Below are 55,364 nucleotides of genomic sequence, written 5' to 3'. Positions count from 1 at the left end.
AGCTCGCGGTGCACGCCGACGACCTCGCTGTCAGCATCGGCGTACAGACACCTGTCTTTCCGGACCGTGCGGTGGAGACCGTCGTCGACCTGCTGACCAGGCTGGCGATGCGACGCCACGGCCAGACACCGGTACTACGGGCGCTCAGCCGCGCGGAGCGTTCCCCCGCGTCGATCACCGCGTTCTGAGCGGACTACTCTTCACCAGCGCCATCCGCCTGCTACGAGGAGCCCGGCATGCCGAAGTACCGCCGCTTGGTGATCAAACTGTCCGGTCAGGCGATCGCGGGGTCGGCCGGGTTCGGCTTCGACAAGGATCGGCTGAACCACCTGGCGCGCGAGGTGATCGCAGCGCGGGACACCGGTGTCGAGGTCGCTGTCGTCGTCGGTGGGGGCAATGTCTTTCGCGGTAACCGGGCCGAGGACTGGGGTATCGACCGGGTCGAGGCGGACAACATCGGCATGCTCGGCACGGTGATCAACGCCGTCCTGCTGCGCGGCAAGCTTCACGAGCTCGGCGAAGCCGACGTACGGCTGATGACGGCGCTCCCGATCAACAACCTCGCCGAACCGTACATCCGGCTTCGTGCGCTGCGGCATCTGGAGAAGGGCTCGATCGTCCTGCTGGGCTGCGGCAACGGCCAGCCGTTCACCACCACCGACTACCCGGCCGTGCAGCGAGCCGTCGAACTCGACGCCGACGCTCTCCTGGTCGCGAAGAACGGTACCGACGGCGTGTACGACGCCGACCCCAACAAGGTCCCGACCGCCCGCCGCTTCGATCACCTCACCTACCAGCAGGTCATCGACAAGGGCCTCGGCGTGATGGACCAGGCCGCCTTCATCCTCGCCCGCGACCACCACCTCCCCCTGCACGTCTTCGACATAGACCGCCCCGGCGCCGCCGCCGCCATAACCACCGGCTCCCCCATCGGCACCACCATCTCCTGACCTGCCCGTCGGTCTGCGGTCGCCGAAAATCCGTTGCAGGCAAAGCGGGCGGGCTGTTGTACTCGGTGGGCTGTCGTCAGTGTTCGCGTCGTCAAAGGAGCGCAGTCGTGCGATCTCACTTCATGTCTGGACTGAGCGGAAAGTTCACCTGTTCAAGGGACATGGAGTTCGGTGCGAACACTCAATTTGGGGATTCTGGCGCACGTAGACGCCGGTAAGACGAGCCTGACCGAACGGCTGCTGTACGCCGTCGGGGTCATCGACGAGATCGGTAGCGTCGACGACGGGAGCACTCAGACCGATTCGCTAGCGCTGGAACGCCAGCGCGGGATCACGATCAAGTCCGCGGTGGTGTCGTTCGCCATCGACGACGTCACGGTCAACCTGATCGACACGCCTGGACACCCGGATTTCATCGCCGAGGTGGAGCGGGCGCTCGGCGTACTGGACGGTGCCGTGCTGGTGATCTCCGCGGTCGAAGGGGTCCAGGCGCAGACGCGAGTGCTGATGCGCACGTTGCAGCGGCTCAAGATCCCGACGTTGATCTTCGTCAACAAGCTCGACCGCTCCGGTGCGCGCAGCGCCGAGTTGGTGAAGACCATCACCGACAAGCTCGCGAGCGAGCTCATCGCGATGGGGTCGACTAGCGAGCTCGGTACGCCGGCAGCCGGCTTCACGCCTTACGGGCGGGACGACCCCGGCTTCGGCTTCGCCATGATCGACCTGCTGTCCGAGCACGACGAGCAACTGCTGGCAACGTACGTGGAGAACGAGAAAGCGCTCTCGTACGACGCTCTTCGTTCACGGCTTGCCGGGCAGACGAAGCGTGCGCTGGTGCATCCGGTGTACTTCGGTTCGGCGATCACCGGCGCGGGGACGGACGCGCTGATCGCGGGGATTCGGGAACTGCTGCCTGCTACCGAAGGGGATGCCGACGGGCCGGTGGAGGGGTCCGTTTTCAAGGTGGAGCGTGGTCCGGCCGGGGAGAAGATCGCGTTCGTCCGGATGTTCTCCGGCACGATCCGGGTCCGGGACCGGCTGCGGTACCGGGGTGATCAGGAGGCGAAGGTCACCGCCATCAGTGTCTTCGGCGATGGGTCGACGCGGTCGCGCGATGAGTTGTCGGCCGGTCAGATCGGCAAGTTGTGGGGCCTCGCCGGTATCCAGATCGGCGACACGATCGGTGCTGTCGGCAACCAGAGCGAATCGGCGACAGGTGCTGTAGGCAACCAAGCCGGGAACGGGAGCAGTGATCGGGAGAGCGGTCACTTCGCTCCCCCGACGTTGGAGACGGTGATCGCGCCGGTTCGAGCGTCGGACAAGGGGAACCTCCAGGTCGCGCTCTCCCAGCTCGCCGAGCAGGATCCACTGATCAACCTGCGGCAGGACGACATCCGGCAGGAGACGTTCGTGTCGCTGTACGGCGAGGTGCAGAAGGAGGTCATCCATACCACGCTGGCCGGCGAGTTCGGGATCGACGTCACCTTCCGCGAGTCGACGACGATCTGCATCGAGCGGCTGGACGGCGTCGGTTCGGCCGTCGAGTTCAACAAGGTGGACCCGAATCCGTTCCTGGCGACCATCGGCCTGCGGGTCGAACCGGCACCGGAGAACTCCGGCGTCACGTTCCGGCTCGAGGTCGAGCTCGGCTCGATGCCGTACGCGTTCATCAAGGCAGTCGAGGAGACCGTGCACGAGTCGTTGCGGCAGGGCGTCTACGGCTGGCAGATCCCTGACTGCACAGTGGTGATGACGCACTCGGGGTACTCCGCGCGGCAGAGTCATGCGCACGCGGTGTTCGACAAGAGCATGTCGAGCACCGCCGGAGACTTCCGGCAGCTGACACCGCTGGTGATGATGGACGCGCTACGAGAAGCCGGTACGACGGTGTTCGAGCCGATGCATCGGTTCCAGTTGGAGGTCCCCACTGATACGACGCGGGCTGTCCTGGCGGCGTTGAGCAGGCTGCGGGCGATCCCGCAGGTGCCGGCGCTGGCTGCGACGACCTCGGTTCTGGAAGGCGAGATCCCGGCGGCCGCTGTCTACAAGCTCGAACAGCAACTCCCGGCACTGACCCGCGGCGAGGGGGTACTCGAGTCGGCCTTCGACCGCTATCACCCAGTCACCGGCCCGATCCCCACCCGCGCCCGCACCGACCACAACCCCCTCAACCGCCGCGAGTACCTCCTCCACGTACTCCGCCGAGTCTGATCACCCCAGCCTGGCGATGTTGACCGATCCCATCGTCACGCAGCTGCGCCGCTCGCTCCCGGGTGGGCACGGCTGACTGATCAACCCGCGAGCTGTGCCATGAGCCGCCCGGGCGAACGCCCGGCGAAACCGGTCAGGCGAGGTTGGTCAGTGTTGGCGGTTCGCCGAGGTCGGCTGTCAGAGTGATCGAGCGTGGGGCGAAGCCTCGGCTCTGGTACAGCGCCAGCGCGGCGGCGTTCACGGCATACGCCGTCACCTGCAGACTCGCTGCGCCGTGATTCCGCGCCCACTCGACGAAGGCATCCACCAGCTGTCCGCCGACGCCTTGGCCGCGGAGTTCCGGGCGGATGTACATGCTGACCAGCTCGGCTCGGGCGACCGTCCACATGTCCGACGGATCGTAGAGATGGCCGACCAGATGGCCGCCGACTCCTGCGAACCCGTCGGCCACGAGAACAAGGGCCTTCGGGTTCGCGAGCAGGTCTCGGCACCATTGGGTGCCGTGCTGCTCCGGCCAGCGCTGGTTGCGTAGCGGATCGCGCTCTCCCGCGTCCTCGGCGAACAGCGCCGAGGTCGAGGCCACCACCTCGTCGAGGTCATCGATCGTCGCCGGTCGGATCGTGGAGGTCATCGAGCCACCGTAGTACTAGGTGAGGTGGCGATGATGACTGTTGCGGCGTAGTCCGGGTCGGTGGTGACGCGGGTGGTCAGGCCGTCGTGGTTGAAAATCGCGGTGGCGATGGCGGACTGGTCTTCGGTGGTCTCGACCAAGATATGGCCTCCCGGCGCAAGCCAGGCAGAAGCCTCCGCGCTCACGCGGCGCAGTACTTCCAGCCCGTCCGCTCCGCCGTCGAGAGTGACGAGGGGCTCGTGGAGGCGCGCCTCCGCGGGCAACAACCGAACCTCGTCGCTCGGCACATACGGCACGTTGGCAAGCAGCACGTCGATCCGGCCTTTCAATGCCGACGGCAACGGATCGAACAGGTCTCCCTCGAAGACCTGTCCGCCCACCCGCTCCACGTTGCGCCGAGCACACCGCACCGCCGCAGCCTCGACATCAGCGGCGTACAACTCAACCGGACCAGCAGCACAAGCCACCGCACCCCCCAACGCCCCAGACCCACAACAAAGATCCAGTACCACGCTCCGCCCGCCACCCGCCGAGTCGCTGCTTCGATCTCGATCAACGCGGAGATCGGGTTGATCTCCGCCCGCCTGGTCCCCGCCCGCCTGGTCGCCGCCCGCCTGGTCTCGGCGGTCCTGGAGCAGCGCGATCGCCTGCGTCACAAGGGCTTCGGTGCGGACGCGGGGTACGAAGACGCCGGGGTCGACTTCGATCCGCAAGCCATGGAATGCGGCCCAGCCGACTACGTGTTCGATCGGCAGGCCTGCGACGCGCTGCTCGACCATGCGAGCCAGTTCAACCTCGTCGGCAGCGCTGGAGATCAGCATTTCCGCCTCGTCTTCCGCGAACACGCAGCCGGCTGCGCGCAGGGTCGCGACGATCCCGTCAGGCAAAGGCGTTCACTCCGGTGAGCTCGGCCGAGACGGCCCACAGCCGGGCGGCGGAATCCCGATCGATCGCATACGGGCGGACGCCGGGCGCGTCGTCGGTCGACACCTCCGCAATGTCGCAGTCCTCGCAGAACACCCCGCCGAGCCCGTCGAGCTGAGGCGATGTCGCCGCCCACACCTGCGTGGCGGCGCCCTGCTCGGGTGTCTTGAAAGCCTCGTTGTACTCGCCGGTCTTCTCGTCGATCCAGCCGGCCGCGACCATCTCTTCCCGCGGCAGGTGTCGTTGCAACGGCGTCATGATCCCGCCCGGATGCAGCGCGAACGCACGCACCCCAGAATCCTTGCCCAGGGCATCCAACTGTACGGCGAACAGCACGTTCGCCGTCTTAGCCTGACCGTAGGCCGCCCACTTGTCGTAGCCGGTCTCGAACTGCAGGTCGTCCCATCGGATGTCCGACCGGCGGTGCCCGGTCGACGACACCGCGACCACCCGCGCACCGCCATCGGCGGCGATGGCCGGCCAGAGCCGGTTGACGAGGGCGAAGTGCCCGAGATGGTTGGTCGCGAACTGCGCTTCCCAGCCGGGTCCGACCCGGGTCTCCGGGCAGGCCATGATCGCCGCGTTGTCGATCACCAGGTCGAGGCTCCGGCCGGAGGCAAGGAACCGCTCGGAGAACGAGCGGACGCTCTCCAGATCAGCCAGGTCCAGCGCGTCGACCTCGACGCCGGCCACACCAGAGAGCGCTTCCTTGGCGTTCTCGGGCCGCCGAGCCGGTACGACGACCTCGGCGCCCGCCTTCACCAGTGCCTTCGTCGTCTCCAGGCCGAGCCCCGAATATCCGCCGGTCACCAGCGCGAGCTTCCCGCTGAGGTCGATCCCCTTGAGCACGTCGTCCGCGGTACTCCGGTAGCCGAATCCGGATCCGAGCTTCTTCTGTGCAGTCGTCATGCTGACGACCCTACGAGCTAGAGTCGGCTCTAGGTCAATCGCCACTCGGTCAGGCGTCCAGTTGTGGGTTCTGCTGCAGCGATTCGACCAGCCGCTGCAACGCCGGATTGGGATTGTCCGGACTCCAGCAGGCGTGCAGGGTGACCGAATGGGCGTCGGCTGAGTCGAGTTCGCGGTACGAAACGCCTTGCACTCGCATCGCCATGATCGACCGCGGAATCAGCGCGCAGCCGAGACCGGCCCGGACGAGCGCGAGCATGGTCGGCACCTGCGAGGCGAGCTGGCTCACGGCGTACCGGTTCATGCCGACCATTGCGGCACAGATGTCGTGCAGATAGCGCGATCCTTCGGGGCTGTAGCCGATGTAGTCGTCGGTCACCTCGCTGAGCGACACCGGGCCGTCCCCGACAGCGAGTGGATGCCCGGCCGGTACGGCGAGGACGAGGTCTTCGGAGTGCACCAGCAACGACTCGAACTGCTCAGGAATGGGTGGTCGCACCAGGCCGAGGTCAACCTTCAGCCCGGCCAGCGCCTCGAACTGATCCGGGCTGACCAGCTCCATCAACTCCGCAGTCACCGCAGGCGTGCGCCTGCCGACCATCGTGAGGAAATCGGCCAGTACGGCGTACGCCCCGATCGCGGTGAACGCGATCCGCAGAGTGCCGGTCTGGCCGTCGGCCGCCCGGCGGGTTGCCTCGGGCGCGATCTCGAGCAGGGCAAGCATGCGACGGCAGTGTTCGAGGAACACCGCGCCGGCGGCGGTCAGCCGCACTCCCCTGCCGGTGCGGTCGAACAGCGAGACCGCGAGAGAGCGCTCCAGGCCTTGGATCTGCCGGGTCAGTGGTGGCTGGGTCATCGACAACCGCTCGGCGGCGCGGCCGAAGTGCTGTTCTTCGGCGACCGCGACGAATCCCTTCAACTGCTGGAGCGAGAGGTCCACGCGATGCCCTCACGGTATCGATCGATGCGGAAACGGGCTTGGACGAGCATAACGGTAAGCGCATACCGTCGGGTGTCGAAGCCGCCGTCGATCGAGGAGTCAGCTTGCCGAAGCTTGCCGTGGTGATGACGCCCGATCGGGTCGACGATGTCTGCGGACCTGATGCCCGGCAATTGCTCGATGACCGCTTCGAGGTCAGCTGGGCCGGTGCCGACCTGTCCCCGGCCGCCGTGGAGAAGCTGGTCGTCGGGAGCGACGTCGTACTGACCAGCTGGGGTACGCCGCATCTCGAGCCGGCCTGGTGGTCCGGCGGTGCCGGGCCGAAGGTGGTTGCGCATGCGGCCGGTTCGGTGAAGAAGCTGGTCGATCCGGCGATTCTGGAGCAGGGGGTCGCGGTGTTCTCGGCCGGACCGCGGATCGCGTGGTCGGTCGGCGAGTACTGCTTGGCCGCGATGCTCACCTTGGCGCGGCGGCTCCCCCGGTTCGACCAAGCCGTTCGCCAGGGTGGGTGGAAGCAGAGCGCGTTCCGCGGTGGCGAATTGGCCGGTCAGCCGGTAGGCATCCTTGGTGCGAGTTCGACTGCGCGGGCGCTGATCGCTCTGCTCAAGCCTTTCGGTTGTGACGTGCTGGTCTACGACCCCTACTTGAGCGACGAACGGGCGCAGCAGCTCGGCGTACGGATCGCAGCACTGGAAGAGGCGCTGCGATGCCGGTTCGTATCGATCCACGTACCGGACGTTCCGGAGACGCGGGGGTTGGTGACGCGGGAACTCATCGAGCGGCTTCCGGACCAGGCGATCGTGGTGAACTCTTCGCGCGGTCCGGCGATCGATCAGGAAGCGCTCCTGGAGCATTGTCTTGACGGGCGGTTGTTCGCTGCGCTGGATGTCTACGACCCGGAGCCGCCGGCGTTCGGACCGGAAGTCCTTGCTGCAAGCAACTTGTTGCTGACTCCGCACATCGCAGGTGACACCACCGAGGGACATCTCGGGCTGGCCGGCTACGTGCTCGCTGATGTGGTCAAGTGGCTGGACGACGGGATCCGCGGCCCGAGCTTCGTCGATCCAGCAGTCTGGTCGATCGCCGCATGACCGCCGGCAAGTCCAGAATCAGGTCGGTCGAAGTCTTTCCTGTCGCCGTGCCGTTCGCGCGGAAGTTCGTGCTCGGCAGCGGTGCCGTCGGCTCCCCCGGCCAGGCTGTGGATCAGGCGACGGCGGTGGTGTTTGTGAAGTTGACGACCGAGGACGGGGTGGTCGGGTGGGGAGAGCAGAGAGCGCTCCCCAGCTGGAGCTACGAGACGGCCGAGACGATCGCTGTGGTGATCAAGCGACATCTCGAGCCGATCCTGCTGGAGCTGACGCCGTTCGACGTCGAGTTGTTCCACGTCACTGCCAACAAACGGCTCAGCCCGGCCGTGTCGAACGGGTTCCCCTTCGCCCGGGCGGCCGTCGACCTGGCGATGCATGACGCAGCCGGCAAGCTCGCCGGCGTACCGGTTCATGCGTTGCTGGGCGGCAAGGTGTACGACGAGATCCCGCTGTGCTCGGCGATCGGCGTCGGCGCACCGGACGTCGTTCGAGAGCAGGCGCAGCAGTCGGCTGACTATTCGGCGTACAAGGTGAAGATCGGGGGCGATCCCGATGCGGACGCCGCTGCTGTCGAGGCGGTCGCTGAGGTCGCCGGCGCGAAACCGCTGTGGCTGGACGCTAACCAGTCGTACCGGCCGACCGCGCTCAAGCACCTGCTCGACCGGACGCGCGAGGTTCGGACGATCCGTTGCGTCGAGCAACCGGTGCCGAGCACCGACACCTTGGCGATGCAGCGGCTGCGTGGGCTGATCGACTTGCCGATCGCGATCGACGAGGGCAGCTTCACCGCCCAGGATCTTGCCCGGGCGATCCAGTTCCAGGCGGCCGATCTCGTCGTCGTCAAGATCTGCAAATCCGGCGGCCTGCGGAACGCGCTCAAGACCGCTCAGGTAGCGCTCTCCAGCGGTCTGGAGATTCTCGCGAGCGGACTCACCGACTGCGGTCTCGGGTTCGCCGCCGCACTGCACTTGTTCAGTCAGCTCGAACTCGCGCTACCGGCCGAGCTCAACGGACCAGAGCTTCTGGCAGACCTGTACGTCGACGGTCTCACCATCACCAAGGCCGTCGCCACGGTCCCCACCGCACCCGGTCTGGGTGTCCAGGTCGACGAGGAACGGATCCGCGCCGAGTCGATCAACCTGCTCTTCAGCTGAGGAGTCGCAGCTTGTTCGAACTGACCGAGCGGACGCGCCGCAGCAACACCAGGAGCGGGCTCGGAGGCCGCTGATCTATGACTCGATATCTCTGGTCCGTTTTCACCAAACCCTGGGCCGGCCTTCCCGGCGACGAACTCGGGCGGCTGGTCGCGGGTCTCGGCTTCACGGGGGCCGAGGTTCCGGTCAGGGACAACGCGTACGTCACGCCCGTGACCGCCGAAGCGAAGTTGCCGAAGTTCGTCGCGCAGTTGAGGGCTGAAGGCATCGAGCCGATCAGCATTGCCAGTGAGCTGTCGGAGAGCGCGTTCTCGGCCTGCGCCGAAGCGGGCGTGCCGCTGATCCGGATCATGGCCTCACTAGGCGACGAGAGGTATGCGGCATCGGTCAGGCTGATGAGAGAACAGCTGGAGGCGGTTGCTGGGTTCACTGAGCAGTACGGCGTACAGGTCGGTGTTCAGCAGCACCATGGGCGGTTTGTGGCGTCGTCGCTCGGCGTGGTCCAGTTGCTGGACGGATTGCCCAGAGAGCGCTTTCGGGTGATCTGGGACGCCGCCCACGATATCCTCGCCGGCGACGACCCGGCGGTGACTCTGCCGCTTGTGGCCGACCGCTTGGCGATGATCAACCTGAAGAACGTCACCTACAGACCAACCGAAGCGACTGGCGATGTCGGCGGCGCCTGGAGGCCTTGGTTCGTCCAGGCCACCGAAGGCCTCGCGAACTGGTCGGCGATCTTCCGCCAGCTCGCGGCCCTGAATTACGAAGGCCCCATCTGCCTCACCGGCCAGTACTCCGACCCGTCGATCCCCGTCGAAGGCCGTCTGCAAGAAGATCTGCGCGCCGCCCAGTCGATCTGCTGACTCCAGGGACCGCTAGCTCTCCCGGGCGACGTACTCGATCACCTGGCTCTCGGTGCTGCCGCTGACATCGCAGCTAGGCGATCAGGTCGGCGAAGACCACGAGGTTGGCCTCGTACTTGCCGGAAGTCCGGTCGAGGCCGCCGCAGGTGATCAACCGCAACCCGGCGTGGTCGAGGTCGCCGTACACGGCCGCGCTCGGGAAGGTCGACTTCGGATACTCCCTGACTACCACCACACGGAACACGGCGGCCGAGCGATCTTGCCGGGTCATCGTGATCTTGTCGCCAGGCTGCAGACCACCGAGCCTGGCGAAGACGCCGGGGCGGCCGGCCCAGTGGACGTGACCGAGCACGACCGCCGGACCCTTCTCACCCGGTGTCGGTCCGCCGGTGAACCAGCCGGCCGGGAATCCGTTCGGCGGAACCTGTAGGCCGCCGTCGGATTTCAGGCCGAGCCGGATCAGGTTCGAATCCACCCCGATCGCGGGTATGACGACCCGGATCGGGGTGGACGGCCGCATCGGAGTCGCCCACCGGTGTCCCAGACCGGGGGGTAGTGGCTGGGACGGGTTGGTGGGTGAATCCGGGCGGCGTACTGGGGTGGGGTGGGTTCCTGTGGTCGTGTGCCGAGGTGGTTTGCCTGTTGACCGGTTGCCGGCGAGTGCGTCCGGAGTGGGCGTGAGAACGGTGGTGGTCGGCGCAGCGGGCTCGCTCGGTAGATCGTCGGCCCAGGTCCGACCGGTTTGAGCCGGCCCGGTGGCGGGCTCGCTGCTGCAACCAGCCAGTGCCAGGGTGGTGGCGACGAGCAGAGCAACCGCTGCGCCGGTTCTCACGGCGTGACCGGCGTGATCCAGGTGAACCACACGGCGAACGGAGGACTGACCAGCCACATCGACCAGCCGGAGGCGTCACCTGTTCCGACCGGACCTCGCGGTGTCTTGGTGACCTGCGGAGGCGTCGGCGAGACCGTCGGCCGCGAGGTGGGCGGGGCGGTCGGCCGACCCGTCGGCGGCGAGGTCGGCGGCGTCGTGGGGGGTGAGGTTGGCCGAGTGGTTGGTGGTGTCGTGGGTGGCGTGGTCGGGGGTGAGGTTGGCGGCGTGGTTGGCGGCGTGGTTGGTGGCGTGGTCGGAGGGGAAGTTGGCGGCGTAGTGGGGGGTGAGGTCGGCGGCGTTGTGGGCGGTGAAGTCGGCGGACTGGTTGGCGGTGAAGTCGGTGGCGAGGTGGGCGGTGTCGTTGGCGGACTGGTCGGCGGGGTAGTTGGTGGTGTGGTGGGCGGCGTGGTCGGAGGAGAAGTCGGCGGCGTGGTTGGTGGTGTCGTCGGCGGGGAGGTGGGGGGACTGGTCGGTGGGGAGGTGGGTGGGGTGTGGGTGCACCTGGGTCTGGTGAGGGTGTTGGTGTCCATGGTGACCGAGCCGTTGCGGGCCAGCATGCGGCCGACCGCGGTCGCGCCTGTCTGCAGGGTGATGGAGGTCAGGGCGAGGATGGTGCCGCGGAAACTCGTCGCCGTACCGATCGTCGCCGAGCTGCCGATCTGCCAGAACACGTTGCAGGAACGGGCCCCGTTGGTCAGCAGCACCCGGCTGCTGGAGGCCGTGGTCAGCGTCGAACCAGCCTGGAAGACGAAGACCGCCCCCGCATCGCCCTCGGCATCCAGGGTGAGTGTCCCGGTCAGCCCGATCGAACCGGCGGAGTTGTAGACGCCCTGCGTCAGCGTCTTGCCACCCAGGTCGTCCGTGATCGGCGACGGCGGCTTCTCCCCCGCCGCCACGTCGTACGCCGTGACCAGGTCGTCCTTCGCCCCTTGGGTGACGCTGTCACCGGCGTGGTTCACGCCGGTGATCGTCATCGTCCCGGTACCCGTGATTGCTGGGTTGGGGAAGCTGCCGATGTCGCCGTTCAGGGTGGTCGCCCCGGTGTTGGTGATCCCCGCCCCTGCGAGGACCACGAAACTCTGCGCGGTGCCCAGCGGCACCACGACGGCCGCGGCCTGTGCGTCTCGTCCGGTGACCAGCAAGCCACCTCCGGAGACTGCGACCGCCGCCGCGACCGCCAGCGCGCTCAGTCGCCACCGGCCCCCTGTCGGCCAATACCTGGAGAACTTCATGTTCGATTCCTCGAATCCGTCGATGAGCCACCCTGATCCGGCAGAAGGCGTGGCGAGTCGCACTGCTGTTTTCGCGGAGGAGGGTCCGTTGCTAGCCGGACGACATCTCGAGGGCCGGGCAGGGGCCGGCGACAGGACATCGGGAGACCGCCATCGGCAGGAATCCCCAGTCCTGCCGCGAGTTGATGGCGCGTTCGCACCCCGTTCGACCGGCAGCAGTCCAGAGAGGCCGCATACGCCGATCACAATTCGTAACTGAAACTGACGTTAGGTCACCGTCTCTGCCCTGTCAATGACTCGGCGGATGCAATCGGCAACGAGTTGTAGTGGTTGCCGAATTCAACTACAGCGGCCCCGAAACGCTTGTCCTGCAGGCGTTTCGACCAGCTCGTCGTGAGCCCGCAAGTGTTGGCGACCTGCCGGGCCGGGCAGCGGCCAGGAAGTTGTGTCACATCTTCTGTGCTCGATCCGTCAGTGCAGTGCAAGCCCAAGCGAACCAGGGAGTACGAGAAATGACTGCACGGATGAAGAACCCCGCCGAGGTCCTGCCGGACGCGATGACGGGGATCCAGAACATCTACAAGGCGATGTACAAGAGCGGTGCGCCGGCGACGGTACTGGAACTGGTCCACCTGCGGGCCAGTCAGATCAACGGTTGCAGCGCCTGCATCTTCGGCGGGATCCACTCGGCGAAGAAGAACGGCGAGACCGACGAGCGGCTGCACCAGGTCGTCGCCTGGCGCGAGTCGGACCTGTTCAGCGACGCCGAGCGGGCGGCCCTGGCGATGGCCGAGGCAGCGACCCGGCTTGCCGATCGCCCCGACGCCGTCACCGACGAGATCTGGGCCGAGGCGGCGAAGCATTTCGACGAGTCGCAACTGGCCGCGATCGTGTTGATGATCAGCCTGACCAACCTGTTCAACCGCCTCAACACCACGGTCCGCGCGCCCGCCGGCGCCACTTGGGCCTGACTCCCCCGGCAGATCCCCGAAGGGAACGGCTCCTGCCCGGCAACCCGGGCAGGAGCCCATCCGGGTTGCCGGGCAAACCCGTTTCGCCAGACCTGGCAGGTGCGCCTGCCGAGATGTCAGGCGCTGAGTGGCCGACGAGTGCGCGTCGGGTTGAGCGCGGCTCGGAGCGCTGGAGCGAGGATTCGGCGTACGTCGGCGTCGCTCAGGGCGGCGGCCGGGCGGAGTGGGTTGAGGTAGCGGGTGAAGATCAGGCCGCCGATGACGGCGACGGCCGCGGTAGCCCGGTCGGTCGCATCGGGGCCGCGGAGAAATTCAGCAATCCGGCCGAGGATCTCCCGCTCAAGGAACTCCTGTAGTACCGCCAGTACGTCGGCGTCCTGCGGCGCCATCCTGGTCAGTTCGGCCAGCGGCTCGGTGTCGGCCCACATCTCCAGCACCGCTTCGAGCAGCCGATCCGCGAATCCCGCCTGATCACCCTGCATCGCGAGCGCCATCGCCGGCGACTTCCCGCAGCGGAACTGCATCGCCTCGCCGAACAACCCCTGCTTCGACCCGAAGTGGTAGCTGATCAACGCGGAATCCACCTCCGCGGCGGCCGCCACCCGGCGGACCGTCGTACCGCGGTAGCCGTGTTTCAGGAACAGGTCGTAGGCCACCTCGGCGATCCGTGCCTTGGTGTCCGGGTTGCCTCGCGGTCGTCCTCGAGATTTATTCATCAGCGTTGAATATGGTCGGCTCTCCCCTGCAATGTCAAGGACGTCACCGGATCGTCCGGGACAGCAAGGGAGTGACATGCGCATCGTCGTCTTCGGTGCGGCCGGTTCGACCGGTCGCGAACTGGTCGAGCAAGCACTGGCCGCCGGCCACGAGGTGGTGGCCGCGGTTCGCCGTCCCGAGAAGGTGCAGCCGCGCGCGGGACTGACGGTAGTACAGGCCGATATCGCGGATCGGGATGCCGTTCGGGCCGCTGTGAACGGAAGCGCCGCGGTCTTCTCGGTCGTCGGCGGCAAACCGTCCAGACAACCGGTCAGCCTCTACTCCACCGCGGCGGCCAACATCATCGACGCCATGCACGAGTACGGCGTGAAGCGGCTGCTCGTGGTGAGCTCGGTGATCCTCGAGCCCGGCTGGCGGCCGAGCAACGCCTTCTTCTTCAACAACGTCCTGGATCCACTGGTGAACCGCATCGTCGTCAGGACGACCCACGACGACATGCGGCGGATGGAAGAGCTCGTCCGCGCCAGTGGGCTCGACTGGACGATCGCGCGGCCGTCGGGGCTGTTCAGCAACCAGGCAACCACGCAGTACGAGATCGCCGAGGACCAGGCGGACGGGCTGTTCACCGCGCGGGAGGATCTGGCGGCCGCGATGCTGGCGCAGTTGAGCGAGGACACCTACGTCCGGCGGGCGATGGCGGTCATCACCACCGCGGTGAAGCCGAACATGGCCAAGTTGATCTGGCGGGAGGCCATCATGTCGAAGTAGGCCTGCCGGCTCCGACGTCGCCGGTGCAACCAGCCGATGTAACCAACCAGCCGGTGCAACCAGCCGATGCGCAGGTACAGCCGGCGATGGAGGAGAGCAGATGAAGTACATGTTGCTGATCTACGGCAACGAGGAGACCTGGGCCGCGTTGAAGGCCGACGGGATGGATGCGGTGATGGAACGGCACCGCGAGGTTTTCGAGGAGACCAAGGCGGCCGGTGAGTTCATCGAGTCGCACCCGCTCACCACGAGCAACGCGCGGATCGTGCAGCTCCAGGACGGTGTGTCGACCGTGACGGACGGACCCTTCACCGAGGCCAAGGAAGTGCTCGCGGGGTACTACCTGCTCGAGTGCAGCCTCGAACGGGCGACCGAGATCGCCGCCAGGCTGCCCGAGGCGCCCTACTCCCCGATCGAGATCCGCGAGGTCCCCGACGAGGAATAGCCGTTCCAGAGGCTTGCCGGTCCCAGCTCGGCGCTGACCTGAGACCGGCGAGCCACTGACTTCAGCTGGTCGGCCTCAACGCGAGGGTGACCCCACCTGATACGGACTGGTCGCCCATTCCGCGGCCACCCTGGACGAACACTGTCGCGCCACGACGGGGTGCCGGAGCACCTTCAGCCAGACGCAGCGTGGTGGTGAGACCGTTGCTCAGCCTCAGCACCGCTACTCGGCGCGGCCGTCCGGACGGTGTCGACGAGTTCACCTCGTGGATGCCGGTACAGACCGCGGGTTGGATCGAAGCCCTACCGAGTTGCGTCGTGCCGTGACTCCTCACACCACGGCACTGCTCGGCGAGCTGCTTCATCGCTGACACTGTTCCCCCTTCTCGTTCCCCCGGGCATTGGTTGACAGAACACACACCTGCCCACAGCGCCACGCAACATTCCTCACTGCGCAGACCTGCGCACAGTTGCCACACCTTGCTCCTCACGACGCAAAGGTGATCGGAGAAGCCTTGCTCACGGTGCCGATCATTTCAAGGGATCGTCACCTGAATCCCGGTAGGCGAAACTGCTGTCCACCGCAGTGCCGGCCACTGAAACTCGGACCCGACATTCCTTCGCTGATTTGCCGGCGGAAACTGGAAACGATGCCGGTGCGGCGCCCGTCAGGGCGAGGAAGTTGTCCGTGGCACCGATACGGCGAGATCGCTACCGTGGCAGATATCGACGTGACAATGGCAACACGACCGGTAGAAGAGCTGTCGTCGAATACGTCGTCGAAACCGGCTTGCGGCCCGGAATCCCGTCGAAGAAGCGCTTCAAAATCACCGCAATCCGCGACGCAAGCGTTTGCGGGACAAATGGTCGCTTTACCACTCCGGATTTAGCGAGTCGTGCTCGCCCGGGCGACGACGCGGTGCGGGATCAGTACCCGCCGTGGTATTGCATCTTTGTCGGCCATCCGCTCGGCGAGCAACTCCAGGGCGGAGTGGACGAAAGCGCGCCGGTCGAAGTCGATCGTGGTCAGCGGCGGTACGGCGTACTGGCTCTCCAGGATGTTGTCGAAGCCGGCGACCAGACACCTGTCCGGTACCGCGACTCCCGCCGTCCACAGAGCCGAGAGCGTGCCGACCGCGATCGAGTCGGTGAAGCAGAAGAACGCGTCCGGTGGCTCGTGACCGGCCAGGTACCGGGTGACCACCAGGTTGGCGCCTTCGGGGCTCCACCGATCCAAAGCGATGTCCAGTTCCGGGTCGGGCTGGATACCGGCATCGCGCAATGCTTCGTGGTATCCGGCAGTGCGGAGCCGGGCGGCCGCCGTACCGACGACTCCGGCTGAGCCACCGAGTGCGCCGGCGCCGCTCGAGCCACTGGGCGACTCCGGCGTACCGACGGCCGCGATCCGGCGGCATCCCTGATCGAGCAGGTGCCGAACCATGTCTCGCGCGGCACCGACATTGTCGATCGCGACCTGACTCACCACGTCCTGATCGACGTCACCGATCAGTACTACGGGCGGCAGCGGTCCTGCGGTCATCACTGCACTGTCGTCGAGGTTGATCGGGTTCAGGATCAGCCCGTCGACCAGGTGGGCGCGCGCCTTCGAGAGCAGCTCGAACTCGCGCTCCGGTTCGGCGGCCGTCTGCTGGATCTGGACTCCCCAGCCGCGCTCGTGCGCGAGCTCGACGACGAGGTGCGTGATCTCCGCGGAGTACGGGCGGAGCAGGTCGGGCAGGGCCAGCCCGATCATGCCGGAGCGGCCGTTGCGTAAGCCGCGGGCGCTCAGGTTCGGCACGTAGTCGAGTTCGCTGACCGCCTGCTCGACCTTGGCTCGTGTCTCGGGGCGGACGAAGACGACGCCGTTGATCACGTTCGACACCGTCTTCGGCGAGACCCCGGCCAGCTTGGCGACGTCCTTGACGGTGGCACGCATGACCCCATTGTCACCGACGAGGAAGCGATAGCGCTGGCGCAGGGTGAACGTCAGCGAGTGGTGAGGGCTCCGCCGTTGACGTGCAGGGTCTGGCCGGTGAGGTAGCGAGCGCCGGGTGAGGCGAGGTACCAGATCGTCTCGGCGATGTCGGCCGGGGTGCCTGCGCGCTTGGTCAGCGTTTCCTGGATCAACGTTGCGCGCCGGGTGTCGCTGAGTTGACCCTGGAAGAACTCGGTCTCCGCGGTGAAACCAGGGGCGACCACGTTCGAGGTGATTCCGCGCGGGCCGAGCTCGGTGGCCACGTCCAGGTTGTACGTCGCCAGAGCCGCCTTCGACGCGCCGTACGAGCCGCGTCCCTTCATCGCCGCGATCGAGCCGAGGTGGATGACAGATCCTCCGTCGGCGATCTTCGGTGCGAGCGCTGTCGTCGTGAGAACGGCGGTGAGCAGGTTGGCCTCCAGGTTCGCCAGCCAGTTCGCGCGCAGCTGCGCAAGATCGCCCGCTTCGGGCTCGGAGAAGTCTGTGTTCCCGCCCGCGTTGTTCACCAGTACGTCGAACTGCGCCGGCAACTCGTCGGCCAGCCGCTGCACCTGAACGGGATCGGTCCCGTCGCACACCATCGCCCGCACACCGAGGTCGGCAGCAGCCTTCTCGAGTACGTCGGGCCGCCTGCCGGTGATCACCACCTCGTCACCGCCGGCCACGAACCGCTCGGCCACGGCCCGGCCGATCCCCGTCGCTCCCCCGGTCACCACGATCGTTCTCGACACGCCGAACTCCTTCGTTTAGGTCTAAACGTTTAGACCTAAACGTACCATCATCAGGGTGACGACCCCGACGGACCGCTACCCGCTGGATGCGCCGAGCCCCTACCCGGCCGCCGAGATCGCGCGCGCCTGGGAGCGCGAGCGTCCGGGCACCCCGACGGACTCGATCGAGATCGTCACTCCCCTGTGGCGACTCGCCAAGCTGTTCGCCGACGACCGGCGCCGGCTGCTGACAGAGCTGGGTATCGACCCGGCGACTCTCGATCTGCTGAGCGTCCTGCGTCGGAGCGGACCGCCGTACGAGCTGAGTACCCGTGAGCTGACCCGGCGAACGCTGGTCACCGCGGGCGCGATCTCCCAGCGAGTCGGTCGCGCCGAGCAGGCCGGGCTCGTTGTCCGGCGTACGGAGGGGAACGGGTCGCGGGCGGTTTTCGTGACGCTGACCGAGGCCGGGCACGAGCTGGTCGAGCGGACGGTTGACCAGGTGCTCACGCGCGAGTCCGAACTGGTCGCGTCCCTCGCGCCCGGCGATCGCGCACTGCTGGCCGGCCGGCTGCAGAAGCTGCTCGACGACGTCCAGCAGAAGCTCGCTCCGCCCGCCGACCAACCTGAGTAGTCTGTGGACAGGCCCGGGGCCCCGGTTGCGTGTCGCCGGGGCCCCGGGTTTGCGAGTTTCTTGGAGCAGGGGACCGTCCGGAGTCCGACGTCGGCCACCCCTCCGGGGCCGGCCTCGGACAGCGGACGCTCCAGGCCACTGCGCTACCCGGTACGCCGAAGCGGCGGCCGGCCTGCGCGGCACCCTTGCATCACACCACGTTCCGAGGCACCGCGCAGTTCGGGCCGCGTCAGCTCAGCTGCGGCTGGACCAGGTTGGCGAAGCCCTGGTGGCCGGTCGTGTTCGGGTGGTACGACTCGCTGATCGGGTTCGACAGGCCGTTGATCCACTCCGGACTGCCGCAGACCGCGTGGCCGATGAACGCCGTGGTCGGGTTGACGAAGCTGAACCCGGCCGCGCTCGCCGCGGCCGAGATCTTGGCGTTGAGCAGGTCGGCGGTCTGGTTCAGCCGGGTCATCTCGGTACCGCTGAAGAAGGTCGCCGCGTTGCAGTCGATGCCGTTGAACAGCCGTGGATAGCCGACCACGATCACCTTCGCGGTCGTCGCCCGGCTGCGGATGGTTGCGTAGAGCCCGTTCAGCCGGCTCGGGAGGGTGTTGTTGATGGTTGCCTGCGCGGTGTTGATCGCCCCGTCGCAGTTGCTCAGCCAGGCCGGCTGCGCGCACTCGGTGATCACCGACGAGAACCCGGCATCGTTGCCGCCGACCTGCACGGTGACGAACCGGACCCCGCTGTTCAGCGGGCCGAGCTGGTTGGCCGACACATCGGCGACCCGGGCGCCGGAGCAGGCGACCGAGGTCAGGTGCGCGCCGATCCGGGCCGCGTCGAGGTACGGATAGGACTGGGTGGAGCGCTGGCAGGACCCGCTCTCCGAGGTGTAGACGCGGGTGCCGACCCCGGAGGCGTACGAGTCGCCGAGGGCGACGTACTCCGGGGCGGCCGCTTGCGCGATGGTCGGGCTGAGGAGCGCGGTGGCGACGACTGCCGCGCTGACGAAGCCGGCGATGAGTTTCATGGGCGGACCGCCTTAGCACTGGGAGGGGTGCAGTGAACTGAGAGTCACCATCTCTGACCAGTGAGTAACAGGCAAGACCTCGGTGAGAAATTCACCACCAATTGGCGAATCCGGTAGGCGCCGTACGCCTACTTCTCCGGGCCGGGGACCGAGAGCGGGTCGAAGCCGTAGGGCAGCTCGAGCCGGTGTGCGGCCATCAGGTCGGCATCGCCGAGCAGGTCGCGAGTGGCGCCGTCGGCAACGATCCGGCCGGCATCCATCAGCAGGCTCCGCTCGCACAACTGCAACGCGTACGGCAGGTCGTGGGTGATCATCAGCAGCGTGACGTCCAGCCCGCTGAGGATGTCGGCCAGCTCGCGTCGGCTGGCCGGGTCCAGATTGCTCGACGGCTCGTCCAGGACCAGTACTTCGGGGCGCATCGCGAGCACCGTCGCGACGGCGACCCGCCGTCGCTGCCCGTAGGACAGGTGATGCGGGGCAACATCGGCGTGGTCCTGCATCCCGACCTGGACGAGCGCCTCGTGCACGCGCTCGTCGAGTTCCGGCCCGCGCAGGCCGAGGTTCGCGGGTCCGAAGGCGACGTCGTCGCGCACGGTCGGCATGAACAGCTGGTCGTCGGGATCCTGAAACACCAGGCCGACCTTCCGGCGTACCTCGGGCAGGTGCTCGCGGTGGAGGTCGGAGCCGCCGACCTGGATCCGGCCGCTGCCGGTACCGCCGGCGACCGAGCCGAGGATGCCGTTCAGGTGGAGGACCAGCGTCGTCTTGCCGGCGCCGTTCGGGCCGAGCAGGGCGACCCGCTCGCCGCGCTCGATGCTGAAGTCGACGCCGAACAACGCCTGCCGGCCGTCGGGATAGGCGAAGACGAGACGTTCGACGTGGATCGAGGGACCGCTCACAGGCCGGCCACCCGGGCAGTCACGGCGATGACGACCGCGGTCAGCGAGAGCGCCAGACCTTCCAGCCACTGGGCCTGCGCGGCGCCGGTCTCGGACAGCAGCGGCATCCGGCCGTTGTAGCCGCGCGACTGCATCGCGAGGTGCACCCGCTCGCCGCGCTCGAAGCTGCGGACGAACAGCGCTCCGACTCCCCCGGCGACGGCCTTGAGATGTCCGGCGCGGCCGCCTTGATACCCGCGCGATTCGCGGGCGATCCGCATCCGGTGCAGATCGTCCGACACGACGCTCAGATAGCGAACCATGAAGGACAGGATCGCAATCAGGGTCGACGGCAACTTCAGGCGCTCCAGCCCGGCGAGCAACTCCCGCGGGGCCGTCGAGGCAGACAGCACGATCGCGGCGACCACGCCGAGGGTTCCTTTCGCGAGGACGTTCCAGGAGCCGAGCACGCCCGATTCGGACAACGAAAGGCCCAGTACTTCGACCCGCGGGCCGGTGGCCACGAACGGGAGCAGGAGGGCGAACACGACAAATGGTGTCTCGACGGCGAGGCGCTTGAGCACGACCAGGGCTGGGAGCCTGGCGAGCACAACGCAGCCGGCCAGCATCCCGGCGTACAGGGCGAAGGCCCAGAAGGCTGTGGACGGGGTGGCGACCACCGCAAGCACGAAGACGAACAACGCGACGATCTTCACCTGCGCGGGAAGGCGATGGACGCGGCTGTCCACCGGTACCAGCAGGCCGTCACCAGCCGATCCGCTCACGAGCGGGCGCGGGCGGATCGCAGCGATGCCAGCTTGGCGACGAGCAGGCCGAGGGCGATCGTGACCAGTACGCCGATGATGCCCGCGAGCGCGCCGGACACCTGGGAGTTGCCGATCCCGCTGACGCCGTAGTTCGCGAGCGGGCTGTCCGCGACCGCGGAGCTCTTGGCCGCCCCCTCGAACCCGAGCTTCGCGCCGACGAACTCCAGGCCGTCGGGATGCGCGCTGGCGAACAGGCTGACCACGCCGGCGATCACGAAGGTGGCGGCAATCCCGACGCCGAGGCTGCGGCCGGCCGGCCGGGCAGCGATCGGACGATCCGGTGCGACCGAGGAACTGTTGCCATCGGCATCGACCAGGACAAGGTCGGGCTGCAGATGGCGAGCGGCGTACACCAGGTCGGGCCGGGTCGCGACGACCGCGCTCAGCACTGCCGCGGTGATCACTGCCTCGCCGATGCCGACGAGGATGTGCCAGCCGACCATCGCCGTGGCCAGCTTGGCAAGTGGGATGTCGACCGCGCCACCGATCGCATACAGGCCGGTGAAGGCCAAGGCGGCTGTCGGCACGGAGACCAGGGCGCCGACTGTCGCCGCCGGGACGACACTGCCGACTCGCTTGGGCAGCAGCTTCAACAACGCACGGGTGATGAAGTAGCCGACGACAACGGTGACCAGACCCATCAAAGTGATGTTCGTGCCGAGCGCGGTCAGGCCGCCGTCGGCGAAGAGCAATCCCTGCACGAGCAGCACGGTCGACATCACCAGCACCGCCGTCCACGGTCCGACCAGCGCCGCCGCGAGCGCACCACCGAGCAGGTGACCGCTCGTACCCGCGCCGACCGGGAAGTTCACCATCTGCACGGCGAACACGAACGCCGCGGTCAGGCCGGCCAGCGCGGGACCGGTCTCGCGGATCTCCCGGTTGGCCCGCTGCAGGCTGAACCCGACGGCTCCCGCGGCGATCAGGCCGGTCGCGATCGAGGTGGGCGCGTCGAAGAAGCCGTCGGGAACGTGCATGCCCACATTCTGGTGCCAGTTGCGACTCGATCGCAACAGAGCGGGCTACAGAGCTTTGAGTGCATCTCCGATCGCACGGTGGAAGGTCGGGTATGCGTAGATCATCTGTTGCAGAGAGTGAACCGGAACGGCTGCGTGGACTGCGACCGCGAGCGCGCCGAGCACCTCGCCACCGGTCGGACCGGCACTGGTCGCACCGACCAGGACGCCACGTTCGTTGTCGACGACAAGTTTGATGAAGCCTTCGTTACCGGCCTTGTGGATCCAGCCACGCGAGGACGACGGGATCTGGCTGATCGCGGTCCTGACGTCCAGGCCGGCGTCGCGGGCCTGCTGCTCGGTCTGCCCGACCGCGCCGATCTCCGGATCGGTGAAGGTCACGCGTGGCATCGCGTGGTACCCGGCCAGCGGCGCGCCTTCAGCCCGCAGTACGTCGAAAACGGCGATGTTGGCCTGGTACATCGCCGTGTGGGTGAAGGCGCCGACGCCGGTGACATCGCCGATCGCCCAGACTCCCTCCGCCGCCCGTACGTGTTCGTCGACGGCGATGCTGCGCGCGTCAGGATCGATCCCGACCTTGTCGAGACCGAGTGCCTTGATGTCCACCCGCCGACCCGTTGCCACCAGCAACTTCTCGGCGGAGACCGTGCTGCCGTCGCTCAAGGTCAGCGTGAAGGTGCCGTCGTCATAGCCGACCTGCTTGGCCTGTACGCCGGTCCGGAACGCCACCCCGTCTCGCTCAAGCGCCTTTTGAGCAAGCTCGCTCGACTCCGGCTCTTCCAGCGCGAGCACCCGGTCGAGCCCTTCGACCACGGTCACCTGTACGCCGAAGCGCGCGAACACCTGCGTCAGCTCCAGCCCGATCGCGCCGCCACCGAGCACGATGATCGAGTCCGGCAGGGTGTCGGCCTCGATCGCCTCGTGGTTCGTCCAGTACGGCGTACCGGCGAGCCCCTCGATCGGCGGGATCGACGGCACGGTCCCGGTCGCGACGATGATGCCGCGGGACGCCTCGAACTCACGATCGCCCGCCGTCACCCGACCCGGCCCGGTGATCGTGCCGCGCTCGCGCAGGAAGGTGACGCCCTTCTTCACCAGGCGGTCCACGGCGACCTGGTCGTTCCAGTCGTCGGTCGCCTCCTCGCGGATGCGCTGCGCGACCGGCGCCCAGTCGGGCTCGACCGTCGCCTTGCCGGCCATGCCGTCGACGCGGCGGGTCTCGGCGATCAGGTTCGCGGCGCGGATCATCATCTTGCTCGGGACGCAGCCCCAGTACGGGCACTCGCCGCCGACGAGCCGGGGATCCAGGCCGACCACGCTCAGCCCCGCCTCGGCCAGCCTGCCGGCCGCCTCCTCGCCACCGACACCGAGCCCGATCACGACCACATCAACCTGTTCAGCCATGCCGCCAAATCTCGCAGACGCCGGCGGCCCGACCAAGTCTGCGCCCGGCGCGTCAGCAGGCCGTAAGGCGGCCAGTAGATATTCGGGTGCCAGCGACTTCGCCTAACGGTAGGTTTACGGTCTGCCATTAGTTCGAGCATGGAGGCCGTTGATGTTCGTGATCGCCCATCTCAGTGACCCGCACCTGGACGGTTCGGCCGATGCCGGCGACCGGTTGCGCCAGGTGACGTCCTATCTGCGCGAGTTCTCCCGGCCGGTCGACGTCGTGCTGGTGACCGGCGACCTCGCCGACCACGGGCTGGCCGAGGAGTACGCCGAGTTCGCGGCCGAGCTCACGCTCGACGTCCCAGTGCTGGCGCTGCCGGGGAACCACGATGTCAGCGCGCCGCTGCGGACCGGTCTCGCGTCGTACGTCGGAACGCCGGCTGGCGTCGGTCATCCCGTTCACCAAGTGCACGACGTCGGTCCGGCGCGATTCGTCCTGCTCGACACGTCGGTGCCGGGCGAGGACTACGGGCTGCTCAGTGACGAGTCGCTCGCGTGGCTGTCCGGCGTACTGGCCGAGCCGGTCGACGGCCCGCTGTTCGTAGCCTTCCATCATCCGCCGAACAAGCTGGACCATCCGGTGCTCGACCAGTGGATCCTCAAGTCCGGTGAGGCCTTCGCCGACGTACTGCGCGGCAAGCCGATCACCGCTTTGCTCGCGGGCCACGTCCACAACGGTGTCGCCACCACCTTCGCCGGGCATCCTCTGCTGGTTGCCCCCGGCATCCGGTCGACTGCCCCACTCCCCTTCGAACCGGCTGCCGCCGCGGGCCTGGTCGACCTCACCGCACCGACCGGCCTCGCGCTGCATCTCTACACGCCGGATCAACCTCTGGTCACGCTTTACCGTTTCCTACCGTCAACCTGGAGCTGAGGGTTAACCGATTCGGAGGTTGAGTTCGATGTCAGACCAGCTGGTACTGCGGCCGATCGGCCAGGTGGAATCCCCACTCACCGACCGCGCCACCGCGCCCCGCCAAGGCGACGAAGGCGGCCCGAACGCGTGGCTCGTCTTCACCCCCGAGGTCCGCGACGGACTGAGCCACCTGAGCGTCGGCGACGAGATCCTGCTCATCACCTGGTTCGACCGCGCCGACCGGTCGGTCCTGGCGGTCCACCCCCGCGGCGACTCCACCCGCCCGGTCACCGGCGTCTTCAGCACCCGCTCCCCCGACCGCCCCAACCCCCTAGGCCTCCACCGAGTCACAGTCCTCACCATCGACAACCTCCGCCTCCAGGTGAGCGACCTGGAAGCCCTCGACGGCACCCCCGTCATCGACGTCAAGCCCGTCCTCGGCGACGAACGCTGAGCTGATCGGCCTGTCCGGCAAAACGACGAACGGCCACCAGAAGCCGGTGGCCGTTCGTGGTTTCGAGCTGGGATCAGAAGTTGATCATGTGGCCTTCGAGGCCGTGGAAGGCTTCCTGGAGTGCCTCGGACAGCGTGGGGTGGGCGTGGACGTTGCGGGCCAGTTCCTTGGTGGTCAGGTCCCACTTCTGGGCCAGCGTGAGCTCGGGCAGGAGTTCGGTGACCTCGGGGCCGATCAGGTGGGCGCCGAGCAGTTCGCCGTACTTCGCGTCGCTGATCACCTTGACGAAACCGTTCGGGTCGGCGAGGCCGTGCGCCTTGCCGTTCGCCGTGAACGGGAACTTGGCGACCTTGACGTCGAAGCCCTCCAGCCGGGCCTGCTCCTCGGTCCAGCCGAAGCTGGCGATCTGCGGCTGGCAGAAGGTGGCGCGCGGGATCATCACGTAGTCGAGTTCCATCGTCTCGTGGCCGGCGATCGTCTCGGCCGCGATCACGCCCTGGGCCTCCGCGGCGTGCGCGAGCATCAGCTTCGCGTTCACGTCACCGATGGCGAAGATGTTCGGCACGTTCGTGCGCAGGAACCCGTCGACATCGATCGCGCCGCGCTCGGTCAGCTTGACGCCGATCTTGTCCAGCCCGTAGCCGTCGACGCGCGGCTGGAAGCCGATCGCCTGCATCACCTTGTCGGCCTCCAGCGTCTGCTGGTTGCCGTCCTTGCCGGTGACGGTCACCTTGACCTTCTCGCCGGAGTCGTCGATCGAGTCGACCCGGGTGCCGGTCAGGATCTTCACGCCGAGCTTCTTGTACGCCTTCGCGAGCTCCTTGGAGACCTCGGCGTCCTCCAGAGGGACGACCCGGTCCAGGAACTCCACGATCGTCACGTCGACGCCGTAGTTGGTCAGCACGTACGCGAACTCGACACCGATCGCGCCGGCACCGGCGATGATGATGCTGCCCGGGAGCTCCTCGGTGAGGATCTGCTCCTCGTAGGTGACGACGCGGTCGCTCAGCTGGGTGCCCGGCAGCAGCTTGGTGGTCGCGCCGGTGGCGATGATGCAGTTGTCGAAGGTGACGGTCTCTGAGTTTCCGTCGTTGAGCGAGACGTCGAGGGTGTTGGCGTCGACGAACGACCCCCAGCCGTCGAACTCGGTGATGTTGTTCTTCTTCATCAGGAAGTGCACGCCCTTGACGCGCCCGTCGGCCACCTTGCGGCTGCGTTGCACCGCGGTCGGGAAGTCGAAGGTCACCTCGCCGCTGATGCCGAAGGTCTTCGCCTCCGCGGTGAAGATGTGCGCCAGTTCGGCGTTGCGAAGCAGTGCCTTGGACGGGATACAGCCCACGTTCAGGCAGACACCGCCCCAGTACTTCTTCTCGATGATGGCGGTCTTGAGCCCGAGCTGGGCGGCGCGGATCGCCGCGACGTACCCACCCGGGCCGGCGCCGAGGACAACAACGTCAAAGTGCGAGGCCATGATCGAAATGCTAGTCGGTCGCACCAGCGCCCCGCGCCACCGGCCGACCCCTCCTGAGCGGCGCGTGACGGCCGTCACCAAAACGGAGTGTGTCCTGCCTCATCGTCACTGTCGGTGACAAGGCCTTCCTTCTGCTCCCGTCCCCGCATACGCTGGGCCGGGCGCGGGGGCTGCTCTCCTTCCGTGTGCGCGTGAGGCGCTTCCTGGGAGCAACCGATGGGGGCTTGATGCTGGGGAACCGCCGCAGATTGCGGCTCGCCGTGATCGGCGCACTGGTGGCAGTCGTCGCACTGCCCTCGTACGCCGCCTATGCCGACGACCCCACGCCTCCACCGCCCGCCTCGGTCACCGACGTCAAGCGATCGCTCGAGCAACTCCAGGCGGAGGCCGCGGCGATCCAGGCCGACTTCGCCAAGACGACCATCGCCTACACGAACGCGCTGAAGGCAGTCCAGACCACCGAGGCCGCAGCCAAGAAGGCAGAGCAGTACGCCGCCAGCAAGAAGAGCGTGTCGGACGTCGAGCGCCGCAAACTCGGGCTCGTCACGGCGCAGGCCTATCAGCTCGGTATCCCCACGGTGATCGGCACCGAGTCGATGCTGTGGTCGCTGGCACCGATCGCGGAGAACCTGCAGGAGATCGCCGACCGCCAGGCCGCCATCCGGCAACTCGGCAGCACCCAGGTTTCGCAGTACCAGACGGCGACTGCCGCGCAGAACGCAGCGGGCACCGCGGCCGACGACGCGGCGAAGAAGCGCGCGGCGGCCGATCAGGCCGCTCAGACAGCCCGGACCCTCGGCCTCGAGGTGAAGAGCAAGGCCGCCGAAGCGTCGGTCGCCATGCAGGGCCAGATGGCCGACCTGGCCGGCGCGAGCCAGTTGTCCAGCCAGCTGCAGAACAGCCGGAACGCGGCGGCCTTCGCCAAGTGGCAGGCCTACCTGACCGACCTCGCGGCGACCAAGGTGATCCCGCCCGCGGCCGGCACGCTGAGGAACCCAGGCAAACTCCCGGCCGGCCTCAAGCCGTACGTCGCCGCCGGCCACAACGTCCCCGGCGCAGCCTCCGTCGTCTCCGGCGGCCGCACCGTGCGTGTGCTGTCCGCCGAGACGATCCGCGCGGTCAACCAGGCCTTCAGCCTGCTCGGCAAGCCGTACGGCGTCGGCGCCACCGGTCCGGACAAGTTCGGCTGCCTCGGCGCGGCGCGAGTCGCCTGGCAGCCGTACGCGAAGCTGCCGAACCTGATCAGCAAGGTCTACCCGAACTACCAGAAGGTGCCGACGGCATCGATCCAGCCGGGCGACCTGCTGCTGATCGGCAACCGGTCGATCGGGTTGTTCCACATCGGCGTCGCCCTCGACGGCAACGAGATGATCGCCGCCGACGAGGCCAAGGGCTCCGTCACCGTCACGAACGTCCCCGACAACCTGTACGCCGCCCTCCGCCCGACCCTGGGCCAGCCCACCAAACCGCAGCGCCCGCCCGCCTCGACCACCCAGGCGTACCAGTTCCGCTGCGGCAACACCTCCACGTCGTACGACGTCGGCACCGGCGCCTGGACCTGGCCGATCGCCGAAGGCCAGTACGAGATCGGTACGCCGTTCGGCCAGGCCGGGCCGCTCTGGGCCTCCGGCTTCCACACCGGCCAGGACTTCGTGGCCCCGGTCGGTACGACGGTTCGCGCGGTCACCGCCGGGACATTGCGGATCGAGCACCCGGCCTGGGCGGGCAACCTGGTCCGGATCGATCACGGCAACGGGCTCGAGACGCTCTACGCACACCTCAGCACGATCACCGTCGCCGATGGCGCGCACGTCGTCGCGGGCCAGCAGATAGGTGCCGTCGGCATCGAAGGCAACACGACCGGCCCGCACCTGCACTTCGAGGTCCGCCTCGGTGGAGACGCGGTGAACCCGATGCCGTTCCTCGCGACCGGTAGCACCAGCACCGGCTGGGGTGGCTACAGCAACGGCATGATCCCGGCCGACAAGTTGTGCGGCATCAGCGGCGGCTCGGGCCACATGCTGCGCTGCGACGCGGCCGCGGCGTACCAGCAGCTCGCGAGCGCCTACAAGAGCCAGTTCGGCAAGACGCTGTGCATCACGGACTCCTATCGCTCATACAGCTCCCAGGTCGATCTCTACGCCCGCAAGCCGTCGCTGGCGGCACTGCCCGGTACGTCGAACCACGGCTGGGGCGTGGCCGTCGACCTGTGCGGAGGCATCGACCACTTCGGCACCGCGCAGTACCAATGGATGTTGTCCCACGCCCCTGTCTTCGGCTGGGTGCATCCGTCCTGGGCCAACCAGGGCGGCGGGCGCGAAGAGCCGTGGCACTGGGAGTTCGGCAAGCCGGCCAACGCCTGAGCCGGCTTGCTTACGTGGAGCTACTCCCCTGACCACGTAGGCTTTGGATGTGGCCGAGCAGACCAGTCCGGACCGCACGGACGACAACATCACGCTGGACGCCCAGGACGATCGCTGGGAGTGGCGGCGCAAGATCCGTGCGAACCCGCGCAAGCTGCTGTTCTACCGGATCGGGGTCGGTGTCCTCGGCAGCCTGCTGATCATCGCGGCGCCGCTGACCGGCTGGTTGCCCGGTCCCGGCGGTATCCCGCTGTTCATCGCCGGCCTCGCAGTCCTGGCCAGCGAGTTCGAATGGGCCCAGCGCGTCCTGCTCAAGGTCAAGGACTGGGTCAAACAACTTACCGCCTGGACCGGCCGCCAGCCGGCCTGGCTGAAAGCCCTCGGCACCCTCGCCCTGTTCCTCTGCGTCGTTGTCGCCATCTGGCTCTACCTCGCAGTCCTGGGCGTCCCTTCCTGGTTCCCCGACTCCTGGGAGTCGTTCCTGCACAAGCTCCCGCTGCTGAGCTGATCCAGCTCCGGGTACGCCGGAAGGTCGATCAGATTGCTCATCCGCTGAGCCATCTTCAGCATCTGGTCGAGGAAGAAGCGGGTGCTGAGCATCCGGTTGCGAGCGGTGATCCCGAATCGGCTCGCGGGTGCCATGAACTGACCGGCCCGGCTTCCGTCCTGCGTTGCGTGCACCGCCTTGCGCAGCCGAGCCTCGTACCGCGCGAACGCGGCCGCGTAGTCGCCATCAGCAGCCGCCAGCTCCCCCGCCAACACATATGCGCCGACAACCGCAGTGCCGGTCCCCAGTGCACCGAAGGTCGCGCCGTAACCGGCGTCGCCGAGCAGAACCGTCCGCCCTGTCGACCAGCGATCCACGTGGACCCGCCCGATCGCGTCGAAGTACAGCTCCGTTGCCGCCGGCAACGCATCGAGCAGCTCCGGCACCCGCCAGCCGAGCCCGCCGAACACGCGCCGCAGGATCGCCTTCTGTTCGTCCAGATCATTCCGTCGGTAGCTCAGCACAGGCGACTTGAAGACGAACAAGGTCTGCGCGAGCCCAGGATCGCGGCGATCGGCCCCGACACTGGCGAGCTTCCCCGGCACGTTGTAGAGCAAGCTGTCGCCGGTCAGGCCCCACGTGTTCGGCACCTCCCACCCGGCGACGTAGTACCCGAGATGCCGCTCGGTCACGGCCGCCGTCTGGAATGCCAACCGGCGTACCGCGGAATGCATCCCGTCCGCACCGATCACCAGGTCGTACGTCTCCTCGATGCCACTCCTGAAGCGCACGTCCACTCCCTGAGCATGTTCGGCCAGGTTCGCGATCGAGTCACCGAACCGGTACTCCGCGACGTCGCGACTGTGCTCGAACAAGATCCGCGACAGGTCTGCCCGCAATACCTCCAACTCCCCGCCCGCGAACTCCACCGGCAGCCGCATCAGCTGCCGGTCCGACGCGTCGACGAACCGCATCGCCGTCCCGCCCGTCTGCGCCGCCCGCAGGTCGTCCAGCACGCCCATCTTGGCCAGCACGGCCTTGTTCACCTCACCCCGGAAGTCCACCGCGTAACCACCGCCGCGCAAGGCCGGCGCGATCTCCACCACCGTCACCTGATGGCCACACCGGCCCAGCCACAGCGCCACCGACGGCCCCGCGACACTCGCACCCGATACCAGTACCTTCACTGCGAACTCCAATCTGTGTCCGGCGGACACAATAAAGTGTATGGTAGACACAGTTCGGTCGGAAACGGAAGGACGACGATGACGGAACTGCTCTGGAGCACCCCCCAGCCACCGAGCCGGGGGCCCAAGCCGGCGGTCACCTTGAGCGGTATCGCCGAGGCGTCCATCCGGATCGCCGACGCCGAGGGCCTGGATGCCGTGTCCATGCAACGGATTGCAGCCGAGTTGCCGGTCACGAAGATGGCGCTCTACCGCTACGTCCCCGGCAAGGCCGAGCTGATCGCGGTGATGAGCGACCTGGCCATGGGGACTCCGCCGGAGCACCCCGGCCTGACTTGGCGCGACGCTCTGCACGCCTGGTCGACGGACCTCTTCCAGGGCTTCAGCAAGCACCCGTGGCTGCTGCTGTCCACCATCGGCCGCCGTCCGATCGGCCCGAACGAAGCTGCCTGGCTTGACCGCGGGCTACAGGCGCTGGCGGGCACCGCCCTGACCGGCGGCGAGCAGTTCGACTCGATCCTGGTCCTGTCCGGACACGTCCGCACCCTCGCGCTGCAGACCGTTTCGATGCCCGGCGGTTCGACCGGCCTCACCGAGGAGACGGTCACCACCGCGTTCGCCACGATGATCGCCGCCGATCCAGAGCGCTTCCCGTCGCTGGCCGCCGCGATGACCTCACTCGAAGGCAGCGAGAACCAGGGCTTCAGCTTCGGGCTCGACCGGATCCTCGACGGGCTCGAAGTGCTGATTCAGACGCGGGTGAAGCGGGACCGGTAGTTGGTGGCGCTGAGGCCGTAGTGGGACTTGAAGCGGCGGGCGAAGTGGTTCTGGTCGGGCCAGCCGACCGATTCGCCGATCCGGTTGATCGGCTCGTCGGTGTGCAGCAGCCGGTCGGCCGCCAGTTCGGCGCGGAACCTGGACAGGTACGCCATCGGTGGCAACCCGGTCGCCGCCTTGAAGATCCGGACCAGATAGCCGGGCGCGAGATGCAACTCCAGCGCCAGCTCCGTCAACGTCCACTGGTACGCCGGCCGCGCCTCCATCAACTGCAACGCAACCAGTACCGCGGGGTGCAGCTGCCCCGTGCTGACCCGGCCGTCACCGGCTGCCCGGGCGAGTCGACTCAGGAACAGCGACAGCCAGCCGATGATGTCGCCGTGGTGCAGATTCGCCGGCCGGTGCCGTAGATCCTCCAGGCCGTCGAGGTGTCGCACGCACTCGGCCAGCGCATCGGGATCCAGCCGAGTGGCCAGTACGCCGCGGCGCTCGGCCGTGTACGGCAAGGTCCATAGCAGGTGCCCGAGCAGCGGGTCCTCGCGCGTCCAGGCGAGCTCGCGACGCAGCAGGTCGGCGGAGAAGCAGCAGTTGTAGATCTGCAGCCCTTCGCAGTCCTCGTACCCGTGCCACACCCCCGGCCGGAGCAGGAGCACGTCACCGACCTGCAACTCCTGACGAGCCGCCAGGCAGTTGTGCGCGCCGCGCCCGCCGAGCACCACGACGACCTCGAAGAAGCTGTGCGTGTGGACCGGGTGCATGCCCTCGTGGACATAGCGACCGGCGAACGCCAGCGCCCCGTCGACGAGATGGACCAGGGTCCGTCTGGTCTCGACCGGTGGCTCCTCCATCAACCGCACGATAGGGGCCAAAGTGCATTTTGTGCTAGGTCGGGTGCACTGCGGACTATCCCCGGCCGCGGACCCGCCGCAAGATCGGGGGCAGGCGAATCCTTCCCGCCACCCCCTCCGAAAATCTTGACCCAGCCCTTCGACAGCCCTTGAATGAATCGTTTCATACCGGGAGTGTCCATGCAGCGTCCTGCCGCACCCGTCCTTGTCCGCTTCGAGCATCGCACCGACGACGGGCCCGTTCTCGGCCTCGGGACCGGCTCGCCCCGCCTGTCCTGGCAGGTGCCGGCCGCGGACCCCGACTACACCCAGTCCGGCTACGAGATCGAGATCACCCGCCCCGGCGTACCGCAGACCAAGCACGCCATCAGCTCCGCCGACCAGGTGCTGGTGCCCTGGCCGAGCCACCCGCTCGGCTCCCGGGAGTCGGCGCAGGTGCGGATCCGCGTCCGCGGCGGCGACGACTGGAGCGACTGGAGTGAGCCGGCCGTCGTCGAGGCAGGTCTGTTGTCGCCCGGCGACTGGACCGCCCGCTTCGTCACCCCGCGCGAGATCGGCGCCATCGGCTCCCCCGCCCCGATCGTCGGCGGCAGCGTCGACCTGCCGGACAACATCGTGCAGGCGCGCCTCTACGCCACCGCTCACGGCGTCTACGTCCCCGAACTCAACGGCCGGCGCGTCGGCGACGAGCACCTCGCCCCCGGCTGGACCGCCTACCAGCACCGCCTGCGCTACCAGACCCACGACGTCACCGACCTCGTCCGGCCGGGCACGAACCAGCTCGACTTCCTGCTGGGCAACGGCTGGTACCGCGGCCGCCTCGGCTTCCACAACCAGCGAGCCGTGTACGGCGACCGGCTGGCCGTCCTCGCCCAGCTCGAGGTGACCACCGCCGACGGCACCGTCCACACGCTCGCCACCGATGGCAGCTGGACGGCCCGCGAGAGCCAGATCGTTGCCGATGACCTGTATGACGGCCAGCGCGTCGACCTCACCCATCAGCCGGCCGATCCGACCCCTGTCGACGTCCTCGACGCCGACCTCACGCTGCTCGTCGCACCGGACGGCCCACCGGTCCGCATCGTCGAAATCCTGCCTGCGCAGAAGATCTGGACCTCACCGGCCGGCAAGACGCTCGTCGACTTCGGTCAGAACCTCGTCGGCCACGTCCGGCTGACGGTCCGGGGCGCGAGTGCGGGCGACGAGATCGTCATCCGGCACGCCGAGGTGCTCGAGAACGACGAGCTCGGCGTCCGTCCGCTGCGCACCGCCAAGGCGACCGACTCGTTCGTCCTGGCCGGCCCCGACGAGACCGTTCTCGAAGCAGAGCTGACGTTCCACGGCTTCCGGTACGCCGAGGTCACCGGCGTACCCGACCTCGCGGCTGGTGACCTCGAGGCGGTCGTGATCAGCTCCGACCTTCGCCGTACGGGCTGGTTCGAGTCGTCCGACGAGATGCTCGACCGCTTCCACGAGAACGTCGTCTGGGGGATGCGCGGCAACTTCGTCGACGTGCCCACCGACTGCCCGCAGCGCGACGAGCGGCTGGGCTGGACCGGGGACATCCAGGTCTTCTCCCCCACCGCGACCTTCCTGTTCGACAGCGCGGGCTTCCTCGGCAGCTGGCTCGCGGATCTCGCAGCGGAGCAGCAGAAGGACGGCTCGGTCCCGTTCGTGATTCCCGACGTACTGCGGGACGCCTCGCCGTCGACGGCAGCGTGGGGTGACGCGGCGGTCGTGGTGCCCTGGGTGCTGTACCAGCGCACCGGAGACCTGGACCTGCTGGCCCGGCAGCTGCCGAGCATGCGGGCCTGGGTGGACCGAATGACCGACCTGGCTGGTGACGATCTCCTGTGGACCGGTGGTTTCCAGTTCGGTGACTGGCTCGACCCGGCCGCCCCGCCGGACAACCCGTTCCGGGCGAAGGCCGATCCCGACGTGCTCGCGACCGCTCACTTGGCCAGGTCCGCGCAGATCGTTGCCGAAGCCTCCGAGCTGACTGGTGACAGCTCGCGCGAGTACGCCGACCTGGCCGCGCGAGTGCGCGCGGCCTTCGCAGCGGAGTACGCGACAGAGGGTGGCCGCGTGCTCAGCGATGCACCTACGACGTACGCGATGGCATTGCAGTGGGCGCTGTTGCCGACAGAGGAGCAGCGTCGGCGAGCTGGAGTCCGCTTGGCGGATCTCGTCCGGACCGCAGGCTTCCGGATCAGCACAGGGTTCGTCGGTACTCCGCTGATGGCCGACGCGTTGGCCGATGTCGGTGAGCCCGACCTGGCGTACCGGTTGCTGCTGCAGACGGGCTGCCCGTCGTGGCTCTACGCGGTGACCATGGGCGCGACGACGATCTGGGAACGCTACGACAGCATGCTTCCGGACGGGAGCATCAACCCCGGCGAGATGACCTCGTTCAACCACTACGCACTCGGCGCGGTCGCGGACTGGATGCACCGCCGGGTCGCCGGCCTCGCGCCTGGATCCGCGGGCTACAGCAGCATCGTGGTGCATCCACTCCCCACCTCCCAGCTCACCCGGGCGGCGGCGCGGCACCTCACGCCGTACGGCGAAGCCAAGGTGGCGTGGAAACGCACCGGCGGCTCCTTCCACCTGGCCGTCACCGTGCCGGTCGGCAGCACCGCGACAGTTCACCTCCCCGGGAGCAACGAGCCGATCGAGGTACGGCACGGAGACCACGAGTGGACCGTCGACGATCCGTACGCCGAACCGGCCGCGCTCCCCGCCGACGCCACGATCCGCCAGTTCATCGACCACGAAGCGAGCTGGAACGCCCTCGTCGAGACGGCCGTGGAAGCCGGTGTGATCACCGACGACGCTCAGCTCGCCGGCCGGCTCGAGCGCTACCTCGACGCCCCCGCGGCGACGCTGGTCCAGGTCGCCGGCGGCTGGCATGCCAGCGGTGACATCGACGCCGTACAGAACCGCCTCGACTCCTTGCTCGCCACGCAGTAACCGTCTCTGGAGGTCCCATCATGACGATCCGCCCACCATCGACAGCTTTGGCCCTGATCGGCCTGCTCGCCCTCACGGGCTGCAGCGCCGGCAGCCTCGGATCCAGTGACAGCGGAGGCGACGGCAAGGTCACCATCAGTTACCTGATCGGCAATCAGGACCAGGACGTCAAGACGGCCGAGCAGTTGGTCAAGGACTTCACGGCCAAGAACCCCGACATCACCATCAAGACCGAGACCCGCCCGGCCGGTACCGAGGGCGACAACATCGTCAAGACCCGGCTGTCCACCGGCGACATGCCGGAGGTGTTCAACTACAACACCGGCTCGCTGTTCCAGGCGATCGCGCCGCAGAAGAACCTGGTCCCGCTCAGCGACCAGCCCTACGTCGGTGACCTGGACGAGAACTTCAAGAAGACCGTGACGGCCGACGGGCAGGTGTACGGCGTACCGGTCGGCGGCTTCATGGGCGGCGCGGTGCTCTACAACATCCCGATCTACACCCGGCTCGGACTCAAGCCGCCGACGACCTGGGCCGAGTTCATGGCCAACAGCGCCAAGATCAAGGCCGCCGGGATCCCGCCGGTGATCCAGACCTACGGCGAGACCTGGACCTCGCAGCTGTTCGTGCTCGGCGACTTCCACAACGTCGCGGCTGTCGAACCGGACTTCGCCGACAAGTACACCAAGAACCAGGCGAAGTACGCGACGTCACCGGCGGCGCTGAAGGGCTTCGAGCACACCGAGGCGGTGCACGACGCCGGCTACGAGAACAAGGACTTCGCCTCGGCGAAACTGCCGGACGGTCTGCGGATGCTTGCCCAGGGCAAGGGTGCGCAGTACCCGATCCTGTCCGGGGTGGTCGCCAACATGGTCGCCACGTACCCCGACGCCGCGAAGAACGTCGGCCTGTTCGCGCTGCCTGGTGACGACGCGAGCAAGAACGGGCTGACCGTGTGGACGCCGGGCGCCAACTACATCCCGAAGACGACCACCGGCGCCAAACTGGACGCCGCGAAGAAGTTCCTCGCCTTCATCGCCAGCCCGGACGGCTGCAAGTCCCAGACCGCCGCGGGCGCACCGACCGGCCCGTACGCCGTGAAGGGCTGCGAGCTGCCGGCCGACGTACCGCAGGCGATCAAGGACATGCAGCCGTACCTCGACAAACAGGGCGCCTCGAGCCTTGCGCTGGAGTTCGTGTCGCCGGTGAAGGGCCCCTCGCTGGAGCAGATCACCGTCGAGGTGGGTTCCGGGATCCGCAAGGCCAAGGACGGCGCCGCCCGGTACGACGAAGACGTGAAGAAGCAGGCCCAGCAGCTCGGGCTGGCGGGCTGGTGAGGTCGTGACGCTGACCTCGATCCGTACCCGTGCCGAGACGCCCGCGGCGATGCGGGCGTCCGCGCCGAAGGCCTACACGCCGTACTCGAACTGGTTCTACCTGCCTTCGGCGATCATCTACGGCGTCCTGTTCATCGTCCCGACCTTCGCCTCGCTGTACTTCAGCCTGACCCGCTGGAGCCTGTTCGAGTCGAAGTTCATCGGCCTGGAGAACTTCAAGCTGTTCTTCTCCGAGCCGCAACTGGTCAAGGGCTTCACCAACACGCTGATCTTCGCCGTGGTCACGTCGGGTTCCAAGGTCGTTCTGGGGTTGTTGCTGGCCGTACTGCTCACCTCGCAGATCGTTGCCCGCGGCTACCTCCGGTCGGTGGTCTTCTTCCCTGTGCTGGTCTCCACCATCGGGGTCGGTATCACCTTCACCGTGTTGATGAATCCCGACCACGGCCTGATCAACGGGGGTCTGTCGGCGCTCGGCATCGACGGACCGGGCTGGCTGACGGATCCGAAGTACGCGCTGCTGTCGGTCGCGGCCGTCGACATCTGGAAGGGCGTCGGGCTGGCCACCTTGATCTACATCGCCGGCATCGTCTCGATCCCGCGGGAGTACCTGGAGGCCGCCCGGGTGGACGGCGCGAGCTCGTGGGAGACGTTCCGCCGGATCGTCCTGCCGCTGTCGCGGCCGGCCACGGTCACGGTCATCATCTTGTCGCTGATCGGCGGGCTGCGGTCCTTCGAGCTGATCTGGGCGATGACGCGCGGCGGGCCCGGGTTCACCTCGGACGTCATCGCGTCGGTGATCTACAAGCAGTACCAGGCCGGCTTCTACGGCCTGTCGACCGCCGGCAACGTGGTGCTGTTCATCGCGGTCACCGCGATCGTCCTGCCGCTGTCGTACTTCCTCAACCGCAAGGAGGTGGATCTGTGAGCACCGCCGAGCTCGTCAATCACAAGCCGGGCCGCAACTACCTGCTCAGCGCGGTCGCGATCGTGGTGTCGATCGTCGTGTTCATCATCCCGTTCGCCTTCATCGTGCTGACCGCGGTGAAGGACCGTCAGCAGGCGGCCTCGCTGGACTTCTCCTGGCCGCACCAGTTGCGGATCGTGCAGAACTTCGTCGAGGTGGTGAAGGCACGCGACTACATGCTGGTGATCGCGTTCATCAACAGCACGATCCTCACCGTGGCCAGCGTCGCCGGCATGGTGGTGCTGGCGGCGATGGCCGGCTTCGTCCTGCAGCGCCGCAAGAGCCGGTGGAACGGCTTCATCAACTTCCTGGTGCTGTCCGGCCTGATCATCCCGCCGGCCGTGGTGCCGACGATCTGGGTGCTGCAGAAGTTCGGCCTGTTCAAGACCATGCCCGGACTGATCCTGATCGAGATCGCGTTCGGGCTGTCGTTCTGCGTACTGCTGTTCCGGGCGTTCGTCGCAACCATCCCGCGGGAACTGGACGAGGCGGCAACCATCGACGGGGCCGGTCCGTTGCGGTTGTTCTTCGGGGTGATCTTCCCGCTGCTGCGCTCGGTGATCGTCACGGTGGTGGTCGTCCAGTCGGTTGCCGTGTTCAACGACTTCACCAACCCGCTGTACTTCCTGCCCGGTGACCAGAACGCAACGGTCCAGCTGACTCTCTACAACTTCCAGAGCCAGTTCAGTACGCAGTACAACCTGCTGTTCATGAACATCCTACTGATCACGATCCCGCCGCTGATCATGTTCTTGTTCTTCAACCGCCAGATCGTCGCCGGTATGACGTCCGGTGCGATCAAGGGCTGAGGTCAGAGCAGGGCCGGGAGGCGCTCGGCGAGGAGTTCGTAGTCGCGCAGGCTGTTGTAGGCGTGGGCGGAGAGGCGGATGAAGACCCGGGTGTCGAACGCGGTCAAGGTGATCTCCGCCTTGAGCTCGCGCGACACCCGGATCTTGAACGCCGCGCCCGCCTCGGGCGTCGGCTCGCCCGGGAACGGGAGCTCCACCAACCGCATCGTCGGAGCCGGGTGGACGACCTCGGGCACCGGCGAGCCGAGCGCCTTCGCGATCAGCCGGGCGCCTTCGTCCAGCGTCGCCGACAACTGCATCCGGCGCCGAGGCCAGTCGAGGTCGGCGAGCACCTGCAACGACTCGGGTGCGGCGATCCAGGGCGCGTAGTCGAAGGTGCCCTGCATGTCGAAGCGTTCCGGTAGGCGCTCGTCGTACTCCGACCAGGACACGATCAACGGCAACGTCTGCGCTCGCCACTTCTCCGCGACCACCAGACCGGCGGTCCCGCGCGGCGAGCACGGCCACTTGTGGAAGTTGCCGGTCCAGAAGTCGGCGCCGTCGCCGGCGGGCGCATCGAGCAGACCGGGCGCGTGAGCGCCGTCGACGATGACAGGGATGCCGTACTGCGCGCACGCCTCGACCAGGCGCCGGATCGGGAAGATCATCGCGGTCGCCGAGCTGATCTGGTCCACCACCAGAGCGGCAGTGGTGCTCCCGAGTTCCGCGGAGATGAGCGAGACCACCGTGTCGTCGTCGGACTCCAGCGGCACATCGACGACGACGACCTCAGCCTGGTGCTGGCGGGCGAAACGCTCCGCCGCGAACAGCACTGCGCCGTACGCGTGATTGGTCAGCACGATCCGGCTGCCAGGCGGGATCGGGACGGTAGCGAGTGCAGCGGTGATGCCGGCGCTCGCGTTAGGCAGCAGCGCGAAGCCGGCGGGATCGGTCTGCAGGTACGACGCCAGCTCGAGCCGGGCGGCGGTCAACCGGTCCGGGACCGAGCGGAACCAGGCCATCGAGTTCGCCTCGGTCTCGGCCCGCAGTGCGGCCAGAACCTCCTGGGTACGCCGCGGCACCGCGCCGTACGAGCCGTGGTTGAGGTGCAGGACGCCGGGATCGAGCGTCCACAGCTCCGGGCGGGGTCGGCTGATATCCGTCACCGGTCCCACGCTACCCAACCAGCCCCCGGCCGGCCGAGTCGAGGCTCAGCGCACGCGGCCCCCGGCTCGGGAGGGTCGGGGACCGCACAGTGCCGCCGCTCGCGGTACACGTCGGGCGTTCTCGATGTGCCCATCCGCCCGGATAAGTGCCGTAGAAGCGCACGGTAACTCCGAACGTAGCCGTGCAATCGATTGACCTACAAGCCTCCAGGACACCCGGGCTCGACAGCCGTCCGGACGCGCCGCTCGGCGATACTGCCGGTGTGTATCCCTATCTCGACCACGACGGGCCGATCGCGATGGCCCACCGCGGCGGCGCCCTGCACCCTGACAACGTCGGCTACGAGAACTCGATGCATGCCTTCGAGCAGGCGGTCGGGCTGGGATACCGGTACCTGGAGACCGACCTGCACGCGACCAGCGACGGGGTGGTGGTCGCGTTCCACGACCACCGGCTCGACCGGGTGACCGACCGCACCGGCGTGATCTCCCAGCTGCCCTGGTCGGAGGTCAAGAAGGCGCGGATCAACGGTCACGAGCCGATACCGCTGCTCACCGACGTGCTCGAGCACTTCCCGGCGACCCGGCTCAACCTCGACATCAAGGCCGACAACGGAGTACTGCCCGCGGCCGCCGTACTGCGGAAGGCCGGCGCCATCGACCGCGTCTGCGTCTCGTCGTTCTCCCAGGCCCGGGTCAAGCGCATCCGCACCGAACTCGGCGAACGCCTGGCGACCGGCTTCGGCCAGCAGGAGATCGCCCGGATCCGGTTCTCGCCGTTCCGGTTCAACTCCCCCAGTGCCTGCCTGCAGATCCCGGAGTACTACGGCCGCCTGAAGGTCCTCACTCCCGGACTGCTCCGGCGTGCGCATGCCCTCGGCAAGCAGGTGCACGTCTGGACCGTGGACGACCCGGCGACCATGCGCCGCCTCCTCGACGCCGGGGTGGACGGGCTGATCACCGATCGCACCGACCTGCTCCGCGACGTACTGATCGAACGCGGCCAATGGCATTGAGCAGTGACGGTGAGCCGAGCTTGAGCGCGGATCGGCTCCGCACCTGACACACTCCTCCGCATGGGAATCCTCTCCGCCCCGGACAGCGTGGACAAGCGCGAATACTGGGGGTTCAGCCTCTACGACTGGGCCAACTCCGGCTACGTCACGACCGTAGGCACCGTGCTGTTCGCGCCGTACCTCACCTCGGTCGCCGAAACCGCTGCCTGTGGACGAGTCGGTACGACGGACGACCCCTGTCACACCAACCTGCACGTGCTGGGTCTCGGCATCTCGCCCGGCTCGCTGGCGTTCTACGTCGTCACCGTCGCCACCTTGATGTCAGCGCTGTTCCTGCCGGTCGTCGGGGCGATCGCGGACCGCTCGCCTCGCAAGCGGGTGCTGATGTGCGGCTTCGCCTGGGCCGGTGCGCTGGCCGCCTGCTGCATGGTGTTCGTGAGCGGTGACCGGTGGGCGCTCGGCGCGCTGCTGTTGTTCCTCGGCAACCTCTGTCTCGGGTCGTCGCTGGTCGTCTACGACTCGATCCTGATCGACATCGCCGCGCCGGACGACCGTGACGACGTCTCCTCGCGCGCCTGGGCGTTCGGCTACCTCGGCGGGTTCATCCTGCTGGCGATCAACCTCGGCGTCGTCACCGCGCACGACGCGCTCGGCCTCGGGAAGGGAACGGCGGTCCGGCTCAGTCTGCTGAGCGCCGGGTTGTGGTGGGGGCTGTTCACCATCATCCCCTACCTGCGGCTGAAGGACCGGCCCCCGGCGAGCGTCGTACCGGTCGGCGGGAACCTGATCAAACAGAGCTTCGGGCAACTGTTCGCCACTCTGCGGCACGTCCGGTCGTATCCGATGACGTTGCTGTTCCTGGTCGCGTACCTGTTCTTCAACGACGGCATCCAGACCGTCATCTCGGTCTCCTCGACGTACGGCGAGAAGCAACTCGGCTTCGAGACGCAGATCCTGATCATGACGATCCTGCTGGTCCAGTTCGTCGCGTTCTTCGGCGCGCTCGCGTTCGGCCGGTTCGCCCGCCGGTACGGCAGCCAGCGCACGATCATGGGCGGGCTGGTGGTCTGGATGGTGATCGTGATCGCCGGCTTCCTGCTGCCCGCGCATCAGATCGCGCCGTTCCTCGCCATGGGCCTGGCGATCGGGATCGTCCTCGGCGGCACCCAGGCGCTGTCCAGATCGGCGTTCAGCCAGCTGATCCCAAAGGGCCGCGAGGCGGAGTACTTCAGCCTCTACCAGGCCGGCGAGCGCGGCACCTCGTGGCTCGGCACCCTCGTCTTCGGCCTGGTCCACCAGCTCACCGGCTCCTACCGCCCGGCCATCGTTGCCCTCGGCATCTTCTTCGTCGTCGGCCTGATCCTGCTCACCCGCGTCGACATGCGCCGCGGCATCACCGAGGCCGGCAACACCCAACCCGCCCTGGTCTGACCACTTCGAAGATTTCTGAAACGGCACCGGGGTGGACCGGCCTCGCTCGTAGGCTCGGGGCGGTCGTCGTCCGAAGGGATTTTTGCGGTGCCCAGATTCGCCCGAGCGTTCGTAGTACTGATGACGGCGTTGGTTCTCGGTCTCGCACCGGGCACGGCCTCGGGGGTGACGGCCGGCCGGTACGGCGGTCAGCTGGTCGCTCTCGTCGACCAGGATTCCGCCGAACCCGCCGCCGCGCGGATTCGGGTGATGGACCCGGCCGTCGCGGACTGGAGCCGGCCGGATGCCCAGAAATGGCAATGGAGCCCGACCGTGGACAACGGGTTCGGCGACCTGGCCGTCGGCTGGGGTGCGCCGTCCGAGGTGAAGCTTCGGCGAACGAAGAGCGGCTCGTACGTCGTACTGGTGACCGACTCGCTCGGGCTCGCCGGCCTGATGACGTATCCGGGCGGCCGGCGGCTGTGGGGACTCAACCTGACCACCCAGCCGAACCTGCACAGCGCCGAGTTGTTGCCGGACGGCAATGTCGCGATCGCGGCCACCCGCGGCGGCTTCGTCCGGATCTACACGGCATCGCAGGGTCCGGATTCCGCGACGTACGCCGAATTCCCACTCGCTCGGGCGCACGGCGTGCAGTGGGATCCGGTGCGACGGGTGCTGTGGGCCGTCGGCGACACCACGATCGTCGCTCTGAAGGTCGGCGGTACGGCGGCCGCGCCGACCTTGACCGTCGAGCGCACCGTGCCGCTGCCGTCACCTGGCGGTCACGACCTCACCCCGGTGCTGAACGATCCGGACCGCCTGTGGATCAGCACGACCGGATTCGTGTACGAGTTCAGCAAGTCCAGCAACGAGTTCGTGACCACCAGGAACTGGGCCGACGTGCGCAGCATCAGCAGTACGCCGCGAGGCCAACAGGTCCGTACCTTCCCGGCGCCGGACTGCGCGACGACGTGGTGCACGGACACTGTCACCTTCACCGGACCCGACTTCGTCCGTACCCTGCCGGGCGCCGAGATCTACAAGGCCCGCGTCTGGAGTCCCCGCTACCTTTGACCGCGCTACCTCTGACCTCGATGCCCGGCGGGTTGGGTACTACGGGGCGTTGGGGCCGACGTCGGTGGGAGTGAGCGGGTGGCGGAGGGTGGTGGCGGTGGAGAGTTCGTCGGCGCCGACGTCGTACGGGGCTACTCGGGGCTGGCCGTCGAGGTCGTCGGGGACCTGGCTGGAGTGGTCCTGGCTGGAGGCGTCGACGGCGGCGCTGCCGGTGCTGAGCCGGTAGATGCCGTCGGAACCCGCGACCAGCTTCGGGTCGTCCCTGGTGAAGCCGGACGACGGGATGTTGCCGTTCGACGCCGAGCCCCACAGGATGTTGCCCGACCAGGTGATGCCCTGCAAGTAAGGCATGTCGACCAGCGAACCGCTGTCGCCGACCAGCAGGTTGTCCGAGATCCGGCAGCCCAGTGGCGGAATCGTGCGCTGACTCTCACCGGCGACTGCCTGCGCGTTGTTCCGCAGCGTGTTGAGCACGATCGTGACGCGGTCCGGAGCGTCGTTGCCGCGCCGGCTGTCTTCGGGCTCGCCTTCGTAGTGATCGCGCTCGGTTCCGCTGCCGAGCACGATCCCGGCGCTCGCGACCCCGCCGACGTAGTTGTTCACGATCAGGTGGTCGTTGCCGTAGATCCGGATCCCGTTCGCACCGGACAGCAGATAGTTGCTCTCGACCCGGTTCTCGTTGCCGTGCCGCAGCACGATCCCACCGGTCGACGACCGGATGGTGTTGTACCGGATCGTGTTGCCGGACGACTTCACCGAGATCGCCTCGGGGTCGCCGTTCACCCGCTCGAAGAGGTTGTACTCCACGGTGGCGTCCGCCGTGGACAGCGCGCGACCGCTGACCCCCAGGCGGATCGGCTCACCGCCGTTGTCGCCGGAGTAGGTGTGATCGCGGAAGTAGTTGCGGGCGATGTTCGTGCGCTGCGCCATCGCCGTACTGCCCGGTCCGTCGATCACCAGATAGACGCCCAGGGTGGACTTGTCGTGGAACACGTTCCGGTCGATCTTCGCGTCGTCACCGCGCACGACGACCCAGTGCCCGGCCGCTGCGGCCAGCTGGAAGTCGTTGCGGGTCAGCCGGATCCGCGGACAGTCGGCCGGGATCTCCAGCGTCGTACTCTGCCGGAACGCGAACCCGCTGATCGTCACGTACGACGAGTCGGCGAACACGAAGCTCTGCGCACCCGTGAGCGTGACCCCACCGCGCGACTCGGCCACGATCGTGATCGGCGCCGTACTGGTGCCGTGGCGACCGCTGATGGAAACGGGCGAGCCCGACGGTACGGCGTACGAGCCGTTCGCCACCGTGATCGTGGTGCCGGGGCCGGCAGTGTTGATTGCTTTTTGCAACTGGGACAGCGACCTGACGACGGCCGACACCTGCGCGTCGGCGCGACGCCCGCCGGACAGGTTCAGGGCGACCGCGGCGACACCGAGAGTGCCGCCGGCCAAGAAGGTACGACGATCCATGACAAGCTCCTAACTACGGGGGCGGTAGAGCTTTCTGTATTCGCTCGGGGTCACCGAGCTGACCTGACGGAACACCTTGGAGAAGTACGACTGGTCCATCCCGACCGACGCGGCGATCTCCTCCATCGGCCGCGACGTCGTCACCAGCTCGCGCTGCGCCCGCTCGATCCGGGCCCGTTTGATGAACTGCTTCGGCGACAACCCGAACTCGGTGCGGAAGTGCCGGATGAACGCACTCAGCTCGAACCCGAACTCGGCGGCCAGCTGCTCCACGGTCAGCGCCGAGGCAAGGTTGTCCTCGATGTAGCGGACGATGCCGGACTCCTCGGTCTGCTGCGCCGACAACTGGATCGAACCGGGCGGCGCACTGTCCAGATAGTGCGCGAACAACGCGGTCAATGCGGAGCGGATCCGCAGCGGCGTCGCCAGACCGGGCGGGTCACGATCCGCCGCGCCGACCTGCTCGAACAGCGCAGCCGCTTCCGCGGGCGCACGACTGGGAACGATGAACGGCAGGGTCAGCATCTCGCCGATGTCCCGGTCGCCGATCAGCGCGGAGAAGTGCAGCCAGTGCTTGCGGAACGTGTTGTCGCTGATCGTCGAGTACGAGATCGGTACGTCGGCCGGCAGGTAGCAGAGCTCACCCGGCTTCGGGTAGAGCTCCTTCTCCCCCACCACCAGCCGGCCCTCGCCTTCGAGGATCAGGTAGAGCCGCGAGAACGGGTCTGGCTGCAGCGGGCGGTACCACTCGCGGTGGACATGGGTGATCCGGCTGGCCACCACCAGATCCAGCCGGAGGCGGTCAAGGTGAGTACGGATGATCTCCTCATCACCTCGAACGGCAACGCCGGAGCGCTCGGGGCTCATCGGGCGTGGATCCCGACCTCGGCCGCGGTCAACGGGCGGAGCCTGGGCTTGCGGAACGAGTACTCGTCGGCCCCTACATCCGCTCGACGCCCGCGCGGCTCACCGTCGAGATCGAGGGTCCCGCCCGGATACGACCCGGTGGCCGCGTTGATCGCCGGACTGCCCGCCGACAGCCGCCGTACGCCGTCCTGTCCCGCCACCAGCCTCGGATCGGACCGGGTGAACGTGCCGGCCGGGGCGTTGCCGTCGGCGGCGCTGCCCCAGACGAGGTTCCCGGACCAGGTGATGCCGTCCTGGAAGGGCATGTTGACGTGCTGTCCCGCGTCGGCGACCAGCAGGTTGTCGGCGATCGTGCAGTCCAGCGGCGGCAGGGTCCGGTGGCTCTCGCCGCTGATCCCGCCCGGGCAGTCCAGCAAGCTGTTCAGCGCGATCCGCACCCGGTCCGGCGCGTCGTTGCCGGTTCGCGACGTCGGCGGTTCGCCCGGGTAGTGATCGCGAAGGCTCCCGCTCCCCAGCACGATCCCGCTGACCCGCTCGAGGTAGTTGCTCAGGATCTGGTGGTCGTTGCCGTAGATCCGGATCCCGTTCGCTCCGGACAGCAGGTAGTTGCCCTCGACCCGGGTGCCGTTGCCGTGCCGCAGCACGATCCCCCCGATACTGTCGCGGATCGTGTTGTGCCGGATCACGTTGCCGGACGACTTCACCGAGATCGCCTCGGGGTCGCCGTTCGCACGCTCGAACAGGTTGAACTCGACCACCGCGGCGGCAGTGGAGAGCGCTCGCGGGGACACCCCCAGCCGGATCGGCTCACCGCCGTTGCTGCCGGCGAAGGTGTGATCGCGGAAGTGGTTGCGGGTGATGTGCACACCGCGGGCCATTCCGTCGGTCCCGGCGCCCTCGATGCCGAGATAGATGCCGAGCGTCGACTTGCCGTGGAAATCGTTGTGGTCGACGGTCGAGTAGTCCGCGCGGACCATCACCCAGTGCACGCCCTCGATATCGGCGAGCTGGAAGTCGTTGCGGGTGAGCCGGATCCGCTTGCAGTCCGGCGGAATGTCCAGCGTCGTCTGCTGCCGGAACGCGAACCCGCTCAGCGTGACGTCCGTCGACCCGGTCAGCACGAAGCTCTGCTCCCCGGTCAGGACGACCCCGCCCGGCGACTCCGCCTGAACGACGACCGGCCGATCGGGCCGGCCGCGAACACCGGCCAGCGCGATCGGCGCGCCGGCCGGTACGTCATAGGTGCCGTTGGCAACGGTGATCACCGTGCCGGGGACCGCCTGGCCGATCGCCTGCCGCAGTTCGTCCAGCGACTGCACGAGCCGCCGCCGACCTGCCAGCGCGGGATCGGCGGGATCGGCGGCAGGGGCGAGCCCGCCGATCCCAGCGGATGACGGCGCGGCCGTCACCGGCAGCGCGCCGGCGGCTGCGGCCACCAGACCGGCCGCTCCGGCGGCGACGCCACCTGCGGCGGTGAGGAAGGTACGACGTTCCATGAGGTGCTCCCGATCAGGCGGATGGAGTGAGGAACAGTTCGATGACGGGTACGGCGACGTCCGGCCGGCGTACCGGTAGTTCGAGGGTGAGCGTGCCCGGCGGCTGACTGCCGGGCTGGGTGTTCTCCGCGACCCGCTCCGGATCCGGTTCGATCAGCCGGATCTCTGAAGCGTCGGAGAGCAACTGGGCGTAGTGGACCTTGCCGGCCAGTCCGGGCAGGTGCACGTGCTTGAACGGCCAGCTGAACAGATGCAGGTAGAGCCGGTTGCCGTTCTGCGTATAGCGGCAGTCCGCAGGCGGCACATGCGCGGACGCGCCGCACCCGTAGATCGACCGCTCGTGCAGGCGCAACCAGTCGCCTATCGCCTCGAGCGTGGTCTGCGCGATCGGGTCGATGAGTCCACGGCCGGTCGGGCCGACGTTCAGCAACAGGTTGCCGTCCTTGGCGACGCCGTCGATCAGCATCCGCACCAGCAGGTCCGGGCTCTTGTAGTCGAAGTTGTCCCGGTCGTAGCCCCAACTGCCGTTGAGGGTCTGGCACGCCTCCCACATGATCGGCCCGTCCGGCCCCGTCATCGGCCCGGCCGGCTGATACTGCTCAGGCGTGACGAAGTCGCCGGGAAGGCCGGTGCGGTCGTTGACCAGGATGTCCGGCTGCAGTTCGCGAACCATCGCGAGCAACTCCTCGGCACCCCACTCCTCGGCGCCCTTGCCGCCCCAGGTGTGCGAGCGGCCGGCGTACGAGAAGTCGAAGAACAGGTAGTCGATCGTGCCGTACCTGGTGAGCAGCTCGCGGACCTGTCCGTGCAGGTACTGCCGGTACTTCGCGATGTCGCGCGGCGCGGCCTTGGCTTCCTCGTCGTCGCGCTGCGGGTGCAGGCCGTCGATCGGGAACGACGGATGATGCCAGTCGATCAGCGAATGGTAGAAGCCGACCTTCAGCCCCTCGGCCCGGCAGGCATCGACGAACGGCTCGAGCAGATCCCTGCCGTACGGCGTCTTCATGACCGTGTAGTCGGTCAGATCGCTGTCCCACAAGCAGAACCCGTCATGGTGCTTGGTCGTCAGTACGACGTATCGCATGCCGGCCGACCGTGCCGCCCAGGCCCACTCGCGCGGCCGGTACAGATCCGGGTCGAACCGATCGAAGTACCGCTGGTACTCCGCGTCGGTGAGCTTCTCCCGGTTCTTCACCCATTCGTGGCGGGCGGCCAGGGAGTAGAGCCCCCAGTGGACGAACATGCCGAAGCGGTCGTGGCGGAACCAGTCCTTTATCACTGTCATCCCTTCAACGCGCCCGCGGTGAGGCCACGGGCAAAGGATCGCTGGAACAGCAGGAACACGATGACCGACGGCAGCAGGGCCAGCAGCGACGCGGCCATCACCACGCCCGGTGTGACGACCGGGTCGATCCGCAGCGTCCGCAGTGCCAACGGCAGCGTGTAGCTGTCCGAATTGGTTGCCACCAGCAACGGGAGCAGGTACTGGTCCCAGATCATCGTGAACCCGAACACCCCGATCACCCCGAGCGCCGGCTTGCACAGCGGCAGGATGATCTGGGCGAAGATTCGCAGCTCACCGGCGCCGTCGATGCGGGCGGCCTCCTCGAGTTCGCGCGGGACGTCCTTCATGAACTCGGTCATCACCAGGATCGAGAACGCCCACGCGCCCAGTGGCACGATCATCCCGGCCAGCGTGCCCATCAGGTTGACATGCAGCAACGGCAGATCCCCAAGCACCAGGGTCAGCGGCAACGCGAGGATCTCCTCGGGCAGCATCATCGTGGCGAGGATGGCGACCAACACGACCGTCATCAGCGGGAACACCTTGCGAGCCAGCGCATATCCCGCCAGCACCGAGACGGCCACCTGCAGCAGCAGGCCGAAGCCCACCACGAAGAACGAGTTCAGCAGGTACTTCAGGACGCCGTGGTCGAAGGCGATCCGGAAGTTGTCCAGCGTCGGCGTCTTCGGGACGACACTCAACTGGGTCGGATCGGAGATGTGGTTGAAGGAACTCACCAGCAGCGCGAGCAGCGGCCCGGCGAAGACGATGAACAGGCCCGAGTAGATCACCAGTTTGGCGACCCGAGGGCCGATCCCTTTGCTCTCGGTGAGACCCAACGCGGTCTCGGTGGCGGCGCTCATGCGGTCCTCCTCCTTCGCAGCAACTGGACACAGACCGTCAGCACGAGGGTCGCGAGGAACAGCAGGACCGCGCCCGCCGAACCAACTCCGAGCCGGTTCTGTTCCAGTCCGAGCTTGTAGATCAAAGTCATGACGACCTCGGTCGAGCCGTTCGGACCGCCGTTGGTCAGCAGGAAGACCTCGGTGAAGCTACGGAAGCCCCGCACCGCGGCGAGCACGAACAAGATGGCGAACACCGGCCGCAAGCCGGGCAACGTCACGTGCAGAATGCGCTGCCGGGTCGAGGCACCGTCGACCGTCGCGGCCTCGTACAAGCCGCGGTCGATCCCGGCCAGCCCGGCGAGGAAGATCATCATGTCGTACGGCGCGCCGCGCCAGATCCCGGTGACCGCGATCGAGGCGAGTGACGTGTCCGGATCGTTGATGAAGCCGGACGGCCCCAGGCCCACCAGCCCGATCACCTGGTTGAGCAGACCGTCGCTGGTCGGGTGGTACATGATCCGCCACAGCTCGGCGACCACGGCCATCGGTACGACGACCGGCAGGAACGCGGCCGACCGGATGAAGCTCAGCTTGCGCGTCTGCCCCTCGACCAGCAGCGCCAGGCAGAAGCCGAGCAGCATCGAGCCGAAGGTCTGCCCGATCGCCAGGACCACGGTGTTCTTGAGCGCGGACCGGAAGCTTTCCGAACTCAGGATCTCGCTGTAGTTGGCGGTGCCGACCCAGGTGTTGCCGAGATAGGGCCGGACGTCCTGGGCGGACATCACCAGTGCCCGCCCCATCGGAATGAACTTGAAGTAGGTGAACAGGATCAGCGCGGGCGCCAGGAACAACCACGGCACCCACCACTTCCCACCCTGCCTCGCGGCGCGGCCCGGAGCGCGGCGGCTGCCGGTACGCCGTACGCGCGACCGCCACTGGCCACGACCCGGCTGCTCGGCCGGTGGCGGTTCCGCTGTCGCCACCGGCGCCTCGCGGACGCTCATGATGCGGCGACGCCCTGCTTGCCGAGGGTCTCGGCCAGCTTCTTGTCCAGCTTGGTCAGTTCGGCGGTCACATCGAGGCTGCAGTCGGCGATCAGGGCGTTGATCGTGTCGGCCGTGTCCTGCCGCACCGGGGTCCAGTTCGGGATCGACGGGGCGTACCGGCCGCTGTCACGGTAGGCGTCGGCGTACACCTTCCAGCGCGGGTCCTTGCGGACGGCCGTGATGTCGACGGTCTTGTTCACCGGCAACTGCACGTTGAATGCCTTCTGGCCGGCCATCCCGAGCTTCTGTCCGTCCGCCGAGATCATGAAGGACGCGAACGCGTTCTGCCCGGCCTCGTTGGCCGACCCGGCCATCAGGTACACGCTGCCGCCCTCGGCCAGCACGGTCGAGTCCTTCGGGCCCTTCGGCACCGGGACCACCTCGTACTTGTCCTTGCCCAGGCCGGCGTCGAACCGCGGCAGCAGGTAGGGACCGACGACGTACAGACCGGTGCGGCCGGCTTCGAACGTCTCGTTGGTGGGCGGGGTGTCCATCGTCGCCGCACCCGGCTGGATCACCTTGCTGGTGCAGGCCAGATCGCGGAACCACTTGGTGGCGGCAACGGACTCGGGCGTCGACATCGCGGGCTTGTACTTCCCATCGGCCTGCTTGGCGATGAAGTCGCCGCCGGCGGCCCAGAGGAAGTTGGAGAAGTACCACGAGGCATAGCCGCGCTTGGTCGACCCCGGTACGGCGAGGCCGTACGTGTCGGGCTTCCCGTTACCGTCCGGATCCTGCGTGGTGAAGGCCTTCGCGAGAGCGGTCAGGTCGTCCCACGTCTTCGGCACCGGCAGGCCGACCTTCTGGCGCCAGTCCTTGCGGATCAGCAGCGCGCTGGCCTGCGCGGAGTACGGGACGCCGTACGTCTTGCCGTCGCCGGACTTGGCGACCGACAGCGCGGACTCCAGCAATTGATCGCTGCCCTTGATCGCGCCCAGGTCGACCTCGCGGACGATGCCCTGGCTGACCATCGTGCCCAGCTGCGACGAGTCGTTCAGCACCAGGTCCGGCAGGTCCTTCTGGGCCGCGCGCTGGGACAGCTTCGTCTCGAAGTCGTCGAAGATCGCCGTGACCTCGACCTTCTGCCCGGTGGCCGCCTCGAAAGCCGCAGCCAGCTTCTTCATCCCCTTCTCGCCGTCACCACCAGGCGTGGTCCGCGTCCACAGCTCCAGCGGCGCCTTCGGATCCTGCGCGACCGGCTTGGCACCACCCGCCCCACAACCCGTGGCGGCCAGCACCAGTACCCCGGCCAGCGACCCCGCAGCGAACCTTCTCAGTGACCTCGGCATGCCGTCTTCTCCTGTCGACGAAGAGGCGATTTGTACTTTTTGCGCCTCATTTCGTCGGAAGATAGCGCTTTCCAAAGCCGCGAGTCAACAACTCATCGAAGGTCTACCACCTACTCGACAGGTCCGGCGCGAGTGGGAGCGTGACCACGCGGCTCCCACTCGTCCCGCACCGGTGGAGTCAGTTGGAAGGGCTCGACCGGTGGAGTCAGTTCGAAGGGCTCGGGCTGGGGTTGCGGCCGAAGGGGCCGAACCCGGTGCCGCCCTGGCGGACCGTGCGGGCGGTGAGGGTGCCGTTCGAGGTCTCGCCGCTCACGACGACCTGCTCCCCCGCCTTGAGGTCGGCGGCCGTGCCCTTGCTGGTGATGTCGATCGCCGTGTCACCGGTCAGCTTGACCGTCACGTCGCCGTTCTGGGTCTTCACGACCAGCTGGGAGCTGTTCGCCGACACCACGGTGCCGATCGCCGCGTTCCCGCCCGGGCCGCCGGTACCTGGCTGACCGGTTCCTTGCCCTTGGCCACGAAATCCGCCGTACCCACCGGCTCCACGCCTGGCACCGGCCTGCGGGGTCGTCGTGTTGTCCTTGGCGAAGGCCGCATGCAGTCCGGCACCACCGGCCAGGCCGATCGCGAGGACGACGACCCCGGCCAGTACGGCGGTTGCCGCCGGCAAGTTCACGGTCTTCTTCGGCTTCAGAGCCTCGTTCACCTCGTCGTCGCTGCCGATCTGCGCGAACTCGTCCGGGGTCTGGTGGGGCGTGCTCATGAGTGAGCCTCTCTCATTCGTGGCGGAGTGCATCGATGGGACGGAGACCGGCAGCCCGGTGGGCCGGCATGCTCCCGAAGAAGAGCCCGACGGCAGCGGAGACGCCGAAGGCGAGCGCGATCGACGACGGCACCAGGACCGGCTGCACGCCGGCCAACTGGAACCGGCTGACGACCAGCGCGGCGATCACGCCGACGGTCCCGCCGAGCAGGCTCAGCAGAGTCGCCTCGATCAGGAACTGGCCCAGGATCGCGCGGCGGCGGGCACCGAGAGCCTTGCGGATGCCGATCTCCCGGGTCCGCTCGGTGACGGTGACGAGCATGATGTTGGTGACGCCGATCCCGCCGACGATCAGGCTGATCGCGGCCACCGTCGCCAGCAGCGCCGTGAAGGTCGCCGCGGTGTCCTGGCTGGTCTGCAGGATCTGGGCCGAGTTCGTGATCCGGTACGGCGAGGTGGTGGTCGCCGGGACCTGGTGCCGTGCCGTCAGCAGTTGGGTCACCTCGGCCTGGGCGGTGTCGACCTTGTCCTTGTCCGCGGCCTGGACGACGATCTGGTTCAGCGGGCCGTACCCTGCCTGGGTCGCCCGGAGCGTGCTGATCGGGACGATCGCGGTCGCGTTCGGGTCGTTGAACCCGGTGCTGTCCTTGCTCGCCAGCACCCCGAGCACGGTGAAGTCGACCGCGCCGAGCTTGATCGTCTGCCCGACGGCGGCGTTGGCCCGGCCGAAGAGTTCCGTGGCGGCCGTCTGGCCGAGCAGGATCACTCGCCGCGAACCGTCCACGTCCTGCTTGGTGAACGAGGCGCCCGTGCTGACCGGGGTGTTGGTCGCCGGAAGGTACTCCGGGGTCGTGCCGATCACCTGGTTGATGGTGTAGCTGACATCGCCGCTGGTCGCCGTACCGTTGCTGGTCATCACCGGAGCGACCGCGGCCACGTCAGGCGCGAGGCGGTTGTCAGCGAGGGCTGCCGCGTCGTCGAGCGTGAGGCTGTACTGCTGGGCAGCCGGGCCGGCTTGGCCGCGCTGGAAGCCACCGCCACCGCCGCTGGTGGAGACGGTGAGCAGGTTCGTCCCCATCGCTTCGAGCCGGTCCTGCACGGCCTTGCCCGAGCCGTTGCCAACAGCAACGAGAACGATGACCGCGCCGACGCCGATCGCCACCCCGAGCATGGTCAGCAGCGAGCGCATCTTGTTGGCGCCCAGTCCGCGCAGGGCGGCGCCGAACAGATCCCGGGGTGACATCAGCGGGTCACCTTCTCGTCGGAGACGATCCGGCCGTCGGAGAACAGCACCAGTCGCCGGGCATGCTGGGCGACCTCGGTCTCGTGGGTGATCACCACGACCGTCCGGCCCTCGGCGTTCAGCTCGTCGAACATGCCGAGCACCTCGTCGGTGGAGTGCGCGTCGAGGTTGCCGGTCGGTTCGTCGGCGAGCAGGATCCGCGGGCCGGTCGCCAGCGCCCGCGCGATCGCCACACGCTGCTGCTGACCGCCGGAGAGCTGGTTCGGCCGGTGGTCCTCCCGGTCGGCCAGACCGACCAGCTCCAGCGCTCGCCGGGCGCGTTGACGACGCTCCGTCCGGCGCAGATGGGCGTAGGTGAGCGGGAGCTCGACGTTGGCGAGTGCCGACGTACGGGGAATCAGGTTGAACGACTGGAAGACGAAGCCGATCTTGCGACCGCGGACGAGCGCCTGCTGGTCCTCGGTCAGCCTCGCGACGTTCGTGCCGTCCAGCCAGTACTCGCCACGCGTTGGGGTGTCGAGGCAGCCGAGGATGTTCATCAGCGTCGACTTGCCTGAGCCGGACGAGCCCATCACCGCGACGTACTCGCCGGCCTCGACGCGCAGCGAGACGCCGCGCAGCGCGTGGACTGCGGTCTCCCCCGCGCCGTAGGTCTTCGTGACGTTGCGGATGTCGATCAGGGCGTCAGCGGCCACGGTTGAAGCCTCCGCCGGTGCCCGTGCCGCCGACCGGGAACTGGCCGCCGGGGAACTGCCCGTTCCGGCCCTGCCCGGTGCCGCCCGTCGTACCGCCGATCGCGCCCTGGATCAGCTCGACTTGGTCGCCCTCGTTCAGGCCGGAGGTGATCTGGGTGAAGCTGTCGCCGCGGACTCCGAGCTGGACCTCGCGGGTGCCGGAGCCGTCGGCCATCGTCACCGTGTGGGTGGTACCGCTCGTGACGATGGCCGTGGTCGGGACGTAGAGGACGTTGGACGCCTTCGCGGTCTGGACCGAGACGTTCGCGGTCTGGCCGATCCGCGCGCCGACCGGGAGCTTCGACAGCGTGAACGTGGCCGAATAGGAGACGACGCCGTTCGTGGTGGTCGGGGTGGGCGAGACCGAGGTGAGGGAGGCGGTCAGGTTCGTACCCGGCTCGGCATTGAGGGTGACCGTGGCGCTCTGGCCGGCCTTGATCTTGATCGCGTCGGCCTCGGGGAAGGCGGCGACGACCTGAAGCGACTTGAGGTCCGAGATGTCGATGAAGCCGCCGCTCGACGCGGTCGCGCTGCTCGACGTACTGGTGCCGCCCTGGCCTGTGCCCGACGCGCCTGCTGTGCCTGAGCTGCCCGCGTTGCCCGAGTTGCCTGAGTTGCCTGAGCTGGTGCCGGAGCCGCCGGTGACCGAGCCGACGGTGCCGTTGATCGCTGTCACGGTGCCGGCGATCGGTGCCTTCAGTGTGGTCGCGGCCAGATCGGCCTGGGCGCCTTCCAGGTTCTGGTCGGCCTGTTCCTTGTCGGCCTTGGCTCGGGCGAGGCTGGCCTTGGCGTTCGTCAGCGCCACCTCCGGGCTCTGGCCCTGGGACTGGTTCTGCTGGCCGTTGCTGGGGGTCGGTGTCGGAGTGGCTTCGGCCGCGTCCACGGCCTCCTGCGCGTCGTCCAGGGTCTGTTGGGCGGCGGTGACGGAGTCGGCAGCCGCGGTCTGGTTCTGCTCGGCAATCCGTACTGCGCGCTGCGCGGCGCTTGGGTCGATCTTCGCGATCGGGGCGCCCTTGGCCACCACCTGGCCGACCTTCACCAGCACCGACGTGACCGTGCCGGAGGTCTCGAACTGCGGCGAGGCCGTCTGCGGACTCTGCAGGGTGCCGCTCGAACTCACGCTCGCCGTCACGTCCCCGCGACTGACGGCCACTGACGGACGCGTCGTACCGGCCGCTTGGGAGTCACTCTTGAAGAACAGCAGGTAGGCGCTGACGGCGATCGCCACGACGACGGCCACCAGGGCCACGTTGAGCACACTGAGGCCACGGAGTTTGTGGCGTGGGAGGACCCCTCTGGACACCATGGACGCAGACGCTAGGACCGTTTGCTGAGGAATCGTTGCCCACTTCCTGGCAACTGGCTGTGAACCTCGCAGCCGTCTTCAGCGTCAGCAGCACTGTGTCCTGCGACACACGGTGATTTGTGAACACCCGATGACAGGGCGTGATGACGGTGCTGTCAGGTGCGAACCTGGGGCGCGGGCATGCCAAAATGGGAATGATCCGGGTCGGCCGACCGTTGGCACGGATGACGAATCTCGGAGGTTTGACATGTCTAATCGCGTACTGCGTGGTTCGGGGCTGGGTGGGGTCAGCTTCGAGGATGACCGCGGCGTCGAGTTCGCGCCGCGCCAGATGATCACTTACGACTGCCCGCGCGGCCATGTGGTCGAGGTCACGATGGCGCACGACGCCGAGGTGCCCGCGATCTGGGAGTGCCCGCACTGCGGCAGCGAGGCCGCCCGTTCGACCGGTGAGAAGCCGGAGCCGAAGCAGGAGAAGCCCGCCCGCACGCACTGGGACATGCTCCGCGAGCGGCGCAGCATCTCAGAGCTCGAGGAACTGCTCGCCGAGCGAGTAGCCCTCCTCCGCTCCGGCGAGATCGGCCCCGCGCACCTGCACCGCACCCGCACCACCGGCAAGCGCAGCGCCTGATCGACCCCCAGAAGGGCCGTCCCGCACCAGCGGGACGGCCCTTCTGCACGTCCGGACCCCCTCCCGTCCCCGCCCCCACC

General features: G+C 67.8%; 54 protein-coding genes (1 of these 54 running past the window's edge). 24 read left to right on the top strand and 30 right to left on the bottom strand.

The features are described 5' to 3' along the window. The 3 genes from DIZ26_RS29145 to DIZ26_RS29135 form a co-directional block, all read left to right on the top strand. A protein-coding gene (locus tag DIZ26_RS29145) for a maleylpyruvate isomerase N-terminal domain-containing protein (RefSeq protein WP_112247326.1) crosses the window boundary here: on the top strand, window positions 1–188 show its end. The gene continues 451 nt to the left of window position 1, outside the view; the window shows 188 of its 639 coding nt (coding positions 452–639); its start codon lies off the left edge, out of view; it ends in the stop codon at window positions 186–188. A 48-nt stretch (window positions 189–236) separates the two neighbouring features. Further along, window positions 237–950, top strand: a complete 714-nt coding sequence (gene pyrH, locus DIZ26_RS29140) for a UMP kinase (RefSeq protein WP_112247324.1) — start codon at window positions 237–239, stop codon at window positions 948–950. A 171-nt stretch (window positions 951–1,121) separates the two neighbouring features. After that, window positions 1,122–3,161, top strand: a complete 2,040-nt coding sequence (locus DIZ26_RS29135) for a GTP-binding protein (protein ID WP_112247322.1) — start codon at window positions 1,122–1,124, stop codon at window positions 3,159–3,161. 133 nt (window positions 3,162–3,294) lie between these two features. Here the strand turns inward: DIZ26_RS29135 and DIZ26_RS29130 are convergent, their stop codons facing one another. Next, a complete protein-coding gene (locus DIZ26_RS29130; RefSeq protein ID WP_112247320.1) occupies window positions 3,295–3,792 on the bottom strand; it encodes a GNAT family N-acetyltransferase in 498 nt (165 codons plus the stop codon). Next, complete coding sequence (locus tag DIZ26_RS29125; RefSeq protein WP_269815411.1) at window positions 3,789–4,304, bottom strand: methyltransferase; 516 nt, start codon at window positions 4,302–4,304, stop codon at window positions 3,789–3,791. Before DIZ26_RS29125 ends, DIZ26_RS29130 begins: the two co-directional genes overlap by 4 nt. 57 nt (window positions 4,305–4,361) lie before the next feature. On the opposite strand from DIZ26_RS29125, the gene DIZ26_RS38020 reads away from it, so the two are divergent. Beyond that, window positions 4,362–4,697, top strand: a complete 336-nt coding sequence (locus tag DIZ26_RS38020; protein ID WP_198676350.1) for a hypothetical protein — start codon at window positions 4,362–4,364, stop codon at window positions 4,695–4,697. Here the strand turns inward: DIZ26_RS38020 and DIZ26_RS29120 are convergent. Continuing rightward, entirely contained in the window at window positions 4,672–5,625 is a 954-nt protein-coding gene (locus tag DIZ26_RS29120; RefSeq protein ID WP_112247318.1) for an SDR family NAD(P)-dependent oxidoreductase, read from the bottom strand. The genes DIZ26_RS38020 and DIZ26_RS29120 overlap by 26 nt on opposite strands. A gap of 49 nt (window positions 5,626–5,674) precedes the next feature. Next, window positions 5,675–6,565, bottom strand: coding sequence for a LysR family transcriptional regulator (locus DIZ26_RS29115; protein WP_112247316.1), 891 nt, complete (start codon window positions 6,563–6,565; stop codon window positions 5,675–5,677). A gap of 104 nt (window positions 6,566–6,669) precedes the next feature. Between DIZ26_RS29115 and DIZ26_RS29110 the strand changes: the two genes are divergently transcribed. The 3 genes from DIZ26_RS29110 to DIZ26_RS29100 all read left to right on the top strand — a co-directional run bounded on the left by DIZ26_RS29110 (window position 6,670) and on the right by DIZ26_RS29100 (window position 9,670). Continuing rightward, window positions 6,670–7,656 carry a hydroxyacid dehydrogenase gene (locus DIZ26_RS29110; RefSeq protein ID WP_112247314.1) on the top strand — a complete coding sequence of 329 codons (987 nt, stop codon included), beginning with the start codon at window positions 6,670–6,672 and terminating at the stop codon, window positions 7,654–7,656. Next, window positions 7,653–8,807 (top strand): mandelate racemase/muconate lactonizing enzyme family protein, encoded by a 1,155-nt coding sequence (locus DIZ26_RS29105; protein ID WP_112247312.1) that lies wholly within the window; start codon window positions 7,653–7,655, stop codon window positions 8,805–8,807. The genes DIZ26_RS29110 and DIZ26_RS29105 overlap by 4 nt, the downstream gene beginning before the upstream one ends. A 77-nt stretch (window positions 8,808–8,884) precedes the next feature. Next, window positions 8,885–9,670 carry a sugar phosphate isomerase/epimerase family protein gene (locus DIZ26_RS29100; RefSeq protein WP_112247310.1) on the top strand — a complete coding sequence of 262 codons (786 nt, stop codon included), beginning with the start codon at window positions 8,885–8,887 and terminating at the stop codon, window positions 9,668–9,670. Window positions 9,671–9,743: 73 nt separating this feature from the next. Here DIZ26_RS29100 and DIZ26_RS29095 read toward each other — a convergent pair whose 3' ends face one another. Further along, window positions 9,744–10,190, bottom strand: a complete 447-nt coding sequence (locus tag DIZ26_RS29095; protein WP_112247308.1) for a class F sortase — start codon at window positions 10,188–10,190, stop codon at window positions 9,744–9,746. 308 nt (window positions 10,191–10,498) lie between these two features. Further along, on the bottom strand, window positions 10,499–11,773 hold the full coding sequence (locus tag DIZ26_RS29090) for an ice-binding family protein (RefSeq protein WP_112247306.1): 1,275 nt from the start codon (window positions 11,771–11,773) through the stop codon (window positions 10,499–10,501). Between the two features lie 512 nt (window positions 11,774–12,285). Between DIZ26_RS29090 and DIZ26_RS29085 the strand changes: the two genes are divergently transcribed. Then, entirely contained in the window at window positions 12,286–12,744 is a 459-nt protein-coding gene (locus DIZ26_RS29085) for a carboxymuconolactone decarboxylase family protein (protein ID WP_112247304.1), read from the top strand. A 116-nt stretch (window positions 12,745–12,860) separates the two neighbouring features. Here DIZ26_RS29085 and DIZ26_RS29080 read toward each other — a convergent pair whose 3' ends face one another. Then, the gene (locus tag DIZ26_RS29080; protein ID WP_112247302.1) at window positions 12,861–13,460 is read right to left on the bottom strand and encodes a TetR/AcrR family transcriptional regulator; all 600 of its coding nucleotides are present in this window, start codon (window positions 13,458–13,460) and stop codon (window positions 12,861–12,863) included. 76 nt (window positions 13,461–13,536) lie between these two features. On the opposite strand from DIZ26_RS29080, the gene DIZ26_RS29075 reads away from it, so the two are divergent. Together DIZ26_RS29075 and DIZ26_RS29070 are read left to right on the top strand one after the other, a co-directional pair. Continuing rightward, window positions 13,537–14,229, top strand: coding sequence for an NAD(P)-dependent oxidoreductase (locus DIZ26_RS29075; protein ID WP_112247300.1), 693 nt, complete (start codon window positions 13,537–13,539; stop codon window positions 14,227–14,229). 100 nt (window positions 14,230–14,329) lie between these two features. Beyond that, window positions 14,330–14,674, top strand: a complete 345-nt coding sequence (locus DIZ26_RS29070; protein ID WP_112247299.1) for a YciI family protein — start codon at window positions 14,330–14,332, stop codon at window positions 14,672–14,674. A gap of 61 nt (window positions 14,675–14,735) precedes the next feature. Here DIZ26_RS29070 and DIZ26_RS37580 read toward each other — a convergent pair whose 3' ends face one another. The 3 genes from DIZ26_RS37580 to DIZ26_RS29060 form a co-directional block, all read right to left on the bottom strand. After that, the gene (locus DIZ26_RS37580; RefSeq protein WP_157979842.1) at window positions 14,736–15,038 is read right to left on the bottom strand and encodes a hypothetical protein; all 303 of its coding nucleotides are present in this window, start codon (window positions 15,036–15,038) and stop codon (window positions 14,736–14,738) included. 521 nt (window positions 15,039–15,559) lie between these two features. Beyond that, entirely contained in the window at window positions 15,560–16,609 is a 1,050-nt protein-coding gene (locus DIZ26_RS29065; RefSeq protein ID WP_112247297.1) for a LacI family DNA-binding transcriptional regulator, read from the bottom strand. A 50-nt stretch (window positions 16,610–16,659) separates the two neighbouring features. Further along, on the bottom strand, window positions 16,660–17,379 hold the full coding sequence (locus DIZ26_RS29060) for an SDR family NAD(P)-dependent oxidoreductase (RefSeq protein WP_112247295.1): 720 nt from the start codon (window positions 17,377–17,379) through the stop codon (window positions 16,660–16,662). 55 nt (window positions 17,380–17,434) lie between these two features. On the opposite strand from DIZ26_RS29060, the gene DIZ26_RS29055 reads away from it, so the two are divergent. Continuing rightward, window positions 17,435–17,992, top strand: a complete 558-nt coding sequence (locus DIZ26_RS29055; RefSeq protein ID WP_198676340.1) for a MarR family winged helix-turn-helix transcriptional regulator — start codon at window positions 17,435–17,437, stop codon at window positions 17,990–17,992. 229 nt (window positions 17,993–18,221) lie between these two features. On the opposite strand, the gene DIZ26_RS29050 is transcribed toward DIZ26_RS29055, so the two are convergent. The 5 genes from DIZ26_RS29050 to DIZ26_RS29030 all read right to left on the bottom strand — a co-directional run bounded on the left by DIZ26_RS29050 (window position 18,222) and on the right by DIZ26_RS29030 (window position 23,093). Continuing rightward, entirely contained in the window at window positions 18,222–19,007 is a 786-nt protein-coding gene (locus DIZ26_RS29050) for an SGNH/GDSL hydrolase family protein (RefSeq protein ID WP_112247291.1), read from the bottom strand. Between the two features lie 128 nt (window positions 19,008–19,135). Further along, a complete protein-coding gene (locus DIZ26_RS29045) occupies window positions 19,136–19,906 on the bottom strand; it encodes an energy-coupling factor ABC transporter ATP-binding protein (protein WP_112247289.1) in 771 nt (256 codons plus the stop codon). Further along, the gene (gene cbiQ / locus DIZ26_RS29040) at window positions 19,903–20,670 is read right to left on the bottom strand and encodes a cobalt ECF transporter T component CbiQ (RefSeq protein WP_112247287.1); all 768 of its coding nucleotides are present in this window, start codon (window positions 20,668–20,670) and stop codon (window positions 19,903–19,905) included. The genes DIZ26_RS29045 and cbiQ overlap by 4 nt, the downstream gene beginning before the upstream one ends. Further along, window positions 20,667–21,689, bottom strand: a complete 1,023-nt coding sequence (locus DIZ26_RS29035) for an energy-coupling factor ABC transporter permease (RefSeq protein ID WP_112247285.1) — start codon at window positions 21,687–21,689, stop codon at window positions 20,667–20,669. Before DIZ26_RS29035 ends, cbiQ begins: the two co-directional genes overlap by 4 nt. A 45-nt stretch (window positions 21,690–21,734) precedes the next feature. Continuing rightward, window positions 21,735–23,093: a dihydrolipoyl dehydrogenase family protein gene (locus tag DIZ26_RS29030; RefSeq protein ID WP_112247283.1), complete on the bottom strand. Its 1,359-nt coding sequence runs from the start codon at window positions 23,091–23,093 to the stop codon at window positions 21,735–21,737. Between the two features lie 151 nt (window positions 23,094–23,244). On the opposite strand from DIZ26_RS29030, the gene DIZ26_RS29025 reads away from it, so the two are divergent. Together DIZ26_RS29025 and tsaA are read left to right on the top strand one after the other, a co-directional pair. Further along, window positions 23,245–24,012 carry a metallophosphoesterase gene (locus DIZ26_RS29025; RefSeq protein ID WP_112247281.1) on the top strand — a complete coding sequence of 256 codons (768 nt, stop codon included), beginning with the start codon at window positions 23,245–23,247 and terminating at the stop codon, window positions 24,010–24,012. Between the two features lie 28 nt (window positions 24,013–24,040). Further along, window positions 24,041–24,448 carry a tRNA (N6-threonylcarbamoyladenosine(37)-N6)-methyltransferase TrmO gene (gene tsaA / locus DIZ26_RS29020; protein ID WP_112247279.1) on the top strand — a complete coding sequence of 136 codons (408 nt, stop codon included), beginning with the start codon at window positions 24,041–24,043 and terminating at the stop codon, window positions 24,446–24,448. A gap of 73 nt (window positions 24,449–24,521) precedes the next feature. Here tsaA and lpdA read toward each other — a convergent pair whose 3' ends face one another. Further along, window positions 24,522–25,919 (bottom strand): dihydrolipoyl dehydrogenase, encoded by a 1,398-nt coding sequence (gene lpdA, locus DIZ26_RS29015; RefSeq protein ID WP_112247277.1) that lies wholly within the window; start codon window positions 25,917–25,919, stop codon window positions 24,522–24,524. A 227-nt stretch (window positions 25,920–26,146) separates the two neighbouring features. Between lpdA and DIZ26_RS29010 the strand changes: the two genes are divergently transcribed. Together DIZ26_RS29010 and DIZ26_RS29005 are read left to right on the top strand one after the other, a co-directional pair. Next, window positions 26,147–28,282, top strand: coding sequence for a peptidoglycan DD-metalloendopeptidase family protein (locus DIZ26_RS29010; protein WP_112247275.1), 2,136 nt, complete (start codon window positions 26,147–26,149; stop codon window positions 28,280–28,282). 49 nt (window positions 28,283–28,331) lie between these two features. Further along, complete coding sequence (locus DIZ26_RS29005) at window positions 28,332–28,790, top strand: PGPGW domain-containing protein (RefSeq protein ID WP_232828671.1); 459 nt, start codon at window positions 28,332–28,334, stop codon at window positions 28,788–28,790. Here the strand turns inward: DIZ26_RS29005 and DIZ26_RS29000 are convergent. Continuing rightward, a complete protein-coding gene (locus DIZ26_RS29000; RefSeq protein ID WP_112247271.1) occupies window positions 28,709–29,956 on the bottom strand; it encodes an FAD-dependent monooxygenase in 1,248 nt (415 codons plus the stop codon). The two genes, DIZ26_RS29005 and DIZ26_RS29000, sit on opposite strands and share 82 nt — an antisense overlap. A gap of 78 nt (window positions 29,957–30,034) precedes the next feature. Here DIZ26_RS29000 and DIZ26_RS28995 point away from each other — a divergent pair, with 78 nt between their 5' ends. Then, window positions 30,035–30,733 carry a TetR/AcrR family transcriptional regulator gene (locus DIZ26_RS28995; protein WP_112247269.1) on the top strand — a complete coding sequence of 233 codons (699 nt, stop codon included), beginning with the start codon at window positions 30,035–30,037 and terminating at the stop codon, window positions 30,731–30,733. Here the strand turns inward: DIZ26_RS28995 and DIZ26_RS28990 are convergent. Next, complete coding sequence (locus tag DIZ26_RS28990; protein WP_112247267.1) at window positions 30,706–31,581, bottom strand: helix-turn-helix transcriptional regulator; 876 nt, start codon at window positions 31,579–31,581, stop codon at window positions 30,706–30,708. The genes DIZ26_RS28995 and DIZ26_RS28990 overlap by 28 nt on opposite strands. Window positions 31,582–31,761: 180 nt before the next feature. Here DIZ26_RS28990 and DIZ26_RS28985 point away from each other — a divergent pair, with 180 nt between their 5' ends. Genes DIZ26_RS28985 through DIZ26_RS28970 form a run of 4 tightly spaced genes read left to right on the top strand, consistent with a single transcriptional unit; the run spans window position 31,762 to window position 37,661 of the window. Further along, the gene (locus DIZ26_RS28985) at window positions 31,762–34,551 is read left to right on the top strand and encodes a family 78 glycoside hydrolase catalytic domain (protein WP_112247265.1); all 2,790 of its coding nucleotides are present in this window, start codon (window positions 31,762–31,764) and stop codon (window positions 34,549–34,551) included. Between the two features lie 20 nt (window positions 34,552–34,571). After that, window positions 34,572–35,888 carry an ABC transporter substrate-binding protein gene (locus DIZ26_RS28980; RefSeq protein WP_112247263.1) on the top strand — a complete coding sequence of 439 codons (1,317 nt, stop codon included), beginning with the start codon at window positions 34,572–34,574 and terminating at the stop codon, window positions 35,886–35,888. Between the two features lie 4 nt (window positions 35,889–35,892). Then, window positions 35,893–36,813: a carbohydrate ABC transporter permease gene (locus tag DIZ26_RS28975; protein WP_232828670.1), complete on the top strand. Its 921-nt coding sequence runs from the start codon at window positions 35,893–35,895 to the stop codon at window positions 36,811–36,813. Next, window positions 36,810–37,661, top strand: coding sequence for a carbohydrate ABC transporter permease (locus DIZ26_RS28970; RefSeq protein ID WP_112247261.1), 852 nt, complete (start codon window positions 36,810–36,812; stop codon window positions 37,659–37,661). The genes DIZ26_RS28975 and DIZ26_RS28970 overlap by 4 nt, the downstream gene beginning before the upstream one ends. Before the next feature lie 2 nt (window positions 37,662–37,663). On the opposite strand, the gene DIZ26_RS28965 is transcribed toward DIZ26_RS28970, so the two are convergent. Then, window positions 37,664–38,806, bottom strand: a complete 1,143-nt coding sequence (locus tag DIZ26_RS28965) for an aminotransferase class V-fold PLP-dependent enzyme (protein ID WP_112247504.1) — start codon at window positions 38,804–38,806, stop codon at window positions 37,664–37,666. 263 nt (window positions 38,807–39,069) lie between these two features. On the opposite strand from DIZ26_RS28965, the gene DIZ26_RS28960 reads away from it, so the two are divergent. The 3 genes from DIZ26_RS28960 (at window position 39,070) to DIZ26_RS28950 (ending at window position 42,309) form a co-directional block, all read left to right on the top strand. Continuing rightward, window positions 39,070–39,822: a glycerophosphodiester phosphodiesterase gene (locus DIZ26_RS28960; protein WP_112247260.1), complete on the top strand. Its 753-nt coding sequence runs from the start codon at window positions 39,070–39,072 to the stop codon at window positions 39,820–39,822. Window positions 39,823–39,882: 60 nt separating this feature from the next. After that, window positions 39,883–41,253 carry an MFS transporter gene (locus DIZ26_RS28955; RefSeq protein ID WP_112247258.1) on the top strand — a complete coding sequence of 457 codons (1,371 nt, stop codon included), beginning with the start codon at window positions 39,883–39,885 and terminating at the stop codon, window positions 41,251–41,253. An 87-nt stretch (window positions 41,254–41,340) separates the two neighbouring features. Then, window positions 41,341–42,309 (top strand): DUF6528 family protein, encoded by a 969-nt coding sequence (locus DIZ26_RS28950; RefSeq protein ID WP_112247256.1) that lies wholly within the window; start codon window positions 41,341–41,343, stop codon window positions 42,307–42,309. Window positions 42,310–42,348: 39 nt separating this feature from the next. Here DIZ26_RS28950 and DIZ26_RS28945 read toward each other — a convergent pair whose 3' ends face one another. The 11 genes from DIZ26_RS28945 to DIZ26_RS28895 all read right to left on the bottom strand — a co-directional run bounded on the left by DIZ26_RS28945 (window position 42,349) and on the right by DIZ26_RS28895 (window position 54,653). Further along, window positions 42,349–43,779 carry a polysaccharide lyase 6 family protein gene (locus DIZ26_RS28945; protein WP_112247254.1) on the bottom strand — a complete coding sequence of 477 codons (1,431 nt, stop codon included), beginning with the start codon at window positions 43,777–43,779 and terminating at the stop codon, window positions 42,349–42,351. Window positions 43,780–43,788: 9 nt separating this feature from the next. Further along, window positions 43,789–44,646, bottom strand: a complete 858-nt coding sequence (locus DIZ26_RS28940) for an AraC family transcriptional regulator (RefSeq protein ID WP_112247252.1) — start codon at window positions 44,644–44,646, stop codon at window positions 43,789–43,791. Beyond that, complete coding sequence (locus tag DIZ26_RS28935; RefSeq protein ID WP_112247250.1) at window positions 44,643–46,142, bottom strand: chondroitinase-B domain-containing protein; 1,500 nt, start codon at window positions 46,140–46,142, stop codon at window positions 44,643–44,645. Before DIZ26_RS28935 ends, DIZ26_RS28940 begins: the two co-directional genes overlap by 4 nt. 13 nt (window positions 46,143–46,155) lie before the next feature. Next, the gene (locus DIZ26_RS28930) at window positions 46,156–47,427 is read right to left on the bottom strand and encodes an alpha-L-fucosidase (protein WP_112247248.1); all 1,272 of its coding nucleotides are present in this window, start codon (window positions 47,425–47,427) and stop codon (window positions 46,156–46,158) included. Continuing rightward, window positions 47,424–48,290 carry a carbohydrate ABC transporter permease gene (locus DIZ26_RS28925; protein WP_112247246.1) on the bottom strand — a complete coding sequence of 289 codons (867 nt, stop codon included), beginning with the start codon at window positions 48,288–48,290 and terminating at the stop codon, window positions 47,424–47,426. The genes DIZ26_RS28930 and DIZ26_RS28925 overlap by 4 nt, the downstream gene beginning before the upstream one ends. Further along, window positions 48,287–49,276, bottom strand: coding sequence for a carbohydrate ABC transporter permease (locus DIZ26_RS28920; RefSeq protein ID WP_232828669.1), 990 nt, complete (start codon window positions 49,274–49,276; stop codon window positions 48,287–48,289). Before DIZ26_RS28920 ends, DIZ26_RS28925 begins: the two co-directional genes overlap by 4 nt. Further along, on the bottom strand, window positions 49,273–50,607 hold the full coding sequence (locus DIZ26_RS28915; protein ID WP_112247244.1) for an ABC transporter substrate-binding protein: 1,335 nt from the start codon (window positions 50,605–50,607) through the stop codon (window positions 49,273–49,275). Before DIZ26_RS28915 ends, DIZ26_RS28920 begins: the two co-directional genes overlap by 4 nt. A 205-nt stretch (window positions 50,608–50,812) precedes the next feature. After that, the gene (locus DIZ26_RS28910; RefSeq protein WP_112247242.1) at window positions 50,813–51,370 is read right to left on the bottom strand and encodes a hypothetical protein; all 558 of its coding nucleotides are present in this window, start codon (window positions 51,368–51,370) and stop codon (window positions 50,813–50,815) included. 13 nt (window positions 51,371–51,383) lie between these two features. Beyond that, window positions 51,384–52,613 (bottom strand): ABC transporter permease, encoded by a 1,230-nt coding sequence (locus DIZ26_RS28905; RefSeq protein ID WP_112247240.1) that lies wholly within the window; start codon window positions 52,611–52,613, stop codon window positions 51,384–51,386. After that, window positions 52,613–53,308: an ABC transporter ATP-binding protein gene (locus DIZ26_RS28900; protein ID WP_112247238.1), complete on the bottom strand. Its 696-nt coding sequence runs from the start codon at window positions 53,306–53,308 to the stop codon at window positions 52,613–52,615. Before DIZ26_RS28900 ends, DIZ26_RS28905 begins: the two co-directional genes overlap by 1 nt. Then, window positions 53,298–54,653, bottom strand: coding sequence for an efflux RND transporter periplasmic adaptor subunit (locus DIZ26_RS28895; protein ID WP_112247236.1), 1,356 nt, complete (start codon window positions 54,651–54,653; stop codon window positions 53,298–53,300). Before DIZ26_RS28895 ends, DIZ26_RS28900 begins: the two co-directional genes overlap by 11 nt. 247 nt (window positions 54,654–54,900) lie before the next feature. On the opposite strand from DIZ26_RS28895, the gene DIZ26_RS28890 reads away from it, so the two are divergent. Continuing rightward, a complete protein-coding gene (locus tag DIZ26_RS28890; RefSeq protein ID WP_112247234.1) occupies window positions 54,901–55,284 on the top strand; it encodes an RNA polymerase-binding protein RbpA in 384 nt (127 codons plus the stop codon). Window positions 55,285–55,364: the final 80 nt, after the last annotated feature.

The organism is Kribbella monticola (assembly GCF_003261635.1).
Taxonomy (GTDB): Bacteria; Actinomycetota; Actinomycetes; order Propionibacteriales; family Kribbellaceae; genus Kribbella; species Kribbella monticola.
Note: the sequence above shows the minus strand (reverse complement) of the source record. Positions and strands in the feature narration are given on the sequence as shown.

What these genes read in the sequence shown, in the direction of transcription:
- DIZ26_RS28925 (WP_112247246.1), bottom strand. Translation starts at nt 48,290, where the DNA reads ATGAGCGCCGCCACCGAGACCGCGTTGGGTCTCACCGAGAGCAAAGGG.
- DIZ26_RS29085 (WP_112247304.1), top strand. Translation starts at nt 12,286, where the DNA reads ATGACTGCACGGATGAAGAACCCCGCCGAGGTCCTGCCGGACGCGATG.
- DIZ26_RS29105 (WP_112247312.1), top strand. Translation starts at nt 7,653, where the DNA reads ATGACCGCCGGCAAGTCCAGAATCAGGTCGGTCGAAGTCTTTCCTGTC.
- DIZ26_RS29130 (WP_112247320.1), bottom strand. Translation starts at nt 3,792, where the DNA reads ATGACCTCCACGATCCGACCGGCGACGATCGATGACCTCGACGAGGTG.
- DIZ26_RS28895 (WP_112247236.1), bottom strand. Translation starts at nt 54,653, where the DNA reads ATGGTGTCCAGAGGGGTCCTCCCACGCCACAAACTCCGTGGCCTCAGT.
- DIZ26_RS28910 (WP_112247242.1), bottom strand. Translation starts at nt 51,370, where the DNA reads ATGAGCACGCCCCACCAGACCCCGGACGAGTTCGCGCAGATCGGCAGC.
- DIZ26_RS28905 (WP_112247240.1), bottom strand. Translation starts at nt 52,613, where the DNA reads ATGTCACCCCGGGATCTGTTCGGCGCCGCCCTGCGCGGACTGGGCGCC.
- DIZ26_RS28920 (WP_232828669.1), bottom strand. Translation starts at nt 49,276, where the DNA reads ATGAGCGTCCGCGAGGCGCCGGTGGCGACAGCGGAACCGCCACCGGCC.
- DIZ26_RS29075 (WP_112247300.1), top strand. Translation starts at nt 13,537, where the DNA reads ATGCGCATCGTCGTCTTCGGTGCGGCCGGTTCGACCGGTCGCGAACTG.
- DIZ26_RS29035 (WP_112247285.1), bottom strand. Translation starts at nt 21,689, where the DNA reads ATGCACGTTCCCGACGGCTTCTTCGACGCGCCCACCTCGATCGCGACC.
- DIZ26_RS28915 (WP_112247244.1), bottom strand. Translation starts at nt 50,607, where the DNA reads ATGCCGAGGTCACTGAGAAGGTTCGCTGCGGGGTCGCTGGCCGGGGTA.
- DIZ26_RS28890 (WP_112247234.1), top strand. Translation starts at nt 54,901, where the DNA reads ATGTCTAATCGCGTACTGCGTGGTTCGGGGCTGGGTGGGGTCAGCTTC.
- DIZ26_RS29065 (WP_112247297.1), bottom strand. Translation starts at nt 16,609, where the DNA reads ATGCGTGCCACCGTCAAGGACGTCGCCAAGCTGGCCGGGGTCTCGCCG.
- DIZ26_RS28930 (WP_112247248.1), bottom strand. Translation starts at nt 47,427, where the DNA reads ATGACAGTGATAAAGGACTGGTTCCGCCACGACCGCTTCGGCATGTTC.
- DIZ26_RS29120 (WP_112247318.1), bottom strand. Translation starts at nt 5,625, where the DNA reads ATGACGACTGCACAGAAGAAGCTCGGATCCGGATTCGGCTACCGGAGT.
- DIZ26_RS29100 (WP_112247310.1), top strand. Translation starts at nt 8,885, where the DNA reads ATGACTCGATATCTCTGGTCCGTTTTCACCAAACCCTGGGCCGGCCTT.
- DIZ26_RS28935 (WP_112247250.1), bottom strand. Translation starts at nt 46,142, where the DNA reads ATGGAACGTCGTACCTTCCTCACCGCCGCAGGTGGCGTCGCCGCCGGA.
- lpdA (WP_112247277.1), bottom strand. Translation starts at nt 25,919, where the DNA reads ATGGCCTCGCACTTTGACGTTGTTGTCCTCGGCGCCGGCCCGGGTGGG.
- DIZ26_RS29050 (WP_112247291.1), bottom strand. Translation starts at nt 19,007, where the DNA reads ATGAAACTCATCGCCGGCTTCGTCAGCGCGGCAGTCGTCGCCACCGCG.
- DIZ26_RS29080 (WP_112247302.1), bottom strand. Translation starts at nt 13,460, where the DNA reads ATGAATAAATCTCGAGGACGACCGCGAGGCAACCCGGACACCAAGGCA.
- DIZ26_RS37580 (WP_157979842.1), bottom strand. Translation starts at nt 15,038, where the DNA reads ATGAAGCAGCTCGCCGAGCAGTGCCGTGGTGTGAGGAGTCACGGCACG.
- DIZ26_RS29095 (WP_112247308.1), bottom strand. Translation starts at nt 10,190, where the DNA reads ATGCGGCCGTCCACCCCGATCCGGGTCGTCATACCCGCGATCGGGGTG.
- DIZ26_RS29030 (WP_112247283.1), bottom strand. Translation starts at nt 23,093, where the DNA reads ATGGCTGAACAGGTTGATGTGGTCGTGATCGGGCTCGGTGTCGGTGGC.
- tsaA (WP_112247279.1), top strand. Translation starts at nt 24,041, where the DNA reads ATGTCAGACCAGCTGGTACTGCGGCCGATCGGCCAGGTGGAATCCCCA.
- DIZ26_RS28980 (WP_112247263.1), top strand. Translation starts at nt 34,572, where the DNA reads ATGACGATCCGCCCACCATCGACAGCTTTGGCCCTGATCGGCCTGCTC.
- DIZ26_RS29010 (WP_112247275.1), top strand. Translation starts at nt 26,147, where the DNA reads ATGCTGGGGAACCGCCGCAGATTGCGGCTCGCCGTGATCGGCGCACTG.
- DIZ26_RS28955 (WP_112247258.1), top strand. Translation starts at nt 39,883, where the DNA reads ATGGGAATCCTCTCCGCCCCGGACAGCGTGGACAAGCGCGAATACTGG.
- DIZ26_RS28990 (WP_112247267.1), bottom strand. Translation starts at nt 31,581, where the DNA reads ATGGAGGAGCCACCGGTCGAGACCAGACGGACCCTGGTCCATCTCGTC.
- DIZ26_RS28995 (WP_112247269.1), top strand. Translation starts at nt 30,035, where the DNA reads ATGACGGAACTGCTCTGGAGCACCCCCCAGCCACCGAGCCGGGGGCCC.
- DIZ26_RS28940 (WP_112247252.1), bottom strand. Translation starts at nt 44,646, where the DNA reads ATGAGCCCCGAGCGCTCCGGCGTTGCCGTTCGAGGTGATGAGGAGATC.
- DIZ26_RS28945 (WP_112247254.1), bottom strand. Translation starts at nt 43,779, where the DNA reads ATGGATCGTCGTACCTTCTTGGCCGGCGGCACTCTCGGTGTCGCCGCG.
- DIZ26_RS28985 (WP_112247265.1), top strand. Translation starts at nt 31,762, where the DNA reads ATGCAGCGTCCTGCCGCACCCGTCCTTGTCCGCTTCGAGCATCGCACC.
- pyrH (WP_112247324.1), top strand. Translation starts at nt 237, where the DNA reads ATGCCGAAGTACCGCCGCTTGGTGATCAAACTGTCCGGTCAGGCGATC.
- DIZ26_RS29025 (WP_112247281.1), top strand. Translation starts at nt 23,245, where the DNA reads ATGTTCGTGATCGCCCATCTCAGTGACCCGCACCTGGACGGTTCGGCC.
- DIZ26_RS29090 (WP_112247306.1), bottom strand. Translation starts at nt 11,773, where the DNA reads ATGAAGTTCTCCAGGTATTGGCCGACAGGGGGCCGGTGGCGACTGAGC.
- DIZ26_RS29070 (WP_112247299.1), top strand. Translation starts at nt 14,330, where the DNA reads ATGAAGTACATGTTGCTGATCTACGGCAACGAGGAGACCTGGGCCGCG.